General features: G+C 57.7%; 52 protein-coding genes, 1 tRNA gene and 1 pseudogene (1 of these 54 cut by a window edge). 43 read left to right on the top strand and 11 right to left on the bottom strand.

The genetic code is table 11. The annotated features are described in order from the left end of the window. Positions 1–50: 50 nt before the first annotated feature. The 9 genes and pseudogenes from JFT66_RS18760 to JFT66_RS18720 all read left to right on the top strand — a co-directional run. Positions 51–2,438, top strand: a pseudogene (locus tag JFT66_RS18760) (DUF637 domain-containing protein); the annotation flags it as partial. Between the two features lie 990 nt (positions 2,439–3,428). Continuing rightward, positions 3,429–3,821: a hypothetical protein gene (locus JFT66_RS18755; protein ID WP_034116751.1), complete on the top strand. Its 393-nt coding sequence runs from the start codon at positions 3,429–3,431 to the stop codon at positions 3,819–3,821. A gap of 200 nt (positions 3,822–4,021) precedes the next feature. Next, positions 4,022–4,495, top strand: coding sequence for a competence protein ComJ (gene comJ, locus JFT66_RS18750; RefSeq protein WP_153838555.1), 474 nt, complete (start codon positions 4,022–4,024; stop codon positions 4,493–4,495). A gap of 102 nt (positions 4,496–4,597) precedes the next feature. Next, positions 4,598–4,990 carry an SMI1/KNR4 family protein gene (locus JFT66_RS18745; RefSeq protein WP_198859847.1) on the top strand — a complete coding sequence of 131 codons (393 nt, stop codon included), beginning with the start codon at positions 4,598–4,600 and terminating at the stop codon, positions 4,988–4,990. A 568-nt stretch (positions 4,991–5,558) separates the two neighbouring features. Beyond that, entirely contained in the window at positions 5,559–8,129 is a 2,571-nt protein-coding gene (locus JFT66_RS18740) for an autotransporter family protein (protein ID WP_198859846.1), read from the top strand. Between the two features lie 365 nt (positions 8,130–8,494). Further along, positions 8,495–8,902, top strand: coding sequence for a hypothetical protein (locus JFT66_RS18735; RefSeq protein ID WP_198859845.1), 408 nt, complete (start codon positions 8,495–8,497; stop codon positions 8,900–8,902). Between the two features lie 208 nt (positions 8,903–9,110). Further along, positions 9,111–9,791: a CsgG/HfaB family protein gene (locus JFT66_RS18730; RefSeq protein WP_005783620.1), complete on the top strand. Its 681-nt coding sequence runs from the start codon at positions 9,111–9,113 to the stop codon at positions 9,789–9,791. Positions 9,792–9,820: 29 nt separating this feature from the next. Further along, complete coding sequence (locus JFT66_RS18725) at positions 9,821–10,183, top strand: DUF4810 domain-containing protein (protein WP_034116755.1); 363 nt, start codon at positions 9,821–9,823, stop codon at positions 10,181–10,183. After that, a complete protein-coding gene (locus JFT66_RS18720) occupies positions 10,180–10,830 on the top strand; it encodes a DUF799 domain-containing protein (protein WP_034116756.1) in 651 nt (216 codons plus the stop codon). The genes JFT66_RS18725 and JFT66_RS18720 overlap by 4 nt, the downstream gene beginning before the upstream one ends. Positions 10,831–10,853: 23 nt before the next feature. Here JFT66_RS18720 and JFT66_RS18715 read toward each other — a convergent pair whose 3' ends face one another. Further along, complete coding sequence (locus tag JFT66_RS18715) at positions 10,854–13,067, bottom strand: M10 family metallopeptidase C-terminal domain-containing protein (RefSeq protein ID WP_198859844.1); 2,214 nt, start codon at positions 13,065–13,067, stop codon at positions 10,854–10,856. A gap of 221 nt (positions 13,068–13,288) precedes the next feature. Between JFT66_RS18715 and JFT66_RS18710 the strand changes: the two genes are divergently transcribed. From JFT66_RS18710 to JFT66_RS18650, 13 genes are all read left to right on the top strand, one after another. Continuing rightward, a complete protein-coding gene (locus JFT66_RS18710) occupies positions 13,289–14,917 on the top strand; it encodes a vWA domain-containing protein (RefSeq protein ID WP_034116757.1) in 1,629 nt (542 codons plus the stop codon). Between the two features lie 92 nt (positions 14,918–15,009). Beyond that, complete coding sequence (locus JFT66_RS18705) at positions 15,010–15,582, top strand: RNA polymerase sigma factor (RefSeq protein ID WP_034116758.1); 573 nt, start codon at positions 15,010–15,012, stop codon at positions 15,580–15,582. Next, positions 15,579–16,133, top strand: coding sequence for a hypothetical protein (locus tag JFT66_RS18700; RefSeq protein ID WP_198859843.1), 555 nt, complete (start codon positions 15,579–15,581; stop codon positions 16,131–16,133). Before JFT66_RS18705 ends, JFT66_RS18700 begins: the two co-directional genes overlap by 4 nt. 339 nt (positions 16,134–16,472) lie before the next feature. Then, positions 16,473–17,726 carry a diaminobutyrate--2-oxoglutarate transaminase gene (ectB, locus tag JFT66_RS18695; protein WP_198859868.1) on the top strand — a complete coding sequence of 418 codons (1,254 nt, stop codon included), beginning with the start codon at positions 16,473–16,475 and terminating at the stop codon, positions 17,724–17,726. Then, on the top strand, positions 17,723–18,190 hold the full coding sequence (locus JFT66_RS18690; protein ID WP_153871699.1) for a GNAT family N-acetyltransferase: 468 nt from the start codon (positions 17,723–17,725) through the stop codon (positions 18,188–18,190). Before ectB ends, JFT66_RS18690 begins: the two co-directional genes overlap by 4 nt. Before the next feature lie 10 nt (positions 18,191–18,200). Then, complete coding sequence (locus tag JFT66_RS18685; protein WP_198859842.1) at positions 18,201–19,505, top strand: SidA/IucD/PvdA family monooxygenase; 1,305 nt, start codon at positions 18,201–18,203, stop codon at positions 19,503–19,505. A gap of 52 nt (positions 19,506–19,557) precedes the next feature. Further along, positions 19,558–20,181, top strand: coding sequence for a LysE family translocator (locus JFT66_RS18680; RefSeq protein WP_198859841.1), 624 nt, complete (start codon positions 19,558–19,560; stop codon positions 20,179–20,181). Between the two features lie 9 nt (positions 20,182–20,190). After that, positions 20,191–20,481 carry a hypothetical protein gene (locus tag JFT66_RS18675; protein WP_198859840.1) on the top strand — a complete coding sequence of 97 codons (291 nt, stop codon included), beginning with the start codon at positions 20,191–20,193 and terminating at the stop codon, positions 20,479–20,481. A gap of 61 nt (positions 20,482–20,542) precedes the next feature. Continuing rightward, positions 20,543–20,770, top strand: coding sequence for a hypothetical protein (locus JFT66_RS18670; protein WP_198859839.1), 228 nt, complete (start codon positions 20,543–20,545; stop codon positions 20,768–20,770). Next, the gene (locus JFT66_RS18665) at positions 20,763–21,815 is read left to right on the top strand and encodes an alpha/beta hydrolase family protein (protein WP_198859867.1); all 1,053 of its coding nucleotides are present in this window, start codon (positions 20,763–20,765) and stop codon (positions 21,813–21,815) included. The genes JFT66_RS18670 and JFT66_RS18665 overlap by 8 nt, the downstream gene beginning before the upstream one ends. 396 nt (positions 21,816–22,211) lie before the next feature. Further along, on the top strand, positions 22,212–22,823 hold the full coding sequence (locus JFT66_RS18660) for a hypothetical protein (RefSeq protein WP_198859838.1): 612 nt from the start codon (positions 22,212–22,214) through the stop codon (positions 22,821–22,823). Between the two features lie 1,104 nt (positions 22,824–23,927). Next, positions 23,928–26,471 carry a hypothetical protein gene (locus tag JFT66_RS18655; protein WP_198859837.1) on the top strand — a complete coding sequence of 848 codons (2,544 nt, stop codon included), beginning with the start codon at positions 23,928–23,930 and terminating at the stop codon, positions 26,469–26,471. Between the two features lie 9 nt (positions 26,472–26,480). Beyond that, entirely contained in the window at positions 26,481–28,247 is a 1,767-nt protein-coding gene (locus JFT66_RS18650) for a nuclease domain-containing protein (RefSeq protein WP_198859836.1), read from the top strand. A 4-nt stretch (positions 28,248–28,251) separates the two neighbouring features. Here the strand turns inward: JFT66_RS18650 and JFT66_RS18645 are convergent, their stop codons facing one another. Both JFT66_RS18645 and JFT66_RS18640 read right to left on the bottom strand, forming a co-directional pair. Next, on the bottom strand, positions 28,252–28,500 hold the full coding sequence (locus JFT66_RS18645; RefSeq protein WP_198859835.1) for a hypothetical protein: 249 nt from the start codon (positions 28,498–28,500) through the stop codon (positions 28,252–28,254). A gap of 3 nt (positions 28,501–28,503) precedes the next feature. After that, a tRNA-Arg gene (locus JFT66_RS18640) sits at positions 28,504–28,580 on the bottom strand. Positions 28,581–28,775: 195 nt separating this feature from the next. Between JFT66_RS18640 and JFT66_RS18635 the strand changes: the two genes are divergently transcribed. From JFT66_RS18635 to JFT66_RS18585, 11 genes are all read left to right on the top strand, one after another. Further along, entirely contained in the window at positions 28,776–29,492 is a 717-nt protein-coding gene (locus JFT66_RS18635) for a Crp/Fnr family transcriptional regulator (RefSeq protein ID WP_198859834.1), read from the top strand. 87 nt (positions 29,493–29,579) lie between these two features. Continuing rightward, the gene (locus JFT66_RS18630) at positions 29,580–30,122 is read left to right on the top strand and encodes an RNA polymerase sigma factor (protein ID WP_052224514.1); all 543 of its coding nucleotides are present in this window, start codon (positions 29,580–29,582) and stop codon (positions 30,120–30,122) included. A gap of 103 nt (positions 30,123–30,225) precedes the next feature. Further along, positions 30,226–30,453, top strand: a complete 228-nt coding sequence (locus JFT66_RS18625; protein ID WP_003187543.1) for a RebB family R body protein — start codon at positions 30,226–30,228, stop codon at positions 30,451–30,453. An 18-nt stretch (positions 30,454–30,471) separates the two neighbouring features. Then, the gene (locus tag JFT66_RS18620; protein WP_198859833.1) at positions 30,472–31,044 is read left to right on the top strand and encodes a hypothetical protein; all 573 of its coding nucleotides are present in this window, start codon (positions 30,472–30,474) and stop codon (positions 31,042–31,044) included. An 82-nt stretch (positions 31,045–31,126) separates the two neighbouring features. Beyond that, positions 31,127–31,765 carry a hypothetical protein gene (locus tag JFT66_RS18615; protein ID WP_034116790.1) on the top strand — a complete coding sequence of 213 codons (639 nt, stop codon included), beginning with the start codon at positions 31,127–31,129 and terminating at the stop codon, positions 31,763–31,765. 40 nt (positions 31,766–31,805) lie between these two features. Then, a complete protein-coding gene (locus JFT66_RS18610; RefSeq protein WP_034116791.1) occupies positions 31,806–32,129 on the top strand; it encodes a hypothetical protein in 324 nt (107 codons plus the stop codon). Between the two features lie 82 nt (positions 32,130–32,211). After that, complete coding sequence (locus tag JFT66_RS18605) at positions 32,212–32,526, top strand: RebB family R body protein (protein ID WP_005783676.1); 315 nt, start codon at positions 32,212–32,214, stop codon at positions 32,524–32,526. A gap of 50 nt (positions 32,527–32,576) precedes the next feature. Then, positions 32,577–32,891, top strand: coding sequence for a RebB family R body protein (locus JFT66_RS18600; protein WP_003187551.1), 315 nt, complete (start codon positions 32,577–32,579; stop codon positions 32,889–32,891). 295 nt (positions 32,892–33,186) lie between these two features. After that, positions 33,187–34,629, top strand: a complete 1,443-nt coding sequence (gabD, locus tag JFT66_RS18595) for an NADP-dependent succinate-semialdehyde dehydrogenase (protein ID WP_153838574.1) — start codon at positions 33,187–33,189, stop codon at positions 34,627–34,629. Positions 34,630–34,809: 180 nt separating this feature from the next. Beyond that, positions 34,810–36,087 (top strand): 4-aminobutyrate--2-oxoglutarate transaminase, encoded by a 1,278-nt coding sequence (gene gabT, locus JFT66_RS18590; RefSeq protein WP_034116793.1) that lies wholly within the window; start codon positions 34,810–34,812, stop codon positions 36,085–36,087. A gap of 132 nt (positions 36,088–36,219) precedes the next feature. Continuing rightward, the gene (locus JFT66_RS18585; RefSeq protein ID WP_198859832.1) at positions 36,220–37,428 is read left to right on the top strand and encodes an HDOD domain-containing protein; all 1,209 of its coding nucleotides are present in this window, start codon (positions 36,220–36,222) and stop codon (positions 37,426–37,428) included. Between the two features lie 120 nt (positions 37,429–37,548). Here the strand turns inward: JFT66_RS18585 and JFT66_RS18580 are convergent, their stop codons facing one another. Together JFT66_RS18580 and desA are read right to left on the bottom strand one after the other, a co-directional pair. Further along, positions 37,549–38,550, bottom strand: coding sequence for a GGDEF domain-containing protein (locus JFT66_RS18580; protein ID WP_153871683.1), 1,002 nt, complete (start codon positions 38,548–38,550; stop codon positions 37,549–37,551). Between the two features lie 188 nt (positions 38,551–38,738). Then, positions 38,739–39,923, bottom strand: coding sequence for a delta-9 fatty acid desaturase DesA (desA, locus tag JFT66_RS18575; protein ID WP_034117174.1), 1,185 nt, complete (start codon positions 39,921–39,923; stop codon positions 38,739–38,741). 166 nt (positions 39,924–40,089) lie between these two features. Between desA and dibA the strand changes: the two genes are divergently transcribed. The 6 genes from dibA (at position 40,090) to JFT66_RS18545 (ending at position 46,357) form a co-directional block, all read left to right on the top strand. Further along, a complete protein-coding gene (gene dibA, locus JFT66_RS18570; protein WP_153838577.1) occupies positions 40,090–42,003 on the top strand; it encodes a phosphodiesterase DibA in 1,914 nt (637 codons plus the stop codon). Between the two features lie 301 nt (positions 42,004–42,304). Further along, a complete protein-coding gene (oscA, locus tag JFT66_RS18565; RefSeq protein WP_003170956.1) occupies positions 42,305–42,487 on the top strand; it encodes a sulfur starvation response protein OscA in 183 nt (60 codons plus the stop codon). A 65-nt stretch (positions 42,488–42,552) separates the two neighbouring features. Further along, entirely contained in the window at positions 42,553–43,563 is a 1,011-nt protein-coding gene (locus tag JFT66_RS18560) for a sulfate ABC transporter substrate-binding protein (RefSeq protein WP_034117176.1), read from the top strand. Positions 43,564–43,668: 105 nt separating this feature from the next. After that, positions 43,669–44,487 (top strand): sulfate ABC transporter permease subunit CysT, encoded by an 819-nt coding sequence (gene cysT, locus JFT66_RS18555; RefSeq protein WP_034117177.1) that lies wholly within the window; start codon positions 43,669–43,671, stop codon positions 44,485–44,487. Between the two features lie 13 nt (positions 44,488–44,500). Next, positions 44,501–45,373 carry a sulfate ABC transporter permease subunit CysW gene (cysW, locus tag JFT66_RS18550; RefSeq protein WP_153838578.1) on the top strand — a complete coding sequence of 291 codons (873 nt, stop codon included), beginning with the start codon at positions 44,501–44,503 and terminating at the stop codon, positions 45,371–45,373. A 3-nt stretch (positions 45,374–45,376) separates the two neighbouring features. Next, the gene (locus JFT66_RS18545) at positions 45,377–46,357 is read left to right on the top strand and encodes a sulfate/molybdate ABC transporter ATP-binding protein (RefSeq protein ID WP_198859831.1); all 981 of its coding nucleotides are present in this window, start codon (positions 45,377–45,379) and stop codon (positions 46,355–46,357) included. A 107-nt stretch (positions 46,358–46,464) separates the two neighbouring features. Here JFT66_RS18545 and JFT66_RS18540 read toward each other — a convergent pair whose 3' ends face one another. Continuing rightward, positions 46,465–46,992, bottom strand: a complete 528-nt coding sequence (locus JFT66_RS18540; protein WP_153838580.1) for an Mpo1 family 2-hydroxy fatty acid dioxygenase — start codon at positions 46,990–46,992, stop codon at positions 46,465–46,467. Between the two features lie 147 nt (positions 46,993–47,139). On the opposite strand from JFT66_RS18540, the gene JFT66_RS18535 reads away from it, so the two are divergent. Next, positions 47,140–47,505: a response regulator gene (locus tag JFT66_RS18535; RefSeq protein ID WP_198859830.1), complete on the top strand. Its 366-nt coding sequence runs from the start codon at positions 47,140–47,142 to the stop codon at positions 47,503–47,505. A gap of 134 nt (positions 47,506–47,639) precedes the next feature. Here the strand turns inward: JFT66_RS18535 and JFT66_RS18530 are convergent, their stop codons facing one another. After that, entirely contained in the window at positions 47,640–48,644 is a 1,005-nt protein-coding gene (locus JFT66_RS18530) for an AraC family transcriptional regulator (RefSeq protein WP_034117182.1), read from the bottom strand. Between the two features lie 101 nt (positions 48,645–48,745). Here JFT66_RS18530 and JFT66_RS18525 point away from each other — a divergent pair, with 101 nt between their 5' ends. Beyond that, on the top strand, positions 48,746–49,816 hold the full coding sequence (locus JFT66_RS18525; protein ID WP_198859866.1) for a fatty acid desaturase: 1,071 nt from the start codon (positions 48,746–48,748) through the stop codon (positions 49,814–49,816). Here JFT66_RS18525 and JFT66_RS18520 read toward each other — a convergent pair. Both JFT66_RS18520 and JFT66_RS18515 read right to left on the bottom strand, forming a co-directional pair. Beyond that, complete coding sequence (locus JFT66_RS18520) at positions 49,803–50,618, bottom strand: ABC transporter ATP-binding protein (protein WP_198859829.1); 816 nt, start codon at positions 50,616–50,618, stop codon at positions 49,803–49,805. The genes JFT66_RS18525 and JFT66_RS18520 overlap by 14 nt on opposite strands. Further along, complete coding sequence (locus JFT66_RS18515) at positions 50,615–52,213, bottom strand: ABC transporter permease (RefSeq protein WP_198859828.1); 1,599 nt, start codon at positions 52,211–52,213, stop codon at positions 50,615–50,617. Before JFT66_RS18515 ends, JFT66_RS18520 begins: the two co-directional genes overlap by 4 nt. Before the next feature lie 288 nt (positions 52,214–52,501). Between JFT66_RS18515 and JFT66_RS18510 the strand changes: the two genes are divergently transcribed. Then, positions 52,502–53,503 carry an ABC transporter substrate-binding protein gene (locus JFT66_RS18510; protein WP_198859827.1) on the top strand — a complete coding sequence of 334 codons (1,002 nt, stop codon included), beginning with the start codon at positions 52,502–52,504 and terminating at the stop codon, positions 53,501–53,503. Between the two features lie 53 nt (positions 53,504–53,556). Here JFT66_RS18510 and JFT66_RS18505 read toward each other — a convergent pair whose 3' ends face one another. Further along, the gene (locus JFT66_RS18505; protein ID WP_153838585.1) at positions 53,557–54,477 is read right to left on the bottom strand and encodes a LysR family transcriptional regulator; all 921 of its coding nucleotides are present in this window, start codon (positions 54,475–54,477) and stop codon (positions 53,557–53,559) included. Positions 54,478–54,659: 182 nt separating this feature from the next. Between JFT66_RS18505 and JFT66_RS18500 the strand changes: the two genes are divergently transcribed. Continuing rightward, a complete protein-coding gene (locus JFT66_RS18500; RefSeq protein ID WP_153838586.1) occupies positions 54,660–55,565 on the top strand; it encodes a TauD/TfdA dioxygenase family protein in 906 nt (301 codons plus the stop codon). A 121-nt stretch (positions 55,566–55,686) separates the two neighbouring features. On the opposite strand, the gene JFT66_RS18495 is transcribed toward JFT66_RS18500, so the two are convergent. After that, positions 55,687–57,072, bottom strand: partial view of an alkaline phosphatase family protein gene (locus JFT66_RS18495; protein WP_198859826.1) — the 3' portion only. Its footprint extends 222 nt past the window's final position; only the last 1,386 of its 1,608 coding nucleotides appear in the window; its start codon lies off the right edge, out of view; the stop codon is at positions 55,687–55,689.

Below are 57,072 nucleotides of genomic sequence, written 5' to 3'. Positions count from 1 at the left end.
CCATGGGGGCGACCAGCGGACTATAAGTCCTTCACGTAAAAACGCGCAAGGCATCAAAAGGCCAACGCTTCCTCGCCGGCGGCCCCTACAGCGACGCCGACCAATTCCGCTACCTGATGGACAACGGCCTTGCCAGCAAAGACGCCCTGCGCCTTAGCCTTGGCGTGTCCCTCACCGACCAGCAAGTCGGCGCCCTGACCCACGACATCGTGTGGATGGAAAACCGCGTCATCGACGGCCAGACCGTCCTCGTGCCGGTGCTCTACCTGGCCCAGGCGGACTCGCGCAACGTACGCGGCAACAGTCTCATCCAGGGCCGCGACCTCAACCTGGTCACCGGCGGCGACCTGATCAACGTCGGCACCCTGCGCGCCAGCAACAACCTCTCCGCCATCAGCAGCGGCAGTATCTACACTGGCGGCTTGGTCGAAGCTGGCAACAACCTCAACCTGCTGGCCCAGGACAGCATCCGCAACGCCATGGCCGGCGAAATCCGCGGCAAGCAAGTCAGCCTCACGGCGCTTAAAGGCGACATCACCAACGACACCACCGCCATCCAGGTGCGTGACGGCGTTGGCATGCGCACCCTCACCGACACCAGCGCCGGCACCATCGTCGCCCGCGAAAACCTCGCCATCGACGCCGGCCGCGACCTCACCAACCGCGGCGCACTCACCGCTGGCAACGACGCTAATTTAACCGCCGGCCGCGACCTCAACCTCATCGCCGCCAGCGACACCAGCATCAAGCACGAGACCCGCGACGGCGGCGAGAAATCCAGCATCACCACCGACGTCAAAAACCTCGCCGCCAGCGTCACGGCCGGCGGCAACCTCAACATGCAGGCCGGGCAAGACGTCAACATCATCGGCAGCACCGCCACCGCCGGCAAAGACCTCAACATCGCCGCCGGCCGCGACTTAAACGTCGCCTCGGTCAGCGACATGCACAACGTCGAGGGCAAGGAAAAACACGGCAAGAAACGCATCAAGACCTCGGACGACCAGACTACCCAAGTGGCAAGCGTAATCACGGCGGGTGGGGATTTTGTCAGCCAGGCCGGGCGTGACACCACGATCGTGGCGAGCAGGATCAGCGCGGGGAATGAGGCTTATCTGTATAGCGGGGATAAGTTGAGTTTGTTGGCGGCTGAGAACAGCACGCATACGTTGTATGACATGAAGGAGAAGGGAAGCTGGGGCGCTAAAAAGGCGCAGATGGATGAAGTGACCCGCACTACTCAGGTAGGTACCGAGATCAAGATAGGTGGCAACCTGGTGCTGAAAAGCGATGGCGACCTGCTGTATCAAGTCGCAAAGCTTAATAGCGGCAAGGACATCATCCTTGATAGCGGCGGTGCAATTGTCTTTGAAGGCGTCAAGGACCTGCACGATGAGAGCCACACTAAGAGCAAAAGCGACCTTTCGTGGTTCAGCGCTAAGGGCAAAGGTAATACAGACGAAACCTTGCGTCAGAGCGAGTTGGTTGCCCAAGGAAAACTCGTCATCAAGGCAGCCGAAGGCATTCGTATCGACGTCAAACAGGTCGATCAGCAGACTGTAAGCCAGACCGTTGATGCGATGGTCAAGGCTGATCCTAATTTGGCCTGGTTGAAGCAAGCTGAGGCGCGTGGCGACATTGATTGGCGCCAGGTGAAAGAGATTCACGAGAGCTTCAAGTACGACAATTCAGGGTTGGGTGCCGGTGCCAAGATTGCGATAGCAATCATGATGGCGGCGATTATGGGGCCGGTAGGATTCGGGTTGCAGGGAGCCACCCTTGCGGTGAGCACCAGCCTGAGTACGACGGCAGTCACCAGCACCATCAACAACAAAGGCAATTTGGGTGCAGCGCTTAAGGAAACGGTCAGCGCCAATAGCCTGAAAAGCGCAGCAGTCGCCGGGTTTACGGCGGGGGCTCTTGAGTATGCCGACACTAATTGGTTCGCTGGTGCTGATGGCGCAGGTGCAGGCACAAGTACAAGCACAGTCCAAGGTGTTACCCCGAGTACGGGTTCAACCTTGGCGGTTACAAACTCCTCCAAAGATATTTTCACCTGGACGTCAGCAGGCGATATCGCGCTGCGTACTGGTGGTCGGGCGGTAATCTCCAGCGGGATATCGACGGCCGTTCAAGGGGGAAGCTTCGGCGACAACTTCAATGCGGCCTTGTTGGGAGAGGCTGGCAACGTTGCAATGGCTACCGGTTTTAATTGGGTGGGTGATTACGTCACGTTCCCCAATGGCAGCCCTCAAAAGATTATTGCGCATGCTTTGATGGGGGGATTGCTAGCTGAAGCCACAGGTAGCGATTTCAAAACCGGGGCTGCCTCTGCCGGGCTGAATGAGGCACTCATCAATCAGTTGGTGTGGGCTGCTCAAGGCAATGACGACATCACGCTGATGCTTTCACAGCTGACAGGCTTGTTAGCAGCTGCGGCGGTCGATGGAGATTTGGAAAAAGGCTCTCAGATTGCTCAGAAGGCGACGACGTTCAACTATCTTTACCACGAAGAAGTCGAGGAGATGCTTCGGGAGGTAGATAGCAAGGCTACGGAGCAAGAGAAGCGTGAGGTCCGGCAGCGTTATGCGGAACTTGATCAGCAGAGAAATGACGAGTTGGATGCGCTTTGCGCACGCGATCCGCAACGCTGCAGAGGTATTGCCACTTCCTTGGCGAACGATGATCAGAAACTCGTTGATCTGGTAGGTAGGTTGAGATCCCAAGGGCAGGGCGGTGCTGCTTCTGCGGTTGGTTTTGTGATAGGGAACAACCTAGACGCGTCCAGCCAAATTGCAGCAGATATCAGCTCTGCGGGTGGTGGGCCATTAGTTAAGCTCGGCGCGGAGGCAATTAAGGCAGGAATTGGGATTACATTACCCTCACGTTCTGGCGCGGGGAAAGGGAAAAGCGGTCAGAGTGATATAACAACGGCAGGGGGAAAAAACTCCTCTGGTGGAATTACAACTGTCTCCGATGAAATGAGAGCCAATCCTTATCATCCGGATTGGCAGCAGTACGTTGGCGGCGAACCACGCGGAGTAGGCGCGGATACTGTAAAAGGTACGGAGGTACCCAAAGGCAAAGCGAAGACTCCAAAAACCGTAGAGGAAATATCAAATCCACCACAGGCCCCGATAATCCCGTCTGGCTGGGTGAGTCGACCGGGTAAAAACGGCGGTGAAGTCTACTATCCGCAAGGGACAGACCCCGCGAAAGGAGAGCACATACGGGTTATGCCCCCTGGATCGTCAGCTGTTTCAGGTTATGAGAATGGCTACTGGCGCTGGCAAAATTCAGGGAAGCAGCCGATGAATCCTGCGACTGGAAAGCCGGGGATCGGTCAGGGAGACACGCATATTCCGCTTCCTCCTGATTCTTTACCCCCCGTTCGTCGCTGAACGCTTATAGATTAATTAGAGGTACATATGAGCACTTTGTCAGATGATTTTGATTTTTCTCTACTTTCTGGCTGCTATCTGGAAATGGTTTGTTTTGGAGTGCGTGTCACGAGGCTTGATTTTTCAAGACCGCAGACATTCGCTGGTGTGTCGCCTTATAAAGTTTCATTCTGTGTAGAAGCCGGGTTGAAATATCAAATTGACGACATTGTGGGTCAGCGCGAATTTAACGACTCGTCTACCAGTGCACCCTTATTGGATTTTTTATTAATGGACGTTGAGTCTGTTGAGAAAGTCGAAACTGACGCACTACAAATAAAATTTAGCACGGGAGCGAAAATTACCATCGAGTCGGATGTTTCAGATGGTTATGAGTCTTACTCGATTTATTTGGATTCCGGTGACATCATCGTCGTCTGAATGGGTAAGAACGGAGAAGCGGGACAGATTTATTCGGGTTCGAGGTGCCAGTAAAAAGGCCAAATAAATAAATCTTTCCCCTTTATTTTAAGAAGGTGGGGCCGGAGCGAGTGTTAGACCCGTAGTCCCGGAGGCTAATAGGGACTGGCGCATGTATAGGTAGTGCATGTGGAGAAAGCCAGAATCAAAGTGGTGGGCTGATGGCTACGTTTAAAGAAAGTATATATTTATCTTATTCGCAATTTTGCGTATTTTTGAGCTCGCTTGATCAGCCGTATAATGATTGGAGTGATCGTAGTTATGCGCAAGGATTTGCGTGGAGGTTAGGGAGTGTCTCTTTTAGAACTTTGATTGACGAAGGGAGTCATATAATTAGCTTTTTCATTAACGAACAAGTGCCAGCTATAAGCGCAGACGTGGTTCGGGCCTTTAAAGTACCCTTCACGGTGAGCGATAGAAATATTGAGGTGGGTAGTATTTCGAGTACGGTTCCTCTAGAACTGCCTGAAGGAGATTATTCTCTTCAGGTCGAATTTATAAGGCCCTCCTCAAGTGGAGTGTACGCAATAAATGTCCATTTGAATTTAGGTTGCTGTGATTTTGAGGTGTTGAGAGCAGACGCCGAAATTGACGAGCAAGGTGAGTTTGATATCGATGCGGTTCCTGCGGGATAAACATTCGGCGAAATGAGGCGGATTTATAATTCGAGATCGCGGTAAAAAGCATATTAAATAAATCTGTCCATTGTCTTTGACAAAAAAGTAGGGCGGGTGAACATGGACATTAAAGCTTTTTTAAAGAGTAAGAAAGAAGAGCATTTGCTCGATCGCTTGGCTGCTGTAGATGATGCGAGTATTAATGCAATAAGGGTAGGGCAGAAAAATGCTCCTGATGATTACTTAAAGTTTTTGCGGGAGTTCGGAAGTGGGGAAATTGAAACAGTCGGATTCATGCTCTACAACGGCCTCATAGAGGCAAGTGATATTTTTGATGAGGAGACTGCGGCGCAATTTGAAGGTGTTATGATTTTTGGCGATGATATGCAGGGACGATGCGTCGGTTTTGATAAAAATGACAAATGGGCTGTATTGGAAATAGACTCTGCAGATATGAGTGTTAGAAAGTTATGTGATACATTTTCTTTGTTTGTTTATAATTTGTTGGAATGAATTTGGAGCAAAAAATGGGGTTGAGTACAGAAAAGAGGACGGATTTATTTGAGTTCGGGATGGCAGCAGAAAGGAAAATTAAATAAATCTGTCCCCTTTTTTTCTTTCTTTCTTTTCTTTCTCCTTTATTTCTTTCCATTGATTATTGAGGGCTCGTTCTTCGGGTAGCCAGACCCGGTCGCTTTTTGAGCGACCGCCGGGCTATAAGCCCCCCACCCAAAACCGCGCAAGGCATCACAACAATGGCACCACCCCTCATGCAATACCTTCCATTGTGAAGCGCCTCCACCCTGGGCTTTGAACATTTTGTTTATCCCAGTGTCTTTACCCCGCCCACCCGCAATCGGTCGGGCTGCATGGACTGCAGCGTTTTCAATAACATTAAGGATTAATGTGAACCTCTCCCCCTTACAGCCCCTTTGTGCCACCGCCCACGGTGCACCGGCTCGCGCCTGCGATTTGCAAAGGCGCCCTGGGGGCATCATTCGGATCGATTGATCCTTTCGCTCAGCACACCTACTGCCGCCGGGCGTATTGGCGGCTTTGACTGTAGTTCATGGAGTTTGAAATGAAGCGCAAGCCGTTCCAGAAAACCTTGTTGGCCCTGATGGTCAGCGCCGGCGCCGCACACGCAAGCGCGGTGGAATTCGATGTGAGCACTGGCCAGAACGTTTGGAAAGACCAAGTGTTCAACGAGCCGGTCACCCTGGTGGGTTCACGTAATGTGGTAGCGACCCAGCGCTATGTTGATGGCGCGAGTGTGGCCGATACCAATATCCAGGGTTCGCTGACCAATCGCGCCGATTACACCATCGATGGCAGTGGCCTGAACATACGCGGGTTTGTTGTGGATGGTGCGTTGGATTCAGACCTCACGAGCCGGGGTGGGACCATCACCGGCGATGTCGTTCAAGCGGGCACGATCAGGCTGACCAACCAGATTTGGGCAGAAGGGTTTGAAGTCGGCGCGGCAAACGTCGGCGGCAGTGTGATCAACTCTGGAACCATCATCACCGTTGACGTGCCGGGTTCGGGGCCGGAAAGCGACGGCGAGGGTATCTACCTGAACGGCACGAGTGTCGGCGGCGATGTGATCAACTCCGGCGTGGTGGATGTCACCTCCTACTACGGTTACGGGCTGATCCTGGACACGCACAACAACATGCCGGTCACCGTCGGCGGCAAGATTCTTAACTCCGGCACCCTGCGTGTTACCGGTGGAGAGGCGCTGGGGTTCGTGATCGAAACCGACACCAACGACCTGAAAATTGAAAACAGCGGGCTGATCTCGGTGCTCGGCGACCAGGCAAAAGCGGTGCAGTTTTACAGCGGCAATATCGACTACCTGCTCAACACCGGCACTATCGAGGCCAAGGGCGTTAATGCCGTCGCCGTGGATTTGCGTGGCGCAACCTTCACCAACAACGTACCGAGCGGTGCACGGGGCGTCGTCAACCGTGGCGTGATCAGCGCCGATGCCACCGCCATTTACCTCGACCCCACGCGCCCGGTGGCGCCGCTGGAGATCAACCAGCAAGCCGGCGAAATCCGCAGCGGCAGCGGGACTGCTATCGACGCTAACAACCTCGCGAGCTTGAACTGGACCGGCGGCCAAATCACCGGCGACCTGCTCAACCTCAACGCGGTCAACGTCGACGGCCAGGCAGGTTTCACTGGCAGTCGCATCATCGCGCCGGTGTCGGTCAACTCAGGTTCGTTGAACCTCTCCGCGCCCGGCACCACCGTCACCGGCACCCTCAATGTGGCCAGCGGTGCGGGCATTGATATGCACTTGGCCGACAGTGTGGTGCCGACCACGCCGTACCTCACGGTCAACGGTACAGCCAACCTGGCCCAGGCCTCCAAGCTGACTATCAGCGCCAACCCTGGCGACTTCGCCGCGCCCAAGGCCGGTACGCAATACACTTTGCTGCAAGCCACCAACCTGCAGAACAACGGCGTGGCCGTCGCCAGCGCGTCATCGTTGCTGGACGTGCTCAGCTACTCGGCGGATGCGCAGACGGTCAAGGCCGTGGTGGCGGTGAAAAGCGATCAGCAAGTGCAGCATGAGTTGGCGGGTGTCGGCGCTGGGGCGTCGGCTGCTACTGCGGTCAATGTGGTAAAAAATGAAGTGCTCGGTCAACTCAGCCAGGACGATAAGGTGTTCCAGGCCTTGGCCAGCGCCGGGACTGCACAGCAGTTGGCGAAGGTTGCCGACCAGCTCAATCCGGACGTCAACCGTGGCGCCCTCGACGTGGCCCTGTCGGGGCAAACCGTGGTCAACGGTGCGATCTTCAACCGCCTCACCGAGCAGCGCGACAGCCACCAGACTGGCGGTGTGTGGGTGCAAGGCCTGAGCAGCAACATGGACCAGGACGGTCGTAGCGGCAACAACGGCTACTCGGCCAACAGCAGCGGCATGGCGGTGGGTGTGGACGGTCGCTTGAGCGACACCACCACCCTGGGCGTGGCCTACAGCTACCTCAACTCGAATATCCATTCGGACCTGGGCAACAAGACCGACGTCGAGGGCCATGCGCTGTCGCTGTACGGCAACTGGGCGCTGCAGAACTGGTTCGTGGATGGCAGCCTCGGCTACGGCCATAACGAGAATGACAACAAGCGCCACGTCGCGGGCACCACGGCCAAGGGCAGCTATGACAGCAATGTGTTGTCGGCCAGCGTGGTCGGCGGCTACAGCTTCAAGCCGTCCCAGGCGGTGGTGATCGAGCCGCGTTTGGCTGCGCGTTATGCCAACGTGCGCATGGATGGTTTTACCGAGAAAGGTTCGTCAGCGGCCTTGAGCACGGCTTCGCAGCGTTATGAAGTGGGCGAGTTGGGTGCCGGTATACGCCTGGCGGCCAACCTTCCATTGAGCACCGGCACGTTACAGCCGGAAGCCACATTGATGGCTTACCACGACTTGATGGGTGACCGCGTCGCGCAAACTTCCAACTTCGTGGCGGGTGGTTCGGCGTTTACCGTCACCGGTGCGTCGGTGGCGCGTGACAGCTATGAAGCCAGCGTGGGGGTGAATTACCAGGTGTCGGACTTCACCGTCGGCGCCAGCTACACCCGCCAGGCGCGCAGCGGTTTCGATGCTGACGGCGTCATGCTCAAGGCGCGCTACGCGTTCTAACCAACACCGCTGAGCCCTGTGGGCAAGCCCGAATGCCGGTCAGTTAAGCGAACGAAATGCTCAAAGCAGCGAAGATCAAATGTGGGAGCGGGCTTGCTCGCGAAAGCGGTGGGTCAGTCAACATCAATGTTTGCTGGGCCGACGCCTTCGCGAGCAAGCCCGCTCCCACAGGGGACCTGCGCTTGACTGGCCAGCATTCCGGCTAGCCCTTGCATTTGGTTTGCGTGAATCCGGAGCGTTGGGTCAGAACAGGGTCAAAGGGGACAATTTAATAATTCTGTCCTCTTAATTGGTATCTGGTGAAGGAACTCAAGTAAGCCTGCCGACGCAGGCATGACCCTATTGATTGCAGGAGCGAGGTTTAGATGAGGGTATTTGGCTATCGACTGGCACAGGGTGTGTGCCTGCTGTTGATGTTCATCAGTGCAAGCATTTTCATGCTGGCGTGGGCCCGCCTCGATAGTACGACGGGGGCCATCTTCGGGGCGGCGCCGGGTGCTTTTCTGATGGGCGGCATTGGGCTGCTGTTCGCGTTTGTATTCGAGCGCTCGCGTACGCCTCGGGCCACTGCGCGCTACATGGCGACCCGGTTGGCAGTGGTGCTCGTGCTGGCGGCGGGCGCGGCCTATGTGGCCGATGGAATATGGTTTTCGCCAGAGCGCGATGAGCTCGATGCCGCATTGGAGGGCGCGTCCTGCGGCAAATACACCGGCCGCATCGAAAAAGGGTGGGAGCAGTTTTGCGCAGAGCCGCGCCAGCAGCAGGCGCGTTAAGCGCTCCCACTGGCTAAGCCACACTGCAGACCTCCACATTTGGATCTGTGCATGGCCGAAACATCTTGAGAACCGCTCTCAACCCCGTAAAATGCCGCAGCCGTTGCATCACAGTCTTTCAGGGAAGAATTCAGGCCAGCGTATTGTCAGGCTGCCTAACTCCTTGGAAAACCCAGCAACGCTGATTTCCTCACCCAAGGAGCACCCTGTGAAGACACTGTCCAAAATCCTGCTGTCGGGCCTCACCGCCGCGGCGCTGTTGACCGTGGCCGGTTGCGCCACCGAGAGCAACCGCGCCATGCCGGTGGAGCAAGTCGCCAGCGCCCACGTGGCTTATTCCGGTGTGCGTGTACCGATTGCCGTGGGCAAGTTCGACAACCGCTCCAGCTACATGCGCGGCATCTTCTCTGATGGCGTCGACCGTCTCGGCGGCCAGGCCAAGACCATCCTCATCACCCACTTGCAGCAGACCAACCGCTTCAGCGTGCTGGACCGCGACAACATGGGCGAAATCTCCCAGGAAGCCAAAATCAAAGGCACCGTGCAGAAGCTCAAGGGCGCTGACTACGTGGTGACTGGCGACGTGACCGAGTTCGGCCGCAAAGAGACCGGCGACCGCCAGCTGTTCGGCATCCTTGGCCGTGGCAAGACCCAAGTGGCCTACGCCAAAGTCGCGCTGAATATCGTCAACATCAACACCTCCGAAGTGGTGTATTCCACCCAGGGCGCCGGTGAGTACGCGCTGTCCAACCGTGAAGTGATCGGCTTCGGCGGCACCGCCAGCTACGACTCCACCCTCAATGGCAAGGTGCTGGACCTGGCCATGCGCGAAGCGATCAACCGCCTGGTGGACGGCATCAACGCCGGTGCCTGGAACCCGCGTAACTGATCAGCAACACCTCAAGGAGCAGTACACGGATGAGCAAGGCAGTGAAGTTGGCGCTGACGCTGACAGCAATCGCAGCGGTAACCGGGTGCCAGACGGCGCCCCAGCCCCTGTATCAATGGGAAAGTTACCAGCCGCAGGTATACGAGTATTTCAAGGGCGAGCCCAAGGAAGCGCAGGTGGAAGCACTGGAGCGTGACCTGCAAAAGATCAACGCCAGTGGCCGCAAGGCACCGCCGGGTTACCACGCGCACCTGGGCATGCTGTACATGAACATGGGCAAGGATGACCAGATGGTGCAGGAGCTTCGCACCGAGAAGGCACTGTTCCCTGAGTCCGCTGCGTACATGGACTTTCTGCTGAAAAACGCCAAGACCGGAGTCGCCACTAAATGAGCCTGTTAAAACTCACCGGCGCCTTGCTGGCCCTGGCGTTGCTCGGCGGTTGCGCGGCGCCCAAGACCATTGATTACACGGCGTACAAGCAGGCGCGACCCAAGTCGATCCTGGTACTGCCACCGATCAATGAGTCGCCGGAAGTGCAGGCGTCCTACAGCCTGGTATCGCAGGTGACGTACCCGTTGGCCGAAGCCGGCTACTACGTGATGCCGATTGCCCTGGTGGATGAAACCTTTCGCCAGAACGGCCTGACCACCGCCAACGACATCCAGGCCGTACTGCCGGCCAAGCTGCACGAGATCTTTGGTGCGGACGCGGCGTTGTACATCACTATCAGCCAGTACGGCACCCAGTACATGCTGATCTCCAGCGACACCTCGGTGACGGCCTCGGCCAAGCTGGTGGACCTGCGCACCGGCACCACCTTGTGGACCGGTTCGGCACGGGCTTCCAGCGAGGAAGGCAACAACAATGGCGGCGGCCTGGTGGGCATGCTGATCACGGCAGCGGTCAAGCAGGTGATCAACAGTTCCACCGATGCGGCGCATCCGATTGCCGGTATCACCAGTGCGCGGTTGCTGTCGGCAGGGCAACGCACCGGGATTCTGTACGGCCCGCGTAACCCCAAGTACGGCACCGACTGATCAGCGGCAACCCGTAAACAGCGTCACCTCTGACGACGGTGCTGTTGAATCAAGTCGATGCGGGTGGCCGTGCCCATGGAGTCACGGTGCCCGTTGACGTTGGTGCCGATGGAGCCGTTGTGCAAGGCAACGATCTCGTCCGTATCGACGCTGATCAGCGGTGAACCGGAGGTGCCGGGTTTCTTGAAGGCATCGTGGTAGACAGTGCCCTGATAAGGGCTGTCCTGGTCGTATCCCTTGAGTGTGGTGGGTTGGCCCTTGGTATTTAGAAATGAAATGCCGAGGGCCTCTTGTCCATGGTTGGGCATAAAGACTTTCTGCCCAGGCGATGCCTGTGGGTGGGCGGCCAACGTGAGGGGCGGGAACTGCTCGGCCAAGGTCTTTCGCTCTTGGGCAGGCAAGTCGACACGCAGCTCGGCATAGTCCAGCCGGGCATCCCCACTGAGCGGCTTGGGGTCCAACGGCACTTTGCGCCCTACCTTCATCCGGCCGCTGTTGTCTTGTTCATAACCCAGCCAAAGCTCGAGCTTGCTGCCCCTGGCCAGCGCGTCGCGCACATGTTGGTTGGTCAACACGCTGTTGCCATCGTTGATCAGCGAGCCGGTACCCAATGCGCGGGAATGCACGCGTTCGTAGCCCCATGAATCCCGTGTGACGCTAACTTCGCGAATACTGCCCACGGCCCTGGCCGCTGCATGCATCGGCGTGCCTTTGAGGGAGGCGCTGGCGTGATTCTGCAAGGAGAAGGGCGCCTGTTGTGGCACGGTGACTGGCGTGGTGTGTCGCTTGTGCAGTGCCTTAATCGGTAGCGAGGGCGGTTGCGGGCCTAGCGGTTGAGGCTTGACCTGAATGGGCGGGGTTGGCGCACTGTCGGGTAGGGACGCTTGGCTGGTCACGTCTCCAGGCTTGATTAGCCCTTGGCTTACGATATACAGGTCGGCTTGGCCGGAACCGTTCAGGTCAATGGCCAGGCTGTGTTGGCGTGTGCGCGGGTCATAGCCGAGCAACGCCTCGCCCGGCCGGCCGCTGAAACGGCGGACAAAGTGCAGGTCCTTGATACTGGCGGCCTGCAGCGCGGCGGACACATCGATCTTGTCCTGCCCGCTGGTGAAATCGGTAATCAGGTCCGGGCGTTGTTCGGTGGACTCGCTGGCGTTGTTATAGACGAACGTATCCTTGCCCAGCCCACCGGTAAGCATGTCCCGGCCCAGGCCACCGGTCAGGCGATTATCGGCGTGGTTGCCGATGAGTCGATCAGCGCCTGTGCCGCCGATGGCATTTTCCAGCGTCACGCCTTTGGCAATGGAGACGTTGCCTTTCATGCCGCCGACATCGGAGAAATGTTCAGCCTTCAGGTTGATGGTCTGGTCCTGATAAAACCCCGAAAAATCCAGGGTGTCGTTGCCGCCTCCATCCCACACGCTGAATACCGGCGCGTCGTCGGGTGAGTTGAGGCTGAGGAAGTCACGCCCGGTAGTGGCGTTGAAGCCGTAGACCGTGTCGGTGTCGCGGGTTTTGAAATTGGCACCGTAGAGCTTTTGGATGGCGGTGATGTCGTCCATCAGCGGCGCGCTGGCATAGTGGGTTTGGCCGTTCTTGTTGTGATCATGACCGAGATGGCCTGCCCACCAGTAACTCATCAGGCTGTAGGCACGATTGTCCTCGGCGTAGCTGGCGTTATCAGCGTAACTGCCGCCATTGTTGTATTTGCCGGGATGCATAAGCCCAAGGGTGTGGCCGATCTCATGGGCCAGCACATACCGGCCGAGACTACCGTGAGTGAAGGGGCGATTCGTACCATCTGACGCGAGCCAGGCTTGTGTGCCGTCGCTGTAGATGCCTGGATAAGACGCATATCCCGCCAGGCCGGTGTGCGGGTCATTACCCAGTAAAAGTTGCCCTTTGGCATGGGGTGCATTTTCAGTGAAGGCGATATTGGCAACATCTGCCCAAGCCTGCATGGTGCGCCTGGCCTGCTCTTTTTGAGACGGGGAGAACTCGTTAGCGCCGGCGGGTGTGTTGTAGGTGGCTTGCGAGGGTTTGAAAAAGCGATAGGAGATAGGGGTGGTGCCGTCTTGGTTACGCTCTTTCCAACGATAGCCCGTTCGGGTGATTTGCTCTGCCGCTTTCTCGGTGGTGTAGGAGGGCTTGTCTGAAAAGGCCTCGGCATAGCTGGGCCGTTGGGCGAATGAAGGCGGGTCATAGCGGTGTGTGAGGTTGTTGTTTACGGAGGTCATCGCGGTTTCCCTGATTGAAAAGCCTCCCGAAGACAGAAAAAAATAGACTGTTCTGACAGGGAGGCGGACCTTCACTCAGTGGTTTGGCGTCATATCAGGTTCAACGGGTTATATCTCGAGGTGTGACGCGGTGATCGAAAGAGACGCCCGTGTTTAACCCGTACCAGGGCTGCATTACGTCTGATCTGTTGAACGGATCATTCATTCACGAGGTTCAGCCCATGTCCCGCCCTCTGCTCTTGCTGCGTCCTGCTGCCCAAGGCTTTGCCGTTACCCTGCTGGTAGCGCTGGCCGGGTGTGGGCTGTCGTCTTCCCCTGATGTCGCCAAGCCTGTTGAACCGCCGCCCGTCGCTGAACTGCAAAGCGCGCCGGTACCGGCCACTTTCGCCAAGCGCATGGCCATGCCAGCACCGATGCGAATGCAGGAAAGGGCGACCCTGGATCAGCGCAGCGAACCCCGCGAGCAATACGCCAACCTGCCGGATAACCCGGTGCATCGCGTCGCTGAAACGCCGGTGTCCACCTTCAGCGTCGATGTCGATACCGGCAGCTACGCCAACGTAAGACGCTTCCTCAACCAAGGCAGTCTGCCGCCCGAAGGTGCTGTGCGACTGGAGGAAATGCTCAACTACTTTCCCTACCACTACGCATTGCCCACCGACGGTTCACCCTTTGGCGTGACCACCGAGCTCGCCGCCACGCCGTGGAACCCACGCACGAAGCTGTTGCGCATCGGCATCAAGGCCTCCGACCGGGCCGTGGCGGATCTTGCCCCCGCGAACCTGGTGTTCCTGGTGGACGTGTCCGGCTCCATGGACCGCCGCGAGGGCTTGCCGCTGGTGAAAAGCACGCTGAAATTGCTGGTGGATCAACTGCGCGATCAGGACCGAGTGTCATTGGTGGTGTATGCCGGTGAATCCCGCGTGGTGCTCAAGCCCACCTCCGGGCGTGACAAAAGCAAGATCCGCAACGCCATCGACCAACTCACGGCCGGCGGCTCCACCGCAGGCGCCTCCGGCATCGAACTGGCCTACCAGATGGCCCGCGAAGGCTTTATCGACAAGGGTATCAACCGCATCCTGCTGGCCACCGATGGTGACTTCAACGTGGGCATCAGCGACTTTGACAGCCTCAAGCAAATGGCGGTCGAGCAGCGCAAAAGCGGCGTGTCCCTGACCACCCTTGGCTTTGGTGTGGATAACTACAACGAACACCTGATGGAGCAACTGGCCGACGCAGGCGACGGTAACTACGCCTACATCGACAACCTGCGTGAGGCGCGCAAGGTGCTGGTGGAGCAACTCAGCTCGACCCTGGCCGTGGTCGCCCGGGATGTGAAATTGCAGGTGGAATTCAACCCCGCCCAAGTCAGCGAATACCGCCTGCTGGGCTATGAAAACCGCGCATTGAAGCGTGAGGATTTCAACAACGACAAGGTCGATGCCGGCGAAATCGGTGCAGGGCACACGGTGACCGCGCTGTACGAAATCGTGCCCAAGGGCGAGAAGGGTTGGTTGGAGCCGTTGCGCTATGCCAATGCGCCGACGGCCGAAGGCACATCCGCCGAGCTGGCGATGCTACGGGTGCGCTACAAGCCCGCTGCGGGCGGCAACAGCCAATTGATCGAACGCCCTATCGCTAACCAGTCCACCCCGGCCAGCGACGACCTGCGCTTCTCGGCCGCCGTGGCTGCCTTCGCCCAACAGCTCAAGGGCGATGGCCGCTACACTGGCAGCATGAGTTTGCAGGACACCGCGAAACTTGCCCGCTCGGCCCGCGGCGATGACCCGTTCGGCCTGCGCAATGAATTCGTGCAACTGGTGGAGTTGGCCCAGAGCCTCAAACACTGATCTCGCCCACAACAATGTTCAAATGTGGGAGGGAGCAAGCCCCCTCCCACACTTGATCCTGCTTCGGCTGACAAAAGGAGTTCGCCACCTACATGGCCGTTCCAGACGACTCACCCAGCGACGAATCGCTACTGGCCCGCTACCGAACCGGTGACGCTGGCGCATTTGAAGCCCTGTACACGCGCCACCGCCAAGGCCTGTACCGCTTCCTCATGTCCCTGAGCAACAAGGCAGAGCTGGCCGAAGAAATCTACCAGGACACCTGGCTCAGCCTGATCCGCAGCAACACCCAGCCACAGGGCCGGGCGAGTTTTCGTACGTGGCTGTTCCAGATCGCCCGTAACCGCCTGATCGACCACTGGCGCAAGCACGGCATCCACAACCCCTTGCACGACAGCTACGATGAACAGCTGCACGCCCAACCCGACAGCAGCGCCGGCCCCGAGCAGCAACTGAGCCTGAGCCGCGACCAGGCGCGCCTCGACGCCGCCCTGCAAGACCTGCCCGAAGACCAGCGCGAAGTCTTCCTGCTGCGCCTGCACGGCGAGCTCGAAGTACCGCAAATCGCCGCCCTCACCGGCACCCCGCTGGAAACCGTAAAAAGCCGCCTGCGCTACGCCCAGCAGAAACTGCGCCGCCTGCTGGCCGAGGAGATACCCGCATGAACCACTCCAAACATGCTCCGGACACCGACGACGAGCTGATCCAGCACTTTCGTCAACACAGCAGCGGCGAGCCACCGGCGTCACTGGACGCGTTCATTTTGGCCACCGCCCACCGCGAGGCACCAAAACCTTCGCCCAACCTGTGGCAACGCTGGCTGCGCGCGTGCCAGCAACCACGTTGGCAAATGGCTTTCGCCAGCGTTGCCGGTGTGGCGTTGCTGGTGGGTGTGGTCACGCGCACCAGCGAGCTTGAGCACACGCCGAACACGCGCCTGGCTGCCCCGGCTACGTTTTCTGCGCCTGCACCTGCGCCTATGAGCGCGCCGCCACGCGTCGAATCGTTCAGTGCCGAAATGAGCAGCGATGCCTTGCCCCAAGCCAAAATGGCCAAGCGCGCTGTGCCGGAACCGCTCGAGCAGGGTTTGCAGGAGGTGTTGCGTCTGCGCAAGGCAGGCGATGACGCGGCAGCGACGGCAAAACTCGCCGAGTTGCAAAAACGCTTTCCTGCACAGAACCTCGAGGAGCGGCTCAAAGCATTGCAGCCTCACTGACCCCATGGCGATGGTATCCATCGATACCATCGCCGACCGGTTGAAATGCGTCATAAGCATATGAATTTATATTCAGTTGCTCAGGGAGTAATTGCTGCTAGTTTAATAGGCGAAAGACGTCATTGTTCCTGCTGGCCAACAGAGCGGGTCATGTTTCATTGGATGAAAAGTTGCATGCGGACTTCAAGGATTAAAGTCTTCTCAGCATTCGCTACATGGCCACTGGGAAATAGCTCTACCTGTTGGAAGTCCATTCAATTGGATTGATAAACGGTACCTGATATGACGGCTACGCTGAATTACTCATTGGCGCAGGCAGTGCCTGAGCTGCAACAACCCCTGGATATATTCGAGCTTAAAGAGTCCAACGTACGCTCTTATTGCCGGGACTTTACCGACACGTTCCACACCGCTGAGGGTTCGACGCTGACCAGTGAACAAGGTCAGCTGTTCATCGACTTTTTCAGTGGGGCCGGTGCCTTGAACTACGGGCATAACAACCCGGTATTAAAGGCCGCGCTGCTCGACTACATTGCGCAAAATGGCATCACCCACGGCCTGGATTTCAAGACAACCGCCAAGAAAGCCTTCCTCACCGCATTCGAAGAACAGGTGCTGGCCCCACGCAACCTGCGTTACAAAGTGCAGTTCCCCGGCCCCACCGGCACCAATGCGGTAGAGGCGGCGATCAAGCTGGCGCGCAAGTACACCGGGCGCCAGAACATCGTAGCGTTTACCAATGCCTTCCATGGCATGTCCCTGGGCAGCCTGGCCCTGACCAGCAACCCGCGTAAGCGAGCCGGCGCCGGCGTGACCCTGAGCAATGTCACGTTCATGCCCTATGACGGCTACTTCGGCGACAGCGTGGACACTTCGCTGTACCTGGACAGGATGTTGCGCAGCGGCAGTGGCATCGACAAGCCGGCGGCCATCGTGCTGGAAACCGTGCAGGGCGAGGGCGGTGTGAACAGTGCCTCGGCCGCCTGGGTACACGCCGTGCAGCGCATCGCCCAGGCCCATGACATCCTGCTGATCATCGATGATATCCAGGCCGGCTGCGGGCGTACGGGTGACTTCTTCAGCTTCGAAGCCCTTGGCGTTACCCCAGACATCGTGACGTTGTCCAAGTCGATCAGCGGCTACGGCTTGCCCATGTCGCTGGTGTTGCTGGCGCCCCATCTGGATGTGTGGGAGCCGGGGGAGCACAACGGCACGTTTCGTGGTAACAACCTGGCGTTCGTCACCGGCAAGGCCGTGATCGACCACTATTGGAGCGACGCGGGTTTCACGCAGGCGCTCAAGGCCAAGGCGGGTGTGCTGCATGATGCGCTGCAGAGGTTGTCCGCAGGTTTCGCCGCCAAGGCGCCCAACCGCCTGAAAGGGCGCGGGTTCTTCAAGGGTATCGAGTTCGAGGACGCGAGCCTCGCGCAAAAAGTCGCTGCGCGCGCCTATGCACATGGGCTGATCATTGAAACCTCCGGCATCGATAACCAGGTGCTGAAGTTTCTTCCGGCCCTGACCATCACTGCGGCGCAGATCAACCAAGGCGTGCAGATTCTCGAGCAAGCGTTTACCGAGGTGATCACACCATGAGCGATGCCATCGTTACCCGGCACGCGTCCCTCGATGACGCCGCTGCCATTGCGCCCTTGCTGGATAAATATCGCGAGTTCTACGGTGAAACTTCCGACCTGGCCCGCTCTCTGGCCTTTATTCAACAACGCTTCTTTTTAGGCGAGTCGATTATTATTGTCGCGCAAGTAAACAATGAAGTTATTGGGTTTACGCAACTCTTCCCCAGCTTTTCAAGCGTCACACTAGAACGCCTGTGGATACTCAATGACTTATATGTTGAAGCGTCAAAGCGAAGGGCGGGTGTTGGCCTGGCGTTATTGAATGCCGCCAAGGCATTCGCACAAACAACCGGCGCCAAGCAGTTATTCATCGAGGGCGCAGACGACAACCCGAAGGCACGAAACTTATACACGCGCTTTGGGTTTATCGAAAACACGGCATATCACTATTACCATCTTCCATTGAAGCCAATCCAGGGATAGGAGCTTTTCCATGTCAGACACTGTTTTCGATATCGTGGGTATTGGTTTTGGCCCCTCCAACCTGGCGTTGGCTATTGGCCTTGAAGAGTCCGCTTCCGCGCTGACCTATCGCTTCCTGGACGCCAAGCAAACGCCGGACTGGCAGGATGAAATGTTGCTCAGCGGTTCGGATATCCAGAACAACCCCCTGCGCGACTTGGTCACCCCGCGAAACCCGCGCAGCCACTATGGGTTCGTCAATTACCTGAAAGAAACCGGTCGCCTGTTCGACTACCTCAACCTGCCGCTGACGTACCCGCTGCGGCGCGAATATGCCGAGTACATCAAATGGGTCGCCGGGCATTTTCTGGGCAGTGTCGAATCCTCTGCGTTCGCCCAACGGGTCGAGCCGTTGCTATTCAAAGGCGAGCAGGTGTGGAAGGTCACCTATAACGATCAGCGCGTCATTTACGGCCGCAGCCTCGTGCTCGGCACCGGGCGCACGGCGAATATCCCGGCGGTGTTCGAGGGCCTGACTGGCCCTCAGGTGTTCCACCTCAATCACTACCTGGAGCGCCTCAACAAGCTACCTTCCAGCGTGCAGCGCATCGGTGTGGTGGGCTCCAGCCAGAGTGCCGTGGAAATTGTGCTCGACCTGACCGCCAGGTTCCCCGACAAAGACATCTACTCGCTGCACCGCAGCTTCAGCTTCCGGCTCAAGGACACCAGCCCATTCAGCGACAAGGTGTATTTCCCGGAATTTATCGACTACTACTTCAACCTGCCGCCCGAGGCCAAGGCGCGGGTGGACAAGCAACTGCGCGGCACCAATTACAGCTCGGCCGATGAAGATGTGATCAACGCGCTCTACGTGCGCATTCATGAGGAAAAGTTGCAGGGCAAGCAACGCATCCACATTCTCAACAACATCGCCATTGAACAGGCGCAGATCGGTGCATCGGGGCAGGTGGAGCTGGGGCTCAAGGAGGTCAATCAACTGACCCACTCCACCCTGGCGCTGGACGCACTGGTGCTCGCCACCGGCTTCAAGGACATTGCCGCCAAAGAAAACGGCGAGCTCTATCCGCCACTGCTGGCGCCTTATCACGCACGCTTTCGAGCGGACGCCCACGGCGCGCTGGTGGTCAACCGCGATTACAGCCTGACGGCGCTGGAGGACTTGCCCGCGGTGTTTCTCAACGGCTTATGCGAAAGCTCCCACGGCCTGGGGGACGCCGGCTCATTCAGCCTGATTTCGCTGCGCGTCGAACACATCCTCGCGTCCCTGGAGGAAAAACTCGCACAGGCCGAAGCCCCGCTGCACGCATTGGCCTGACCTGCCCTCGGCAGCAGCCTGCGCCGGCTGCTGCCTCCTACAAGGAGTTCCCATGTTTACAGCAGCATTGATCTACATCCTGGCGGTGATAAGCCCGGGGCCTAACTTCATCATTGTCAGCCGCTTTGCTTCGCTGGGGTCGGTCTCGACCGGTATCGGTGCGACCCTGGGCATCTGCACGGTCGGCGTGTTTTTCTCGACTATCTCATTGCTGGGCCTGGCGGCGTTGCTGCATCAATACCCGGCGTTTTCCAAAGTCGCCACGCTATGCGGCTCGGCCTATCTGCTGTACATCGCCTACAGCATCATCAAAAGCGTACTGGCAAAAAACCCCGGCACCGCCGACAGCACCGCTCCGGGCGCGACCAGCTTCGCCAAGGCCTATCGTGTGGGCGTCATCACCAACATCAGCAACATGAAAACCATCGCCTTCATGATCAGTATCTACGCCGGCTTTCTTTCATCGCCGCGCACAGATATCGAAAAAGTCCTGGTGGTGCTGCTGTGCTCGACGCTCGAAATCATCTGGTACTCCGTGGTGGCACTGCTATTTGGCCAGGGCCCGATCAAGGCGCTGTTCCTCAAATACACTCGGCAGATCGACGTAGGGCTGGCCGTATTCCTCGTGGCGTTTTCACTGAACAACGCCATTCCCGTGCTGATCGCCAGTCGATGAGGCTAAGCCATGGAATGGAACGCGTTGCTCAAGGATGTGGGGGGGCGCTTCAAGCACCGTAGTTGGCTGTTGATTGACCTGGCGCCGGAGGCGTTGGTGCTGAGCGATTTGTCGGGGGAGTTGGTGAGGGATTATCTGGGGGTGACGTTGATTCTGGATTGTCATCTTGAGGGGGTTTTTCGGGTGATTGATGGGTTTGGGCCGGGTATCAATTATGCGGCGTCATTGCAGGCTGCTCGACGCAGGGTTTACTCAGTGCCGACAGGGGTAGCTTTTCAAGATTTCAAATGGGCGTGCTGAAGGCTCACACCAAAAGCTCCAGGTCTCTCGACCTGGGGTTTTTTGTAATCCGCCGTGGGCCATGTACCAGCGAGCGAAAGCTCAGGCCCAGTACCTTTTCACTTTTGCGGTGGTCAAAGCAGGTACGGTCTTCTTCTCGTATCAACAGGCGCATATCCAGTGTGTTTTTGTGTTGGAGCAGGTGTTGCGCGAGGCGCTGAGGGGGGATGATGGGCATCTGGCTGCACCGACGATTTTGGCCGGTGAGCAGACGGTGCTTATGAAAGGAAAAGATAGTGGCTATGCATGACGTGAGCTGGATGAAGCGTTACCGCCTGTGGTTGATTTGCGCCGCTGGTCTCATCCTGACTAGCGTTTTTTTGGTTCTCGTGCGGTTTGATGCTTATGGGCTGGACCGCAGGGCAAGCGAACCCTTTGCATTCAAAGCAAATGGGCTGCTCCTGACGGGTACGCTCTGGTTTCCTGATCACCCGGCAACAGCGGCGGTCGTTCTGGTGCATGGGGATGGCCCGCAAGATCGCACGTCGCAACAAGGTTACGACCCACTCATCAACGCGCTTCTCGATTCAGGCATCGCTGTGGTTTCGTGGGATAAACCAGGCATTGGGGGCTCCCAGGGAAATTGGCTCAATCAGTCGATGACGGACCGCTATGTGAACGTGCGCAGCGCGCTGTTCACCCTTCGCAATACGCTGCAGGGAATCCCTGTCGGTGCGCTTGGATTTTCACAAGCCGGCTGGGTACTGCCTCGCCTGGCGTCGGGTGAAGCCGACTTTCTGGTGCTCGTTGGAGGCGCCGTATCCTGGCAACGACAAGGTGACTACTACACCAGGACGCGGTTGCAACGCACAGGGATGTCTGCGCCTGACATCGCAACAACGATGGCAGAAATAGCCGCCGTCGATGACCGTTTGTTTGCCTCTTCACAAGTACCGCCGATTGCCCTTCTGGGTGATATGAGCCCGGAACGGTGGGCTTTCGTACGGCGAAACCTTCATGAAGATGCAACCAGCGCTTTGGAAAAACTCGATATTCCATTGCTAGCGTTGTGGGGCGCGGACGATCTGAATGTAAACCCGGAAGCCAACGCAACCCTCTACCGAAAGGCTGTTGAGGGCAACCATCCCGCCAACCGGATTGAAGTCATCCCGAATGCAACCCATGGGCTCCTGAGGGCGGCGTCTTACAACACCCAACTCACCGGCGAATGGTCTTGGTTCACCACGATGAGATTTCTAATGGAAGGTCGTCATGCCTACGCGCCAGGCGCTCTTGAAGCGATGAGCGACTGGATTCATGCGCGGGCTGCCGGTGTTCGAATGGAAAATCACTGAAATCGGCTGCGGCGAGAATGAACACTGGGTTTCAGCAGCCCTTGGGGTGATCCTCGGAGGGATCTAGGCCTGAGCGCCAGATCTTCTTGGAACATCAGGAACAAAAAAGCGTCAGGTCGAGAGATCTGGGGCTTTTTCATTCGTATCGGGTGCCCCTGCGTCGTTTGAACTGGGCTGTCATATACCTGCATTTACTGGGTTTTCCTGGTTGTCCTCCGGTTAGGCATACACGTGGGCATACAGGGCGCTTCTTACTGGCTACTCCTTCCCTGTACCTACCCATGGTAAAACGCCACCAGATGATGGTGTGCGAACTCTGATCGAGAGCTTCGCCTCTGTGGTTACCCCTTTGTTCGTTCTTCGCCGCCAGCGAAGCCAAGACATGAGTGATTCACGATGTATTCCAACCAAGCAATAAGCCAAGCTTTGCAAATCAGGTTCGCCGCATTCAAAGGTCGCAAGGAAGATGATTACGAGAGCGAGAATATCGCTCATGGGGCTGCTCATCTTGCGTTGGACGTCGGGATCATCACGAACGACGCCTTGCTAATCGCTCAGGCACAAGAAGTCATCACGGCGATTAGTGATTTTTGGCAACTTCTAGAAGACCTGGACCAGAAGGCGTTGATAGACAGCTACGCCGATTCGGATGCTCTCCAAGAGAAGCGTAGGCAGGCAAATAGAATGGTCAAAGATCTGGTGGGGAAAGAGTTTCATGATTCGCGGTGGGGGAAGCTCATTGAGATCTATCAAAAAACCTTTCCGAGCTTTCTGGTAAGAGCGTCGGTCTACGCGAGGATTGAACCTAAAAAGGCAGCTAGCGAGCTTCGTAAAGAGCTAATGGACCTGTTGACCAAGAAACGGTTGGAGCGAGCTCCCACCCTTGGCGAGGTTCAGGCTTTGCTACCTTGTGCCAAAGCTCTTTTGGAAGATCGTACCATCCGTTATTTAGAGGGGGCCTTACCGGGGTTTGATTTTCGAAATCACTCCATCTTGAACTCCAAGTAGGCGCTGGGGACCCTGGGAGTTTTGTCTTAACACGGGGCATGAAACCCGCCGGATCGAGTTAGTGGGAGGCGTTGGAAGTTACTGAAATTTCAATGGTTGAAATTGAAAGGATTTTGAAGAAAAGAGGGCATCGATACCCTATTGGTAACGGTGCTTTCAGATGGCTCAAGACGTAGGGCAAGTGCCCAGGTGAACTGTTCACTAAGCTGGATGACTTTCCGCTACGATCCCTCGGGTTTCCGACCCCGTGTCACACGGTATTCCTCAGGGGGGCCGGCAGAATTCAGTCTCTAAGGGAAACTGTCGTTTGAGTAAGAATCAGAGGTTGTTGGGGAACAACAGACGCGAGGCCTTTTGTTTCTTTTGGGGAAACGGGGCCGGCATCTTACCGTTTAGATAACACCACAGAGGTTTTGTATCGCTGTAGGCATTACAGTGAAAGGGGAGTGGGGGCTCCGTACTTCATCACAAACCGGTGTAGCAGGTGCAATAGGTGTAGCAACTGAAATTAAGTTGTTGAATTAATTGGATATTTTTATATGTGGCACGTTGTGAGGCAATCAAGGTGCGGCAGTGTGACAGGTTAAAGGTGTGTGACAATGCGACATGACTGAAACGGTCTCGGATGCGCTTTACGTCTATCTGTACCCCGAGAGATTTCTCAGTGAATGTAAGGTCATCTGCTGGTGTGATCGGTCTATAAGAGACACAAAAAGGTGCGTTGGAGCTCGTGGCAAGCCTAATGGGTGCCAAGGGTTGAAAATCGCTCGATTCCGTCGCGGCAGTGGCGTTTTCTCTATCTGACGCTGATGGGGAGCTGCGGAAGTGGGTTTGGATTTAGACCCTGAATTCAAATCAATGCGAAAATTTTCAACGCTTCAAAAAATATGGCCAATTGCCCCGCATACGATTGTATAGTAGCGAATCGCCCCGCCGGGCCACATGCTCAGGATGACGCTGTGACCAATCCTTGCTCAATTCGATTGTTGCTTTCCATCTCAACTTGGTTTTCACCTCTAGAATTTCATATTAATGCTCCACCCTGATGTATTTTCATAAGAGCTATACGCGTACCTTATCGATTAACAAATAGCAGAGACTTAAATGGATACGTCAAAAAAGCGAATAGTTTACGGAAAAAAAAGTAAAGGTATTTTGAACGCGGATGGCCCAGCTAATCTAGGAAAACTGGATGTAATATTTGAGCAAATTAACGGTGAGCTGTACTTAATCAACGATAAAGAGTTTTTTTGCGAGACTAAACAGGTTTTTGTAACCCATAACTATAGCGAAATCGATCTAAGCTTTACTGAGCATGATTTATTGGTAATTGAGGCTGTTCCTACCACCCAAGAGTGGAAAGAGGGAGACTGCCGGTATGTTACAACAGCGCAGAAAACGAGTCTGAATACATCCAGAAAAGCCGCAGTTCAAATTATGAGTGCTCCGCTGCCTTCGGCTAATGAGAGACTACTATTCACGGAAAGCCCACCTCTCACTCCTTTGATTCTGGTAAAGCACGGAGAAAAGATCTACGGACCCTTTCAGACTGAGGTCGAGATAGATACGGACGGAAGCTCTAGTGTAAAACTGCTAAACCTAGACGGTGCGTTTCCTGGGAAGCCAGGCGGTCCTGTCGGCGGTTTAAGAACATATAAGTATGCAGACATTGAAAATGGCGTTGTCCATTACGATACAAATGGTGAAAGATATTCGTTTTTTACGAAGGCTGATATATTCAATCAGATAGATTGCGAATATACAGATTATGCATCCGATGAAGAAATTATAAAAATTTGTAGTGATTTGCTAAAAAAAGCAAACGTTAAAAGCTTTTCAAAGCATGAGCAAATGATGTTCAGGATGGCGGTTTCTAAAGCTAAAGGAATTCCATCCAATGCATCTGAACAACTGAATCGTTTTTTTTCAATTGCCAGTGAGGCTGACGAGAAATTTGAAAGTCTAGATCAGGCGCTTCATGATTATTTGAACTCCTCGAAAGGTACAGGCTTGCTAAGTAAGCATATTGAAGAGCGTAAAGATCAGTACCTAAAACAGTTCAGACAAGATAAAGAGCAACAGCTTCGAGCCGAATTGGCTATCCTTGAAACAGAAGTAGATAGTCTTTCAAAAATACAAAAAAATCTTGAGAACGAGAATCAAGTTGCAGCGGAAAGACTGCAAGAAAAGAATTTTCTGTTAAAAGATCAACAGAAAACATTATTTGATGAAGCGAGAAATAAAGAGCGAAACGAGTTGGACTCCGAGCTCCAGAAGACTAAAGAGCAATTAGCTCTGCTGAAAGAGGAACTCGGGCCTTACAAATCACTGTCCGATATAAAGGCAGCAGTTGCACGAGAAGAGGGTCGCCGTAGTTTTCTAACGGATGAAATAACAACGGCTAAGCAAGAAAAAATATCTTTAGATGATGAGCTTAATAAAAGGACTGAAGATCTAAGGAAAAAGCTAATTGCGCTGAGACCTTACGTTGAAACCATTTCTGGAATGGTGTCGCCCGTAGAAGAAGAAGTTATAAAACTTCCTCATAGTAATGGGCGGCAATTTGCTCCCAAAGATCTTATAGCTGAAAGAAATCTCTATATAGATCAGATTCGGGAGTCTCTTGCAAGGCAAGGACGTATTTATGAGCGTGATTTTATTGCCAATTTGCTCGTTGCTGTTCAGCAAAGCTTTATTGTGATTTTGTCCGGGCTTCCAGGTGTAGGTAAAACTTCTCTTATTAAATTGTTAGGTAAATCTAAACTCCTGGATAGTCGGCTTCTTAATATATCGGTTGGGCGTGGTTGGACTAGTCAACGTGATCTTATCGGGTACTTTAATCCTCTTTCCAATCGTATGGTCCCGGCGCCAACAGGATTCTATAATTACATAAAATCATGTCAAACTGAAGTTTGCCATAGTGCTCCACCACTTTGGGTAGTTCTTGATGAGGCGAATCTATCGGCTATCGAGCACTATTGGGCTCCTTTTATGGGGATGGCCGACTCTGAGTCAGATCGAACCTTGCGGGTTAACGAAAATGAATCTCCTATTCAGATTCCAGAGTCGTTGAGGTTTATCGGCACTATAAACTATGACATGACCACAGAACCGCTAAGCCCGAGACTTATCGATCGTGCTCCTATTATAACTCTGGAGCCAAGTTACGAGGAATTTGAGTATGATAGTAAGTTTGAGTTCGATGAGAGTCTAATACAGATTCCCTATAGTCACGCTTCTTTGGACCAAATGTTTAATGTGGATCCGACTCTGGATCTTGAGATTGAAAGAGCTGCCATTAATGATCAAATGGCTTTTTTTCAAGATGTTAGAAATATATTGATGGATAGTAATATCGCTTATGGGAAGAGATGCGTAATTTCAAAGCGTAAAGAAATAGCAATCGAAAAGTATTGCTTGGTTGCTCACCCTTTAATGCGGTCAGCTTCAAATATGCGAGCATTGGATTATGCTCTGAGTCAACACGTACTACCTCTAATTCAAGGCAGTGGTGAGGGCTATTGCAAGCGATTGGAGGCGTTGCTGCAAATCTTATCTCCTAGTGAATTTAAAATTAGCCACAGTATTCTTTATAGAATAGTGGAGGCTGGTAAGCTAGATATGCATTCCTTCAGCTACTTTTCCTAAGGGACGGGTATGAAAGAGTTCACTGTTTATCTACTAGTTGAGAGCCCTGCGGGAAAGGCAATTCACGAGTTGACGGAGGGTGTATCAGAGCCGCCAGAGATAAGAGAAACTGATACGATTTCTTTTTCTGTCGTTTCCAAGCACTCTATGGGGGAGCCAACACTGTTTGTGCAGGATCATCCCGTTGCTCTCACTAGTTATCAGAAGGGTGATGAATCAGTAGAGTATAGGGCGGAACTAAAGAGGCATTTATTAAATCATTTTGGACTTGCGTCGGTAGCTTTGTTCTTTGATGCTACTGCACAGATCTTTCGCGTAACACCTATTAATGTAGTGGCCACAAAAATAAATAAAGAGCAAGCTGAAAAAATTCTTGGTTACCTGTCTTTTAAAATGGCGGATGTAACAAAAATATGTTTTTCAAAAACTCAGGCTGGCTCGGATTCTCAACCTGGAGATAATGTAGATACGCTCACAAAATTAAATTTTTCAAGGAAGATATTAGAAGCGATAAATTCAAGTCGCACTAGATTCATGACTCAACCATGCAAAAGGTCATCCGAGCAACTCCGGATCACCCCATATGACGATGGTGCACATATAACTGATCGGGAGATTGATTGGTTGTTTAAGCATTTGGATCAGTTGTATCCAGTGCCAATTGATTCATCAAAAGTGTCAATTCAAAATCGACATTATTCAATCGACAAGATTCAGAGGACGGTTGTTGAAAGAAATACCAATCTTTTTGAAAATCAAGTTATTTATGGTTTTTTGATTAATTTAAAAAAGTTTTTGCTGGATATACCCGATCATTTAAAATCCTATAAGCCAAATTCTAAGCATACTGGTTTTTATACGTTTGATAGTATACTTCAAACTATTGAAGCACCATTGCTTCAACGGCGTCATCGTGAAGCTGTTCAATTGGTACGCCAATGTAATGATCTGATTTCTTTTTTTGAGAAGTACTTGCCCTGCCAAAATAAAGGGGTGCTTCGGCCCGTACTGACGCCTCTTGCTAAACGATATGCTCATTACGATAAGACTTTTAGGTTGATTGATGAATGGTATAGATTAGGTCAGCCAAAGTGGAGTGGTGCTAACTATCTGTTCGGGATGAAGTCGCTAGATAAACTTTATGAGTTTTTCTGTCTGTATAAATTAATAGACTGTTTGCAAGATGCTGGGTTTACGTTGACTGCCGCGCAAACACGGAGTGCCGCTCGCGAATTAGGTACGGCGGGACGCCTAGAAGTATTTTCGGATGATGAACTCTCGAATTATTATACTTTTACAAGTGGTGATCAAAAAATTCAGTTGTTTTATGAACCTACGATATGGTCTCATTCAAAATACTCTCAGCCAAATGAACTGGTAGATGTGTTTCATGCTGGTACTGGGTATCGATCCTGTTGGACTCCAGATTTTCTAATTAAAACTGAAAAAGAAGGTGTTGAGTCCTATTTGATATTTGATGCGAAATATTCGGATCATTCAAACACTAAAGATAAGCACTTGCCTGAAATTATTAGTAAGTATTATCTAAAAACAAGGTCGCTGTCTAAACAGGGTATTGTTGAGGCTCCGGGTGCCATAAAAGCAGTATATGCATTCATCCCAAAATCTTTTAATGATGAATATGGTATGTATGGTGGGGCTTTCAATCTTGGAGATCGACTAGCCTCGGCGCCATTTTTCGGGTATGTCAAACTTTCATCTGATGAGGAACGGGGCTTTAACTCATTCGTAAAACAAATTATTAGAGCTGCCTAATGTTTCATTGGGTTTTTAGATGCTCTGATATGCTGATTTTCGAGGAGTTGTGTCGAAGAGAATAAGGGGACAGATTTATTTTCACGACAAAAAAGAAGAAGGAAATCCCGCACAGCTCAAACCAAAGACTTGGCGAGTAACTCCCAACACCAACCTCTATAACCCCAACACAACCAACACCTCCCCTCACCACCCCCCAACCCCATAAAACAAAAAAGCCCCAGATCTCTCGACCTGGGGCTTTTTCATTCATATCTGGTGCACCCGGCGGGATTCGAACCCACGACCCCTGCCTTCGGAGGGCAGTACTCTATCCAGCTGAGCTACGGATGCTTGTGCGGGCGCCATCATACCCATGTCGACCTGATGCGTCCATTCCAGCGTTTTAGCCATTAACTGTCGGGCGTTTCCGCCTAAAAATGGCCAGTCGCCACCCTCATTCACAACTCCCCGCGCCGCGCGTCCCTTTGTTTGCTTTGCTCTTGTGGCTTTAAACCGCTTCCACGCCGCAATTCCCCAGGTGAACGCATGCATTCCAAAGGAACCGTGATGCTCGATCTCCCGTTGAGACAAACCCTGCTGGCTCGCTCCGATTTGTTTCGAGGTATGCCGGAGCACCTCTTGCGCTACGTTGCCACCCATATGGTGGAGCGCACGCTGGAGGATCGTGAGCTGCTGTATTTCAAGGACGACACTCTCGAATTCATTGCATTGGTAGTCGAAGGCCGGATTTATTCGATGGTGCATGGGCCCGATGGCCGGGAGCAGATTATTGGCAGTACCGGGGCCGGGCAGGTGGTGGGGGAGACGGCGTTGATCAAGGATCATGGGCGCGAGTCTTCCACCTTTGCCAGCGGCCCCACGCGGCTGTTGCAGCTGGGCAGTCGGCATTTTGGTGTGCTGTTTGAGGAGCCGGCGTTTCTGCGGCGCTTATTGATGCTGATGATGCTGCGCTTGCTGCATGCCATCGAGTTGTTGGAGTTGGTGTGTCTGCATCGGCTGGAGTCGCGGTTAGCGCGGTTTCTGTTGGCCAATCTGGGCGAGATTGACTTGGCGCTGGCCATGCCCAGTGTGTCGTTGCCTGCCAGTCAGGGGGTGTTGGCGTCGATGCTTAATACCAGTCGCCCAAAGCTCAATGTGCAGCTGCAGATGTGGCGCCGCAGTGGCCTGATCAGCGGCAACCTGGAGCGCATGGTGATCAATGATCTCGAGCATTTGCGGCGCAAGGCGTTTGCCTTGAATTAGTCGTGGCCCTGTTCCCCAGGTAACAGCGCGCCCCTGTTCCGCCCTCGCAGACTGGCCCTTCATCAAGGATGCACAGGAGTGCTGGCGATGGGGATGACTGTTCAGTTCAAGGATCAATGGGCCGCCGATGACCGTTTGTTCGAAGCGAGTTGGCGCGCCGTGCAGGGCGAGCTCAAGCGGCGTGCGTTGCGGCGGGCCAAGGGCAATCTGGATCAGGGCCAGGAATGGTTGTCGGCCACGGCGATCAAGGCCCTGTTGTTCTTTCGGCGCTCGCCGGAGCGTATTCGTGACCCTCAGGGGTTTTTGTTTCTGGTTCTCGACCATGTGTTTCTCGACAGCTTGCGGCGTAGCAAGCGCGAGGGGCGGCTGTTCGATGATTCGGTGGATCTTGAACACGATCACCTGGCTGCACTCGCCGCGCCGTGCGCTTCGGTGCTGGAGCGGGTGGAGTGTTACGAGCGCCTGGAGCAGGTCGAGGCGCTGGTGGCGCGGTTGCCGGCGGTGCAGCAGCGTTTGTTTGAGATGCGCTTTGTCGATGACCTGCCGTATCCGCAAATCGCCGCCGAGTTGCAGGTCAAGCTGCCGCTGGTGCGCAAGCGCGTGCAACTGCTGCGCAGTGCCTTGCGCTGAATCGGATTCACACACGCTGGCGCGGGGCGTTCTAGTTGTATGAGCGCGTCCTGGCGCCACTATCCACGCCCAATCCTGGGTGAATGCCATCAAGGAGAGATGTATGACAGAGGTCAACAGCCAGATCACCGACGCGGTCACCCAAACCAACGTCAAGGTGGTGGCAGAGGCGCCGGCCCAGGCCATCGCGTCGCTGTATCAAGTGGCCAGCAGCGCGGCGGGCCTGTCGTTGCAGAACGCGGTCAACAGCCAGCAGGCGATGAACCAGATTTCCAACGCGGTGATCTCCAAGGCCGTGGCGCTGATCATGCAGATTGGCGAGAAGGGCTGAGCCCTCGGGAGATCGATTATGTCGTGGTTCAGCCGCAAGAAACCCGCCGCTCCCCCCGAAACACCCGCCGCCGACGCACTGGCGCCGGCGCCCGCCGCACCGGCCTCGCGCTCGATCATGGCGCGCATGAACGAGCACCTGCTCAACCAGGTGAGTGCGCCGTCATCCGACAGCACGGCGGCCCTCAACAGCCAGATCGTGCAGGCGGTGCAGTTCACTAACGCGCAGAACTTTGCTTATGCGCCGGCGCAGATCGCGGTGCCGGCCGACATGATGATCAGCCAGGCGGCCGGCCTGGTGGCGCAGGCGGCGGCGGGGTATTTCGACGGGGTCAGCAAGATCGCCCTGGCGGCCCAGGCCGTGCTGCTCCAGCAAATGACCGAGAACATCGTCAAGGACAACTTGCCGGCCGCTGCCGAAGACGCTTTGGGCGCGTTGGCCACCGACTTGCTGGTGGGCGCCGCTGCCGCCGTGGCCGCCGCCGCCGGTGCCATGGAAGCCGAGGCCGCCAGCGTGGCCATCGACAAGATCGACCAGAGCATCGCCAAGTACGCCAACACCTTGGCCAACCGGGCCGCGCCAGCGGCCTGAACCGAGCACAGCGTTCCAGCGTTCTGCTGGAACGGTGCAACAGCAACTTGAAAGCAACTTTTCTTAAGTGAGGAGCGACATCATGCAGCCTGGAGATATTGTTTTTTCAGTGGCGCAAGTGGACGACAAAGTGTCCACCAGCATTCCCCGTGCCTTCATTCGGGCGGGGCAATGGCTTAAAGCCAAGATATTCGGAACCGGCGATCCCAACGTGCCGGTGGTGCACGCGGCCATTGCGGTGGATGCCACGCGAGTCATCGAAAGTGTCGGTGAGGGTATTCAATTGACGGACCTGACCACCGAAGTACCGCCTCGCGGCGCCATGGTGTTCAGTTGCACCGAAGCCGATTTGGCGAATGCGGCAGCCTATGCCGCCGGCCAGTTCCTCGGCGATGTGGCCACCAAGGACATCAGCGGTCGCTACAGTAAATGGAACGCGATGTTGTCGATCTTCAAGGTGTCAGCTTATGAGCCCGGCATCATGAGCCGCATCAATGAGTCGGTGTCCATCAGCAACGCCGCGTTCTGTTCGCAGTTTGTCGCCAACGCTTATGAGGTCGGTAACCTGTATAGCAACGCCAACTTGCTGCCTGTGCCGGCGCCGATCTTCGACACGCGACCCACCGTGATGACCCCCTGGGAGCTGGCCTCCAGTTGCGATAACGACGCGGACTTCTATTTCGCCGGTTTCTGGCAAGACAACGTCGAGGTGCGGCTTTAGCGGCCCTTCAGCCGGCAACGTAGTGCCCAAGGAGGCCGCCATGGCTCACCCATCCACACCCTCAGTGCTCTCCAGCGACGATCGCCAACGGCTCGAAGCGATGCTGCGCAACCCGCAGGTCTTCGCCGGAACGCCCCAGGCCATCGTCGACGAAACCCTCAAGCGCGCCACCCAGGTGCTTGAGCAGTCCAAGGCCAATGAGCAAGCGCTCAAGGTCGCCGCTGAAAACCGCGAGGCGGCGCTACGCCAAGTATTGGACGGCGCGGCTCCTGACAGGGACGCGCAACGCAAGGAAGTGCAGGCACTGATCCAAGGCTTGATCACGCAGATTGAAGCGGCGTTGGGCCCGGCTGCGAAACCTTGAACCTCCACGTTTCACAGCGCCGGTTTGGCAACGTTCATTCATGAACACGGAATGCACCGTGTACTAAATAAGGAAATTGATCATGGCATTTGTTAACGAGCAAATTACCGACGCGGTCACCCAGACCAACGTCAAAGTGGTGGCCGAATCGCCTGCGATGGCGATGAGCACTATCTATCAATCCATGGCGCAGGCCACGGCGATTCTGTTCCAGAACGCTGTGTCGGCCCAGCAGCAGCAAAACACCCTGGCCCAGGCGGCCACCAACCAGGGCGTGATGCAGATCTACAGCGTCGATACCACCGCCGGTGCGGCGGCCACCGAAAAAGTCGCCCAAGGCGGCGTGTCGGATAACCTCACCAGCCTGTTGACCGTGCTCAAGTCTTTCCAGCCTTAAGCACTAAGCCATAACGGATGTTGTTCTTTCTCACACCAGGAGTTTCAACCATGAGCACAGTCAGCCCGCAAATCACCGATGCCGTCACCCAGACCAACGTCAAGGTCGTTGCCGAATCGCCTGCGATGGCCATGAGCACGATCTACCAATCCATGGGCCAGGCCACGGCGATCCTGTTCCAGAACTCGGTCTCGGCCCAACAGCAACAAAACACCCTGGCCCAGGCCGCCACCAACCAGGGCGTGATGCAGATCTACAGCGTCGATACCACCGCTGGCGCCGCGGCCACCGAAAAAGTCGCCCAAGGCGGCGTGGCCGACAACTTGACCAGCCTGTTGGCCGTGCTCAAGTCGTTCCAACCGTAAGCTGCAAAGCCCCAACAGCCCCGGCGCCCACAAGGCACCGGGGCTGTTGTCGTTTGTGCGCTTGATCTGAAAGATGCACTCGATGCGCCATATTCGTTCTTTTTTTCGAACATCCTATTGCCCTGTACCCCCATTGATCCTAGGATTCGTTTGAGATTTCAAACGCTCTGTCTCCCGTGCGCCCGTTCATTTCTCCCGCGCGCTGGGGCTGATTTCCCTGACGGCAGCCCACAAGGCGCCTTTCAACAACTCTAATTCGCTCCGCGTGCGCGCGGTGCTGTTAAGGAAAGCCGACATGCAGCTCAAAGATACCCAGTTGTTCCGCCAGCAAGCCTTTATCGATGGCGCTTGGGTCGATGCGGACAATGGTCAAACCATCAAGGTCAACAACCCGGCCACGGGTGAAATTCTCGGCAGCGTGCCGAAGATGGGCGCCGCGGAAACCCGCCGCGCCATCGAAGCGGCCGACAAGGCCCTGCCAGCCTGGCGTGCACTCACCGCCAAGGAACGCGCCAACAAACTGCGCCGTTGGTTCGAACTGTTGATTGAAAACCAGGACGACCTCGGCCGCCTGATGACCCTCGAACAAGGCAAGCCGCTGGCCGAAGCCAAGGGCGAAATCGTCTACGCCGCCTCCTTTATCGAGTGGTTCGCCGAAGAAGCCAAGCGCATCTATGGCGACGTGATCCCCGGCCACCAGCCCGACAAGCGCCTGATCGTGATCAAGCAGCCTATCGGCGTGACCGCCGCCATCACCCCGTGGAACTTCCCGGCCGCCATGATCACCCGCAAAGCCGGCCCAGCCCTGGCTGCCGGTTGCACCATGGTGATCAAGCCCGCCTCGCAAACGCCGTTCTCGGCCCTGGCCCTGGTTGAGCTGGCGCACCGCGCCGGTATCCCTAAAGGCGTGCTCAGCGTGGTCACCGGTAGCGCTGGCGACATCGGCGGCGAGCTGACCAGCAACCCGATCGTGCGTAAATTGTCCTTCACCGGTTCGACCGAAATTGGTCGCCAACTGATGGCCGAATGCGCCAAGGACATCAAGAAAGTTTCCCTGGAGCTGGGCGGTAACGCACCGTTCATCGTGTTTGACGACGCTGACCTGGATAAGGCCGTCGAAGGCGCGATCATCTCCAAGTACCGTAACAACGGCCAGACCTGCGTCTGCGCCAACCGCCTGTACATCCAGGATTCGGTGTACGACGCGTTCGCTGAAAAGCTCAAGGTGGCCGTGACCAAACTGAAGATCGGCAACGGTCTGGAAGAAGGCACCACCACTGGCCCGCTGATCGACGAGAAAGCCGTGGCCAAGGTCCAGGAACACATCGCCGATGCCCTGAGCAAAGGCGCGAAGCTGTTGGCCGGTGGCAAGGCGATGGAAGGCAACTTCTTCGAGCCGACCATCCTGGTCGATGTGCCGAAGGACGCCGCCGTCGCCAAGGAAGAAACCTTCGGCCCGCTGGCGCCGCTGTTCCGCTTCAAAGACGAAGCCGATGTGATCGCCATGGCCAACGACACCGAGTTCGGCCTGGCGTCGTACTTCTATGCGCGTGACCTGGGCCGTGTGTTCCGTGTGGCTGAAGCCCTGGAATACGGTATGGTCGGCGTCAACACCGGGTTGATCTCCAACGAAGTGGCGCCGTTCGGCGGCATCAAGGCTTCGGGCCTGGGCCGTGAAGGTTCCAAGTACGGGATCGAGGATTACCTGGAAATCAAATACCTCTGCCTGGGCATCTGACCGGTAAGAGATTGCAGCAAACGCAGAGGGCACGAGAGCGCTGTCCCTTTGCGTGTTTCACATCGTTATTCGTAGTGGCCGGGAAAGCTGTGGCAGTCGATCATCGCATGCTGCCGTAGTTGCCTCCCCGCCACGTATGCCTTGGACCACGCCACCCGATGAGTGGCGAATGAGGACTTTATGAGCAAGACCAACGCTTCCCTGATGAAACGCCGCGAAGCCGCCGTACCACGCGGTGTTGGCCAGATTCACCCGATCTTTGCCGAATCCGCGAAGAACGCTACCGTGACCGACGTTGAAGGTCGCGAGTTCATCGACTTCGCTGGCGGTATCGCCGTGCTGAACACCGGCCACGTGCACCCGAAAATCATCGCAGCCGTGACCGAGCAGCTCAACAAGCTGACCCACACCTGCTTCCAGGTTCTGGCCTACGAGCCGTACGTAGAAGTTTGTGAAAAAGTCGCCGCCAAGGTGCCAGGTGATTTCGCCAAGAAAACCCTGCTGGTCACCACCGGTTCCGAGGCTGTCGAGAACGCCGTCAAGATCGCCCGCGCCGCCACTGGCCGTGCCGGTGTGATCGCCTTCACCGGTGCTTACCACGGCCGTACCATGATGACCCTGGGCCTGACCGGTAAAGTCGTGCCTTACTCGGCCGGCATGGGCCTGATGCCCGGCGGCGTGTTCCGTGCGCTGTACCCGAACGAGCTGCATGGTGTCAGCGTCGACGACTCCATCGCCAGTATCGAACGCATCTTCAAGAACGATGCCGAGCCGCGTGATATCGCCGCCATCATCATCGAGCCGGTGCAGGGCGAAGGCGGTTTCTACGTCGCGCCGAAAGCCTTCATGAAGCGCCTGCGCGAACTGTGCGACAAGCACGGCATCCTGCTGATCGCCGACGAAGTGCAAACCGGTGCCGGCCGTACCGGTACTTTCTTCGCCATGGAACAGATGGGCGTTGCCGCCGACCTGACCACCTTCGCTAAATCCATCGCTGGCGGCTTCCCGCTGGCGGGTGTGTGCGGCAAGGCCGAATACATGGACGCCATCGCCCCAGGCGGTTTGGGCGGCACCTACGCCGGCAGCCCGATTGCCTGCGCCGCGGCCCTGGCCGTGATGGAAGTGTTTGAAGAAGAGCACCTGCTGGACCGTTGCAAAGCCGTCGGCGAGCGCCTGGTAACCGGCCTCAAGGCCATCCAGGCCAAATACCCGGTGATCGGCGAAGTGCGTGCCCTGGGCGCGATGATCGCGGTCGAGCTGTTTGAAGATGGCGACAGCCACAAGCCCAACGCGGCGGCCGTTGCCTCCGTGGTAGCCAAGGCGCGTGACAAGGGCCTGATCCTGCTGTCCTGCGGCACCTACGGCAACGTGTTGCGAGTGCTCGTGCCGCTGACCTCGCCGGACGAGCTGTTGGACAAGGGCTTGGCGATCATTGAAGAGTGCTTCTCCGAACTCTGATACTTCGCTGCTCCACAAAAAACCCGCTTCGGCGGGTTTTTTTATGGCCACTGCCGCACATTCAGGCGCTGTTCATTGTACGCAGGCGGCTCCATTGTCTAAGGTGCAAGGATTGCCGATGGAGCGTGCTGGATGACTGCTGTTGATTTACCCGCTGTACCCCGAGTTTTGATTGCCGAAGCGGACCCCTGGTCGCGGGACCTGCTCAAGCAAGTTTTGTTGAATGTGCGCTGTGACGCACGGCTGGACGTGTGCGCCGATGGGCAGCAGGCCGCCACGCTGTTGCGCGAAAAAACCTATGACCTGGTCCTGGCGGATTGGGAGCTGTCGGGTGTCGATGGCCTGAGCCTGCTGCGCAGTGTGCGTCAGCAGCGCCGTTCCCCTGCGTTACCGTTCATCCTGCTGAGCAGTCGCAATGACAGCGCCAGTGTGCGTGAAGCCCTGCCCCTGGCGCCCACTGCCTATTTGACCCGCCCACTGAACATGGAGAGCCTGACCCAGCGCCTGCAAGACCTGCTGCTTAACGAAGGCGAAAGTGTGTACTGCGAGATTCCCCCGCTGGCGCCGGGGATGACGTTGCCGGCATTCCTCGAGCGGCGCCGCGAAGCTTCTGATGGCGCGCCGTTGCGCGTCGATGTGAAGGCCGCAGTGCAACGCAGCCTGGGGCCCGAGGGCCTGGACCTCAAGCAGCTGGAAGACCAGGTGCGCATGGACCCGCAAATCACCGCCGTGCTGATCGCCGCCGCCAACAGCGCCGGGTATCACGGCACGCCGGTGCAGACCCTGCCGGCGGCCCTGCATAAGCTGGTACCCGGGCAGAGCATGAACTTCATCCTGGGCCTTGCGCTCAAGCACAACGTGGTGCTGGGTGACCCCGGGCTGGTGGCCTACGCCGAGCGGCACTGGCAGTTGTCCCAGGACAGCGCCGACTACGCCCGACGCCTGGCGCGCATGTTGGAACTGGATCACGAGCGCTGCTACAGCGCCTGTATCCTGCATCGTCTGGGTGATTTGGCCTTGTTGCGTTGCCTGGAAGACTGGCGCCAGGGTGGCGGCGCCCTGGATGACGAAGCGATCGGCGAATCCCTCGACGCGTTTGGCGCCGCCTACGGCTCGGCGTTGCGCACTCGCTGGCGCTTGCCGTTGGAGTTGCGCCAATTGATCGCGGCCACCTATTCACTGGAAGGCGGTGTGTATTCGCGGGAGGCGCTGGTGGTGAACCTGGCGACGCAGATGGCGCGGTTGACCGAGCATGAAGGGCTGGAAGCATTGGCCGGCAGCAAGACGGCGCGGTTGCTCAAGGTAGGGTTATCGGAATTGCTGCGAGTACGCAAAACCTAACAGGCAATGAGATCCAAATGTGGGAGCGGGCTTGCTCGCGAAGGCGTCGGCCCAGCAAACATTGAGGTTGACTGACCCACCGCATTCGCGAGCAAGCCCGCTCCCACATTTTGACCGAGTCTAACCCGCGATAACGCGATTCTTACCCAGGCGTTTGGCCTCATACATCGCCGCATCCGCCCGGGCGAACAGGCTGTCGAGGGTGGAGTCATCCTCGCGCAGGCTGGCCAGGCCCTGGCTGACGGTCACATTGAACTCGCGGCCTTCATAGCTGAACAGCAACGCCTGGATCTCCTTGCCCAGCCGTTCGGCCACCTGCAGGGCCATCTCCGGTGCACAACCGGGCAGCACGGCGGCGAACTCTTCGCCGCCAATGCGCCCGAACAGGTCGCCACGGCGCAATACACCGCGACCGCTCTCGGCGATGCGCCGCAGCACCTGATCGCCCTCCAGGTGCCCGTAGGTGTCGTTGACGTCCTTGAAGTCATCGATGTCCAGCAACAGGAACGCCAACGCTGTGCCCTGGACGCAGGCGTTGTCGAACGCCTGGTTGGCGCACTCGAAGAAGTGCCGGCGGTTGCTGCTTTGGGTCAACACGTCGGTGGTGGCGAGGCGGTGCAGCTCCAGCTCGAGCAACTTCTTTTCGGTGATGTCTTCGGCCATGCCGACCACGATCAGCGGTTCACCGGGCACCACCTGCTGGTTGATGTAGCACTTGTCACTCAGCCAGCGGATTTGCCCGTCGGCGGTGATGATGCGGTACTCGCGGTCTTCCACGGCACCCTGCTCCAGCACACGGGCCAAGCTGTGTTCGGCATAGTCGAGGTCTTCGGGGTGGACGCTGTTGCGCCACTCGCGATGGTCGGCCAGCAGCAAACCGGCTGAGCGGCCAAATATGCGCTCGTAGGCCGGGCTCACGTACAGCACGCGGCGTGTTTCCCAATCGATAGCCCACAGCACCGCATTGACGCTGACCAACAGCGAACTGAGTAATTGCTCACGCTCACTCAGCCGCTCGACTTCGCCCTGGGCATGCATCAGCGCCAACAGGGTCGCCGCCGCGGCCGGGCGCGGTGGCTCGGCAGTAGGCATATCGGGCAGGCAGGGCTTTTCGTGAACCATCGGTACAACTCTCTCTGGGCGCGCCGCAGGATGGAACAGCGGACACTACAAGGGGTCACCATGATGGCGAAGTGTTCTTTGAGAGAGGGGAATTGCGGTGAAGTTCCGTGATCGTGACGGATTGACGGTGCCCGGAAAATGGCGCCAAAAAGCCAGTGCGTGGGAGGGCGAGCCCTCCCACACTACCGTCACACCGCCGCAGGGCGCAGCGAATACGTCTTCAGTTGGTGGGCAAAATCGCGCAGGGATTGGATACCGCTGGCCTCGGCCTCATGCACCCATTCCTTGATCGCAGCCAGCATATCGTGGCCATTGGAGCTGGTCTTGACCCAGATCTGCTGGAGCGCCAGGCGCTTTTCGTAGATCACCTTCAACGCATGGCTGTGCTCAAGCATGCTCTGGATGCGCAGGTGGTGGCGGTCATCCAGCAAGCTGGTTTCCCGTGACAACAGGCGCTTGGCGCGGTGGAACTGGTGGCGTACCGAATGATCGACCTTTTCCAGCTCCTGCTTGACCAACGGGCCAATCACCAACTTGCGGTACTGGGCCATGATCTGGAAGCGGTTGTTGAGGATCGCCATGGCGGTGTCCATGTCCAGGTTGCCCTTGCCTTCGACGCGGTGGGCGATGGGCGCCACGCGCTGCACCTTGGCCAGGCGCAGGAAGCTGAACACCTTGATCCAGGCCCAACCCAGGTCGAACTCCCACTTCTTCACCGACAGCTTGGCCGAGTTGGGGTAGGTGTGGTGGTTGTTATGCAGCTCTTCGCCGCCGACGATGATGCCCCACGGCACCAGGTTGGTGGCGGCGTCACGGCATTCGAAGTTGCGATAGCCCACGGCATGGCCCAGGCCGTTGATCACGCCGGCGGCCCAGAACGGGATCCACATCATCTGGATCGCCCAGATGGTGATACCGATGGTGCCGAACAGCAGCACGTCGATCACGCCCATGATCGCCACGCCCAACAGCGGGTAGGGCGTGTAGAGCTTGCGTTCGATCCAGTCGTCAGGGCAGTTCTTGCCGTAGATGCGCAAGGTCTCGGGGTTTTCCGCCTCGGCACGGTACAGCTCGGCACCTTTGCGCAAGACAGTGGACAGGCCCTTGATCACCGGGCTGTGCGGGTCATCGACGGTTTCACATTTGGCGTGGTGCTTGCGGTGGATGGCGGTCCACTCGCGAGTGTTCTGCGCCGTGGTCAGCCACAGCCAGAAGCGGAAGAAGTGTTTCAGGCCAGCATTGAGCTCCAGGGAGCGGTGGGCTGAATAACGGTGCAGATAGACGGTGACCGCAATGATGGTCACGTGGGTCATCAACAGAGTGACTGCCACCAGTTGCCAGGCTGACAGATCAAGAAAACCGTTGTACCACATAGGCTGTATGGCCCTCAGATAAAGAAAAAAATAGCATCCGCATTATCACTCCCTTTTCGGATAAAACCAGTCACCGTTTCAGATAAGACTTACAAGGTGTTTCCTCATCTATAATCCTGATCCTTTGTAGGGCGATTCTGGTTATCTAGTAAGGATTACTAACAATATGCTGTTTTCATACCGAGGTGCCCTACGTGCGGGGTTGGTATACCTGCTCGTTTCCATCGTTTGGCTCCAGCTCAGCAACTACCTATTGATCAACTTTATCGATGAGCCCTGGGAGCTGGGGCGCTGGATGCAGGTGCGCGGTTATGTGTGGGTCAGCCTCAGCGCGGCGGTCATCTACTGGATCGGCCGGCGTTTTGCCCGGGCCCACCAGTTGCAGCAACCCCTGAAGGAAAACCGCGAGCGCCTGCGCCAGGCCGCTGCGGTATTCGATTGCACCCGCGAAGGGGTACTGGTTACCGATACCCAGGGGCTGATCGTGCACGTCAACCGGGCATTCATGGAGATCACTGGCTACCGCCGCGAAGACGTCATGGGCCATCGGCCAAGCCTGTTCAAGTCCGGGCGCCATTCATCGACGTTCTATCAGCAAATGTTCCAGGCCTTGGAACACACAGGCGAATGGAGCGGTGAAATCTGGAACCGACGCAAAAGCGGCGAAATTTATCCACAGTGGCAAACCATCCGCGTGATCCATGATGACCAGGGCAAGGTCAGCCACTACGTCGCGGTGTTCTCGGATATCAGCGCCATCAAGGACTCCGAGCACGAACTGGCGCACCTGGCCCATCACGATCCGCTCACCGACCTGCCCAACCGCCTGCTGTTCACCGACCGCGCCGAGCAGGCCCTGGCCTCGGCGCAAGTGCACAAGCGTGGCTGCGCCTTGCTGCTGATGGACCTGGACCACTTCAAGATCATCAACGACAGCCTGGGCCATAACGTCGGTGATCAACTGCTCAAACTGGTCGCCGAACGCCTGCGCGGCTTGTTTGGGCCGGGGGTGACCCTGGCGCGCCTGGGCGGCGACGAGTTCGCCGTGCTGGCGGAAAGTTGTCCACAGGTGATGCAGGCTGCCGCCTTGGCGCAGCGCATGCTCAACGCCATGAAGGATCCGTTCATTTTTGATGGCAACCAGCTGTTTATCAGCGCCAGCATCGGCATCAGCCTGTTCCCCAGTGACGCCTTGAGTGCCGAGCAATTGCTGCGCAACGCCGACTCCGCGTTGTTCAAGGCCAAGAACGCCGGTCGCGAAGGCTACGCCCTGTACACCGAAGAGCTGACCGCCCACGCGCAAAATCGCGTGGAAATCGCCAGCGAACTGCGCCGTGCCCTCGACCAGCAGGAGCTACGCGTCTATTACCAGCCGGTGCACGACCTGCTCGACAGCCGATTGGTGGGGGTTGAAGCATTGGTGCGCTGGCAGCACCCGGAGCGCGGCCTGGTGCCACCGGGTGAATTCATCCCCATTGCCGAACGCACCGGGCTGATTGCCGACATTGATGCGTGGGTAATGGACCAGGCTTGCCGGCAGATGTGCCAGTGGCTGGCCGAGGGGGCGCCGCTGAGCTTTATTGCGGTCAATGTCTCCAGCCGCCTGTTTGCCCGGCGCGAACTGTACGAGCAGGTCGCCCAAGTGCTGCACGCCACTGGCCTGGATCCGGCATTCCTTGAGCTGGAAGTCACCGAAAGCGCGGTGATGGACGACCCGGAAGTCGCCCTGGAGCAACTGCACCGTCTGCGCGAACTGGGCTTGCGCTTGGCTATCGACGACTTTGGCACCGGTTACTCCTCGTTACTGCGGCTCAAACGCCTGCCGGTACAGAAGCTCAAGATCGACCAGGGTTTTGTCGCCGGCCTGCCTTGGGATGAAGACGATGCCGCCATCGTGCGCGTGGTGATCGCCCTGGCGAAAAGCATGGGCATGCAGGTGCATGCCGAGGGGATCGAGCAGGTGGAGCAAGCGCGCTTTCTGCTGGACCAGGAATGCGATATGGGCCAGGGGTACTGGTTTGGGCGGCCGATGCCGGCGCAGGAGATTGATTGGTCACGGGCGCCCGCTATTCGAACTTGAGATACGGCCCAAATGTGGGAGCGGGCTTGCTCGCGAATGCGGTGTATCAGATGCACATTGGCTGACTGACACGCCGCATTCGCGAGCAAGCCCGCTCCCACATTTGGATCTGTTTACGGCCTGATTTCGCTGTGAACCGCAAAAAATCCTTCGCAACCCCACGCCCTGTCAGAAAATTCTTTCTGGTTATATAAACATTCTTAAATAGTATTTTTAAGAATATCCGCGCTTATCTACTATCGCCCTCACGCCGCAAGCAGTGCCGCCACTGCCAGGCACTATTCATTTCAGGAGCGAGACCATGAGCGCATCTCTACGTAGCGTCGACGGCCAGGACGAAGCAGCCATTTTGCGTGAGATCCAGAGCGCCCTGCGCGATCTGCGGTTTGGCGCAGTGGAAATCACCGTGCACAACGCTCAAGTGGTACAGATCGAGCGCAAAGAAAAATTCCGTCTGCAGAACCCGGGTAACAAACCGAGCTGAGCAAGAACGGCGATAGACCCGCAACTATAAGAAAAGCCAACACTCAAGAATTTTCAGGAGCTTCTATGTCGTCGATTCGCCGTTATGCCCTGGCCGCGCTGGCCAGTGCCGTGTTTGCCGGTTCCGCCGTTGCCAAGGACTACGAGTTGCTCAACGTCTCGTACGACCCGACCCGTGAGCTGTACCAGGACTACAACGCTGAATTCACCAGCTTCTGGAAACAGTCCCACCCCGGTGACAACGTCAAGATCCAGCAGTCCCACGGTGGCTCGGGCAAGCAAGGCCGGGCGGTGATCGACGGCCTGCGCGCCGACGTGGTGACGCTGGCCCTGGCCGGTGACATCGACGAAATCGCCAAGCTGGGCAAGACCCTGCCGGAAAACTGGCAAACCCGCCTGCCGGACGCCAGCACCCCCTACACCTCGACCATCGTGTTCCTGGTGCGCAAGGGCAACCCCAAGGGCATCAAGGACTGGGGCGACCTGATCAAGAAAGACGTGTCGGTCATCACACCGAACCCGAAAACCTCCGGCGGTGCACGCTGGAACTTCCTCGCCGCCTGGGCCTACGGCCTCAAGACCGGTGGCAGCGAAGCCAAGGCCCAGGAATATGTGAAAGAGCTGTTCAAACACGTCCCGGTACTGGACACCGGCGCCCGCGGTTCTACCATTACCTTCGTCAACAACGGTCAGGGTGACGTATTGCTGGCCTGGGAAAACGAGGCGTTCCTGGCCTTGAAAGAAGATGGCGGCGCCGACAAGTTCGACATCGTCGTGCCTTCGCTGTCGATCCTCGCGGAGCCACCGGTGGCCGTGGTTGACAAGAACGCCGAGAAAAAGGGCAACACCGAGATCGCCACCGCGTACCTCAACCACCTGTACAGCCCGGCGGGCCAGGAGATCGCGGCGAAGAACTTTTACCGTCCACGGGATGAGAAAGTCGCCGCCAAATATGCCCAGCAGTTCCCGAAACTGGACCTGGTGACGATCGACAAAGACTTCGGCGGCTGGAAAACTGCCCAACCGAAATTCTTCAATGACGGAGGCGTGTTCGACCAGATCTACACGGCGCAGTAAGCCAAAGTACCTGTAGGAGCCCTGCTTTTCTGTGGGAGCTGGCTTGCCAGCTCCCACAGAAAGCGCGCTCCTACAGTGGTTTCTACCTTTTAACCAAGGACTCTTATGTCGCGTCGTATCTCCCCCGTCATACCCGGCTTCGGGCTGACGCTGGGCTACACCGTGGTGTACCTCAGCCTGATCGTACTCATCCCGCTGGCGGCGATGTTTGTACACGCCGCTCAACTCACCTGGGATCAGTTCTGGAACATCATTTCCGCACCTCGCGTGCTGGCGGCGTTGAAGCTTAGCTTCAGCACCGCGTTGTACGCCGCGTTGATCAACGGCGTGATCGGCACACTGCTGGCCTGGGTGCTGGTGCGCTATACCTTCCCCGGCCGCAAGATCATCGATGCGATGATCGACCTGCCGTTCGCCTTGCCTACTGCCGTAGCCGGTATCGCGCTGACCGCGCTGTACACGCCCAACGGCCTGGTCGGTCAGTTCGCCGCCGACCTGGGTTTCAAGATCGCCTACACCCCCCTGGGTATCACCCTGGCGCTGACCTTCGTCACCTTGCCCTTCGTGGTGCGCACGGTGCAGCCGGTACTGGCCGATATCCCCCGGGAAATCGAAGAAGCCGCCGCCTGCCTTGGCGCCAAGCCGCTGCAAGTGTTCCGCTACATCCTCGTACCGGCGTTGCTGCCCGCCTGGCTGACCGGCTTCGCCCTGGCGTTTGCCCGTGGCGTGGGTGAGTACGGTTCGGTGATCTTCATCGCCGGCAACATGCCGATGAAGACCGAGATTTTGCCGCTGCTGATCATGGTCAAGCTCGACCAATACGACTACCACGGCGCCACCTCCATCGGCGTGTTGATGCTGGTGGTTTCCTTTGTCCTGCTGCTGCTGATCAACTTGCTGCAGCGGCGCATCGAACACCCTTAAGGAGGCGCGGAACATGTCCCAATCGTCTATTTCCGCCGCGTCTTCGGCCAATGCAGCCCGACGTGGCAGTGCGGTGTCGCGGCGCATCCTGATCGGCCTCGGCTGGCTGGTGTTTGCGCTGTTCTTGCTGTTGCCGCTGTTTATCGTGGTGTCCCAGGGCTTGAAGAACGGCCTGGGTGCGTTCTTCACCGCGATTCTGGAACCCGACGCGCTGTCGGCGCTGAAACTCACGGTGATCGCCGTGGCGATTTCGGTGCCGCTCAACGTGGTGTTTGGTGTCAGCGCGGCCTGGTGTGTGAGCAAGTACTCGTTCCGTGGCAAAAGCATTCTGGTGACGCTGATCGACCTGCCGTTCTCGGTCTCGCCGGTGATCGCGGGCCTGGTCTACGTGCTGATGTTCGGCGCTCAGGGCTTCTTCGGCCCATGGTTGCAGGCGCACGACATCCAGATCGTGTTCGCCTTGCCGGGTATCGTGCTGGCCACCATCTTCGTCACCGTGCCGTTCGTGGCCCGTGAGCTGATCCCGCTGATGCAGGAGCAGGGCACCCAGGAAGAGGAGGCTGCGCGGCTGCTGGGCGCCAATGGCTGGCAGATGTTCTGGTATGTCACCGTGCCGAATATCAAATGGGGCCTGATCTACGGCGTGGTGCTGTGTACGGCGCGGGCCATGGGTGAGTTCGGTGCGGTGTCGGTGGTGTCCGGCCACATTCGCGGCGTTACCAACACCCTGCCGCTGCACGTCGAGATCCTCTACAACGAATACAACCACGTTGCCGCGTTCGCGGTAGCCAGCCTGTTGCTGATCCTGGCGCTCTTCATCCTGCTGCTCAAGCAGTGGAGCGAGAACCGAATCAACCGCCTGCGCAAAAGCGCCGGTGAGGAATAAGTCATGTCGATCGAAGTCCGTAATGTCAGCAAGAACTTCAACGCCTTCAAGGCCCTGGACAGCATCAACCTGGATATCCAGAGTGGCGAGCTGGTGGCGTTGCTGGGCCCGTCCGGCTGCGGCAAGACCACCTTGTTGCGCATCATCGCCGGCCTCGAAACCCCGGATGCCGGCAGCATCGTGTTCCACGGCGAAGACGTCTCCGGTCACGATGTGCGTGATCGCAATGTCGGCTTTGTGTTCCAGCACTACGCGCTGTTCCGCCATATGACCGTGTTCGACAACGTGGCTTTCGGCCTGCGCATGAAGCCCAAAAGCCAGCGTCCGAATGAAACCCAGATTGCAGCCAAGGTTCACGAATTGCTGAACATGGTGCAGCTCGATTGGTTGTCCGACCGCTACCCGGAACAACTCTCCGGTGGCCAGCGCCAACGTATCGCCCTGGCCCGCGCCCTGGCGGTGGAGCCCAAAGTGCTGTTGCTGGACGAACCCTTCGGCGCCCTTGACGCCAAGGTGCGTAAAGAACTGCGCCGCTGGCTGGCGCGCCTGCACGAAGACATCAACCTGACCTCGGTATTCGTGACCCACGACCAGGAAGAAGCCATGGAAGTCGCCGACCGTATCGTGGTGATGAACAAGGGCGTGATCGAGCAGATCGGCTCACCGGGAGACGTCTACGAAAACCCGGCCAGCGATTTCGTTTACCACTTCCTGGGTGATTCGAACCGCCTGCATTTGGGCGAGGACCAGCACGTGCTGTTCCGTCCCCATGAAGTGTCGCTGTCGCGGCATGAACTGGAGGATCACCATGCCGCGCAAGTGCGCGATATCCGCCCGCTCGGCGCGACGACTCGGGTGACCCTGAAGGTTGAAGGCCAAAGCGAACTGATCGAGGCAGAAGTGGTGAAAGACCATGACAGCCTCACCGGTCTGGCGCGTGGCGAGACGCTGTTCTTCAAACCCAAGGTCTGGCAAAAAGCCTGACCTCACCGCAATTCAAATGTGGGAGGGGGCTTGCTCCCGATTGCAGTGTGTCAGTGAATACATCAGATACTGAACCACCGCTATCGGGAGCAAGCCCCCTCCCACATTTAGACATTACTTGGCTTGAGATCGCGGCGTGCTACCGGCCCCGACCGTTCCTCGATCTGCCGCTTGAGCCCCTGCCGAAACCCCAGCAAGAACGCCAGCTCCGCCACCACAAACAACGGCCCCACGATCAACCCAGACACATCATCCACAAACGCCGGCTTCCTGCCTTCGTAGTAATGCCCGACAAACTGGATCACCCAACCCACCACAAACATGCCGATACCGCTGCTCAGCCACACCATCGTGCTCTGCCCCGCCAACACATGCCCGGCCCACACGGATAAGCCCATCAGCACTGTCATAAGCACGCCCAGGGCCAATTCCAGGCGCAGGTAAAACCATGCGGAAAATAGCGCGACAAACACTGCCGGTGACAGCCAGAACCCGCCCACCGTCCATTCGGGGCGGGACAGCAGCACCGCGACGGCGACGACGATTAGCGGGATACCAATGAAGTGGCTGATGATATTGCGCGGGTCGCGGTGGTAGGCCGCGTATTGGCTGAGGTGATCGACGAGGCTTTTCATTGTTATTCCTCCTGTAGGCTGGACGAAGTTTCAGAATAGCTCGCACCAGGCGACACGACCGAGCGCCGTTTATGCCAAATGCCGGTTATTTGTGGGCAAGCGGCGCCAACGCGCTTAGCCTGTACCGATCAATAATCGAGGTGTGTTATGCGCGTGTTGTTAGTGGAACATGAAGCCGTAGAGGCACAGCGGATGGCCAAGGGCTTGAACGAGGCCGGTTACACCGTCGAAGTCGCGGCCAATGGCATGGCGGCGTTGCGCTTGGTTGAAAGCACTGAATACGAGCTGGTGATTCTGGATGTGATGCTGCCCGGGTTGAACGCCTGGAAGTTGCAGCAGGCGATTCGGCTGAAGGGTGAGACGCCGGTGTTGTTCTTGACCACGCCGGGCGGGATTGAAGATCGGTTGCGCGGGTTGGAGTTGCATGAGGATGATTATTTGCTCAAGCCGTTTGATGCCAAGGGTTTGGTGGCGCGGTCAAGGAAGTTATTGCGCCGGGACCGTGGCCGCTGACTGATCCAGGATGTGCATGGGCTGAACCACCGCTTTCGCGAGCAAGCCCGCTCCCACATTCTGATGTGTGAACACCGTCAAATGTGGGAGGGGGCTTGCTCCCGAAGAGGCCCTCAAACTCACCCCACATCTACCTACCGCAACCCATCCCGAAACTGCCCCGGCGTCATCCCCGTCCAGCGCTTGAACGCCCGGTTGAAACTGCTGGTATCGGCAAACCCCAGCAAATGGCTGATCTCGGCCAATGAGCTTTGCGGGTCTCGCAAGTGCAGCAATGCCAGATTCTCCCGGCACTCGTTGAGCAACGCATCGAACCGACAGCCCTCATCCGCCAGGTGTCGCTGCAAGCTGCGCAAACTCAGGTGCAAGGTGTGGGCGATACGTTCGGCGCTCGGCTCGCCGTCTGGCAATTGCGCCTCTATGGCCGCGCGTACCTTGCGTTCCCAGGTCAGTGGTTGCAGTTGGGCGAGGGTACGCTTGAGCACGGTTTCGTTGTGTTCGGCCAACTCCGGGTTAGCATCGTCCAGATGACTGTCGAAGTCGCGGGCGGCAAATTCCAGGCGATCTTCCTCGGCGGCAAAAAATACCGGCGCGCGAAATACCGTATGCCACGGCTTGGGGTCGGCGGGTTCCGGGCGCCGTAGGTAAACGGCCAACGGCGCATAGTCCCGCCCTAAGCGGTTGCGGCAGGTGCGCACATAGATCGCCGCGAAGGCATCGATGGCTTCCAGCGCCGGTGGGGGGCTGTCTTGGGGTTGGAGCAGGCGAAAGTGGTAGACGTCGCCATGACAGCTCAGCTCCAGGTTCAGGGCATCACTGACCACCTGGTGATAGCGCACGATGCGCTCGAACACCTCGCGCAAGCTGCCGCTGGCCACCAGGGCATAACCGAGTGCATGAAAGGTGGTAGGGCTGACGAACCGCGACACCCGCAAGCCAATCGCCGGATCGCCGCTGGCCTGCACCGCCAGTTCCCATAAACGCGTGGTGGCCGACAACGGATAGCGCGCGTTTGGGTCGTCCATCTGCTGCGGCTCGAGCCCCGCCTCGGCGCACAGCGCGGCGCTGTCGAGGCCCAGGGCGTCGAGTTGCTTGCGCAGGGCGCGGGTCCAACTGGCGAGGGAAGTGGGTTCGGTCATGGCGATTGGCGCTTGTGGTCAACAGGTTGGCGTCCGGGGCTAGCGTGCTGCGCCACAGCCTGGTGCAGGATGTACGCATCACTCAACAAGAGAATGGAAGCATGGACGGTACTTGTGCAAGCCCCCAGCAGATGAACGCACAGCAGCGTTCAGCGCATATCCGTGAGGTGGTGCTGGCCGAAGGCGTGCGATTGCGCCAACGCCACCCCTGGCTGCTGCATCAGGACGCGCTGGGCGCGGGGATCCTGGCCTTTGCCTTGCTCGGCATGCTCGGCTCGGCGGCGCTCTATATCAGCGGTCACCTGGCCTGGTGGGCGTGCCTGTTGCTCAATGCGTTCTTCGCCTCGCTGACCCATGAGCTGGAACACGACCTGATCCACAGCATGTACTTTCGCAAGCAGCGCCTGCCCCACAACCTGATGATGGGCCTGGTATGGCTGGCGCGGCCAAGTACGATCAACCCGTGGATACGCCGGCATTTGCACCTCAACCACCACAAGGTCTCCGGTACCGAGGCCGATATGGAAGAGCGCGCCATCACCAATGGCGAACCCTGGGGGTTTGCGCGGTTGCTGATGGTGGGGGACAACATCATGTCGGCGTTCATCCGCCTGCTGCGGGCCAAGACCTGGAAGCACAAATTCAGCATCCTCAAGCGCTCCCTGCTGGTGTATGCACCGTTGGCGCTGCTGCACTGGGGCGCGTGGTATGTGTTCCTGGGCTTTCATGCCGCCAATGGCATCGCTAGCCTGATGGGGGCACCGATTGAATGGTCAGCCGGCACCTTGCAGATGATGCAGGTGATCGACATCGCCGCGGTGGTGATCATCGGCCCTAACGTGCTGCGCACCTTTTGCCTGCACTTTGTCAGCTCCAACATGCACTATTACGGCGATGTGGAGCTGGGCAACGTGATCCAGCAAACCCAAGTGTTGAACCCCTGGTGGCTGTGGCCGTTACAGGCGTTCTGCTTCAATTTCGGCAGCACCCATGGCATACATCATTTTGTGGTGAAGGAGCCGTTCTACATCCGCCAGATGACCGCCAAGGTGGCGCATAAGGTCATGGCCGAGATGGGCGTGCGCTTCAATGATTTCGGCACCTTCGCACGGGCCAATCGGTTTGAGCGCGAGGAGCAGCCCGACGCCAAGCTCGCTTTCAGCAAGCAATAAACGCCAGGGGCAGGTCGCGAATCTGTTCGCGCACGGGCGGCTGGTAGTGGTCATCGCTGATCAGTTCATGCAGCAATTCCTCGCGCAGTTGATGGAACTCGAAGCTGCTGCGCTGACGCGGATGAGGCAGGGCGATGTCCACCACTTGCTTGATGCGCCCGGGCCGGGGCTCCATTACCACCACGCGGTCGGCGAGGAAAATCGCCTCTTCCACATCATGGGTGACCAGCACCGTGGTGATCCTGGCGCGGGCGCGAATCGCCAGGAGTTCGTCCTGCATCTGCTGGCGAGTCAGCGCGTCGAGGGCGCCGAAGGGTTCGTCCAGCAACAGGATACGCGGGCTGGCCACCAGGCCGCGGGCAATCGCCACCCGTTGCGCCATGCCGCCAGAGAGTTGGTGGGGGTAGGCGCGGGTGAAGTCGGTCAGCCCCACCAGCTCGATAAAATCGCTGATGCGCCGGTTGCGCTCGGCCTCAGTAAGCGGCTCGTTGACCAGGCCCAGGCCGATGTTTTGCGCCACGGTCAGCCAGGGAAACAGGCGATGTTCCTGGAATACGATGCCGCGTTCGCTGCCGATACCGCTGACGGCGCGGCCATCGACTTGGATCTCGCCGCGAAACTGGGTATCGAGCCCTACCAGCAAGCGCAGCAGGGTGGACTTGCCGCAGCCACTGGCGCCGACAATCGCGACGAACTCCCCTTCGGCCACCTCCAGGTTGAATTCGCGGATGGCTTCCAGTTCGAAGCCATCGACGTCGAAGCTCTTGCCCACATGGTTGAAGCTGACAATAGGTGCGTTCATGCGTGTCTCCAGCGGGTGGCGCGGGTTTCGATGCGTTGGCCGATCAGGTTGAGAGCGGCGCCGGTGAAGCCGACCAGGAGCATGCCGCCCATGATCAGATCCATTCGCAGCAACTGTTGGGCGCCGATCATCAGGCTGCCGATGCCGCCATTGGACGGCATGAAGTATTCGGCGCCGATGGTGCCCATCCAGGCGTAGATCAGGCTCAGGCGCAGGCCGGCGAAAATCCCCGCCGCCGCGCCCGGCAGCACTAGGCGACGCAGGCGTTGCCACAGGCTCAGGCGCAGCACTTGCGCGGCTTCGCGCAGCTGCGGCGACAGGTTGAGCACGCTGCGCTGGGTGGCGATAAATAACGGGAAGAAAGCAGCGAGGGCGATGAATACCCACTTGGCCAATTCGCCCAGGCCAAACCAGGCGGTGAGCAGCGGCACCCAGGCGAAAATCGCGATCTGGCGTAGCGCGGCCAACGTCGGGCCGAGTAGCCGTTCACTGCGTCGCGACAAACCTAACCACAGGCCCAAGGCAAAGCCGAGGCTACCGCCGAGCAGCAAGCCACCCACGGCCCGGCCGAGGCTTTTGCCCAGGGCCGTGGTCAGGCTGCCATCTAGCACGCCCGCGACGGTGGTTTGCAGCACCGCCCAGGGGCTGACCAGAATGTTCGGGTCTACCCAGCCCTGTTGCGTCGCCACTTGCCACAGCGCCAGCAGCAACAGCGGCAACAGCCAGGGTTGCAGGCGTTGCCAGCCTTCATAGCGCGGCCCGCGTCGAATCTGTGCGGTGGCCGGGTGGGGCCAGTGCACCCACTTGCGATCCAGCCAGCCGATGCCGCGATCCATCACCACGCCCAGTACGCCGATGACCACGATGCACACGAAGACGATATCGAGCATGAACAACTGGCGCGCCCATACCATCAGGTAGCCGATGCCTTCGCTGGAGGCCAGCAACTCCACGGCCAGCAGCGACGTCCAGCCCGCCGCCAGGGCCAGGCGTACCCCGGCCATGAACGCCGGCAATGCGGCGGGCAGTATCAGGCGGCGGATCAGCAAGTGAGTGGGCAGGCGCAGCACGCGGGCGGCTTCTCGCAGGTTGGGCTGGGCATCGCGCACGCCCACCAGGGTATGCAGGGTCACGGGCACCACGATGGCCTTGACCAGCACCACCAGCTTGAGGGTTTCGCCAATGCCGAAAAACACCATGAACAGCGGGATCCAGGCCAGGGTCGGCACTTGCGACAATGCACTGAACGTCGGGAATACCAAGCGCTCGGCGCGGGCGCTGAACCCCAGGATGGCGCCCAGTATCGCGCCAGCGCCGATACCGGCCAGCAGGCCCCAGAACAAGCGTTGCAAGCTGATCGCCAGGTGGCTCCACAACTCGCCGCCGGCCAATTCCACCGCGCTGCTCCATACCAGCGAAGGCGGCGGCAGGATCTGCTCGCTCATCCAGTGATTGCGGCTGGCCAGCCACCACAGCAGGAACAGACCGAGCGGTAGCAGCCAAGGCGACAAGCGCTCGCTCAGTTGCGGCCAGCGTGGCGCGGCGCCTTTGGAGGGGGCCGCCAGAGGTAGGCTCAAAAGTGAAATCCGGGCCATGAAAGACCTCCGTTGTCGCCGAATGCGTTATGTGATTTCGATCTTATAAAAACGTAATCAAGATGATTGCGAGATAAGAAAAATCATTTAAAGCCTCAGCCCTCCACGCATCCAATGCATTCGAAGAATATTTTCGATGCTGTTTATGCATAACCCTCTGGAGCCTGCGTGTTAGCCTGCATAGACCTAAAAGCTATTAAATTGTGAATTTATAGTATTTAAAGTTTTGTACGGCCTGTGCCTACTTTCTGCTCCCCAGGCGACCGTCGCCCACCAGGAGCTGTGCTTATGAAACTGCCCTTCAAACACCTCATCAGCCTGTTGGCCGGCACTGCCCTGGCCGGGCTGGTGCAGGCCGCCGACCTCAAGGAAATCCGCATCGCCGTGCCCGACCTGAGTGCCGGCAGCCAGCACAGCGGCGGAGGTATCACCGACGTGTTGCGTGAACAGCAGATCTTTGAAAAAGCCTTTGCCGACCAGGGCATCAAGATCCAGTGGAATTACTTCAAGGGCGCCGGCCCGGTGATCAATGAGGCCTTCGCCAACGGCCAGGTGGACCTCGCCTACCTGGGCGATCTGGCGGCGATCATCGGCCGATCCAATGGCCTGGATACTCGGTTGCTCAGCGCCTCCGCGCGTGGGGTGAAGCACTACCTCGGCGTCGTGCCGGGCTCAGGCATCAAGACCCTGCAAGACCTCAAGGGCAAGCGCGTCGCGGTGTTCCGTGGCACGGCCAGCCAGTTGTCGTTCGACAGCGCATTGGCCAGCCAGGGCTTGAGTGAAAAGGACCTGAAGGTCATCAACCTGGACTTCAATGCCGCCGGTGCCGCCCTGGCTGCCAAGCAGATTGATGCCACCTGGGGTAGTTCGACCCTGACGGCGCTGCAAGCCAAAGGTCTGGCAGAAATACCGCTGAATACCAAGGACCTTGGCGGCGCCGGCAGCATCCAGTCCGTGCTGGTGGGCAGCGCCAAATTTGTCGACGAACACCCCGACGCCGTGGCCAAGTTGCTCAAGGCCCAGCAGCAAGCGGTGCAGTGGTTGACCGATGACAACAACAAGCAGGCCTATATCGCGCTGGTGTCGGGTTTGGCCAGTTATCCACCGGTGATCCTGACCAATGACCTGAAGGACCAGAAACTCAGCGAAGTTTTCCCCTCGACCCTGGACCCGGTGTTCCTGGGCAAATTGCAGGATGCAGTGGATTTGGCGTCGAAGGAGAAGTTGATTCGCAAGTCGTTTCAGGTGAGTGACTGGGTGGCGCCGAATCTGGCGGCGGCGGGGCTCTGAGTTTGGCGGTGCCTGGGCGATCGTAATCGGGGGCTTGCCCCCGATGAGGCCCGTCAAACCGCCACACTCACCTCCTGCCTATCCACCTCCACCAAGGTCTCAATCATCGCCTTCGCCGCCGGCGATAACCGCGACCCGGTGCGGCTGACAATCCCGCACCGCGCACTCATGGTCTCCAGGTTCTGCGGTAGGTTGCGCCAGTGCAGCAGCACCAGTGAACCGTTGGCGACGTCCTCGGCAAAGGCTTCCTCGGTGCCGACGCCGATGGCATTGGATTGCAGCACGATCTTCACCAATGCAGGAAAGTGCTCGGTCTGGATACTCGGTGAAAAGTCCATGCGCCCACTCAGGTTCGCCAGCAACTTGCGAATGCCCTGGGAGATCAAGGGCGAGGCCAGCGGGTAGTCGAACATGTCGTTGGTCGACAGGCTGTCCTTGGCCAGCAACGGGTGCCCGGGGCGGCAGAAAAATACGCCGCGCTTGGGCGTCAGTGCGCGGGTCTGGAAGTTCGGGTCGGCCTCGAACTGACGGATGTCGGCGATGAAGAATTCAATCTCTTCACGGCTCAGGCTGCGGCTGAGGGTTTCCCAGTTATCCACCTGGAAACTCGTGCGGATTTTCGGGTGGGCGTTGATAAACCGCGCCACCGCATCCGGCACCAGTTTCGCTGCCGGCGCGGGACCGCAGCCGAAGCGCAGGTCGCCGGCGTCGAGCTTGGTCATGCGCGTCACCTCACTGCTCAGCAGCGCCGCGCCATGCACCAGGCTCAAGGCGTGTTGCAGCACCACCTGGCCTTCCGGCGTGGGGCGTAAATCCTTGTGGCCACGGTCCACCAGTACGCAACCGAACTCCTGTTCGAGCCCCTGGATGCTGCGGCTGAACGCCGGTTGGGTGATGCCCATGGCGTCCGCTGCACGCACGAAACTGCGGTGTTCGTTGAGGGCGATGAAGTAGCGCAGTTGGCGAAGATCCATATGCTTTCCCGGCATTCTAAAAATAGGTCGAAGGCATTTGCGACCGAGCAAGCTGAGGTTTTAAATGCAAGCTCTTATTCCGTCAACGAAGCATTTGTTCATTTGCTAGACCTAAAAAGCATATGAATAGAGCGTTGCAGGAAAGCGTCCCCACCATCAGCAGGCACATGAGGGTCATCACAATGAGCAATGCCGCATTAGCCGTTCAACCCATCGCCCACGCACTCGAGATCCACCCGGTGGCCGGCCGTATCGGCGCCGAGATCCGTGGCATCAAACTCTCCGGTGACCTGGATGCCGCCACCGTCGAGGCCATCCAGCAGGCGCTGGTGCAGTACAAGGTGATCTTCTTCCGCGAGCAAACCCACCTAGATGACCAGAGCCAGGAAGCCTTCGCTCACCTGCTCGGGGAGCCGATTGCCCACCCGACGGTGCCGGTGCGTGACGGCACGCGGTTCCTGTTGGAACTGGACGGCGCCCGTGGCCAGCGCGCCAACTCCTGGCACACCGATGTGACCTTCGTCGATGCCTACCCGAAAGCTTCGATCCTGCGTTCGGTACTGGCGCCCACGTCTGGCGGCGACACCGTCTGGGCCAACACCGCCGCTGCTTACAACGACCTCAGCGTCGAACTGCGCGCACTGGCCGACCAGCTGTGGGCCGTGCACAGCAACGAGTACGACTACGCCGGGCGCAAGCCGGATGTATCGGTGGAGAAGCTGGAGGAATACCGCAAGGTCTTCACTTCTACGGTGTATGAAACCGAGCACCCGGTGGTGCGTGTGCACCCGGTCAGCGGTGAGAAAACCTTGCTGCTGGGGCACTTCGTCAAGCGCCTGAAAGGCTACTCCCAGACGGAGTCGGCGCAGCTCTTCAACCTGTTGCAAGGCCACGTCACGCGCCTGGAAAACACCGTGCGCTGGCGCTGGAATACCGGTGACGTGGCGATCTGGGACAACCGCGCCACCCAGCATTACGCGGTAGACGACTACGGCACCCAGGAGCGCATCGTGCGCCGGGTCACGCTCAAGGGCGATGTGCCGGTGGGTGTGCAAGGGCAATCAAGCAAAACTACCAAAGGTCTCTAAGCTGACACAGATTCAAATGTGGGAGGGGGCTTGCTCCCGATAGCGGAGTGTCAGTCACAGCATCTTTGACTGACCCACTGCCATCGGGAGCAAGCCCCCTCCCACATTGGATTTATGGTGTTTACCAGACCCCGATCTGCACCACTTTCTCTGCCTCCGGTTCACCATAACGAAACCTTTGACCACGCAGATCGACTTCTGCATTGCTGATGGTGGTCCGCCGCTTCAACCCACGCAGCCATTCGAACAGATAACCCAAGTGCGTCTCGCGCACCTGCGCATAGGCGGGGTCGCTGCCCAGGTCGTGGATTTCCTGGGGGTCGTGTTCCAGGTCGAACAGTTGCGGGCGAAAGCCGTCATAGGCCAGGTACTTCCAACGCTCACTGCGCACCATGGTCATGCGGCAACGGTCGATGGGCTGCTCCAGCCGTTCTCGCGCCGGGGCCTGGAACGCGTAGTCGTATTCGGCAATGGCGTAGTGGCGCCAGGTGGTGGGGTTGCCCTGCAACAGCGGGATCAGCGAGCGGCCTTCGAGGCGATGGTCGGCTGCGGGCAGGCCCAGTGCGTCGAGGAATGTTGGCAGGGCATCGATGGTTTCCACCAGGCGTTCATCCACTGTGCCACGGCTGACATCGGCACTGGCGCGCGGGTCGCGCACGATCAACGGCACACCCACCGCAGGCTCCAGCAAAAATTCTTTTTCACCGAGGTAATGATCGCCGAGGAAGTCGCCATGGTCGCTGGTAAACACGATCAGCGTGTCGTCCCAGCGACCAGTGCTTTGCAGGACGTCAAACAGTCGCCCGAGTTGATCGTCGATCTGTTTGATCAGGCCCATGTAGGTGGGGATCACCGTGAGGCGCACTTCATCACGGGAAAAACTCAGGCTCTCCTGGTGTTGGCGGAACGCCTGGTACACCGGGTGATCGCTGGTTTGCCCAGGCTGAATGGGCGCCTGGATATGCTCGGCGCCGTATAGCGCGTGATACGGCGCCGGTGCGATGTAGGGCCAGTGCGGCTTGATGTACGACAGGTGCAGGCACCACGGTTGCTCTGCTTGCTCGCGAATAAAGTCGATGGCGCGGTCGGTGGTGTAGACGGTTTCCGAATGCTCTTCGGCCACGCGTGCAGGCTTGCCGGCGTTGCGCATGTGCCAGCCGCTGAGCACTTCACCGTCTTCGCCTTGGGCGGCGTTGGCCCATTCATGCCACGGGTTATGGCCGCTGTAGCCCTGCTCGCGCAGGTAATGGGTGTAGGGCGCGGACTCGCGTTTATCGTCAAACAAAGGGCTGTCGGGGTAGATGCCGTCGTGACGGAAAAAGGCATCGAAACCGACTTCGTTCAACGGCTCGGCCTGGGCGCCGTCAGGGTCGATATGCAGGCGCTGCAAGGCGTCCAGATTGGGCGTGGCGTGGGTCTTGCCCACCAGTGCGGTGCGGATGCCGTGGGGGCGCAGGTAGTCGCCGATCGTCAGCTCTTCCAGCGGCAGCGGTACCGCGTTCCACGC

The sequence above is a fragment of the Pseudomonas sp. MF6755 genome (genome assembly GCF_016405635.1).
In the GTDB taxonomy this organism is placed as follows: Bacteria; Pseudomonadota; Gammaproteobacteria; order Pseudomonadales; family Pseudomonadaceae; genus Aquipseudomonas; species Aquipseudomonas haemolytica.
This window is presented reverse-complemented; position numbering and strand designations above follow the sequence as displayed.

Excerpts from the sequence above, each read along its gene's own strand:
- JFT66_RS18755 (WP_034116751.1), top strand. The coding sequence starts at position 3,429 with ATGAGCACTTTGTCAGATGATTTTGATTTTTCTCTACTTTCTGGCTGC.
- comJ (WP_153838555.1), top strand. The coding sequence starts at position 4,022 with ATGGCTACGTTTAAAGAAAGTATATATTTATCTTATTCGCAATTTTGC.
- JFT66_RS18745 (WP_198859847.1), top strand. The coding sequence starts at position 4,598 with ATGGACATTAAAGCTTTTTTAAAGAGTAAGAAAGAAGAGCATTTGCTC.
- JFT66_RS18740 (WP_198859846.1), top strand. The coding sequence starts at position 5,559 with ATGAAGCGCAAGCCGTTCCAGAAAACCTTGTTGGCCCTGATGGTCAGC.
- JFT66_RS18735 (WP_198859845.1), top strand. The coding sequence starts at position 8,495 with ATGAGGGTATTTGGCTATCGACTGGCACAGGGTGTGTGCCTGCTGTTG.
- JFT66_RS18725 (WP_034116755.1), top strand. The coding sequence starts at position 9,821 with ATGAGCAAGGCAGTGAAGTTGGCGCTGACGCTGACAGCAATCGCAGCG.
- JFT66_RS18720 (WP_034116756.1), top strand. The coding sequence starts at position 10,180 with ATGAGCCTGTTAAAACTCACCGGCGCCTTGCTGGCCCTGGCGTTGCTC.
- JFT66_RS18715 (WP_198859844.1), bottom strand. The coding sequence starts at position 13,067 with ATGACCTCCGTAAACAACAACCTCACACACCGCTATGACCCGCCTTCA.
- JFT66_RS18710 (WP_034116757.1), top strand. The coding sequence starts at position 13,289 with ATGTCCCGCCCTCTGCTCTTGCTGCGTCCTGCTGCCCAAGGCTTTGCC.
- JFT66_RS18705 (WP_034116758.1), top strand. The coding sequence starts at position 15,010 with ATGGCCGTTCCAGACGACTCACCCAGCGACGAATCGCTACTGGCCCGC.
- JFT66_RS18700 (WP_198859843.1), top strand. The coding sequence starts at position 15,579 with ATGAACCACTCCAAACATGCTCCGGACACCGACGACGAGCTGATCCAG.
- JFT66_RS18690 (WP_153871699.1), top strand. The coding sequence starts at position 17,723 with ATGAGCGATGCCATCGTTACCCGGCACGCGTCCCTCGATGACGCCGCT.
- JFT66_RS18685 (WP_198859842.1), top strand. The coding sequence starts at position 18,201 with ATGTCAGACACTGTTTTCGATATCGTGGGTATTGGTTTTGGCCCCTCC.
- JFT66_RS18680 (WP_198859841.1), top strand. The coding sequence starts at position 19,558 with ATGTTTACAGCAGCATTGATCTACATCCTGGCGGTGATAAGCCCGGGG.
- JFT66_RS18675 (WP_198859840.1), top strand. The coding sequence starts at position 20,191 with ATGGAATGGAACGCGTTGCTCAAGGATGTGGGGGGGCGCTTCAAGCAC.
- JFT66_RS18670 (WP_198859839.1), top strand. The coding sequence starts at position 20,543 with ATGTACCAGCGAGCGAAAGCTCAGGCCCAGTACCTTTTCACTTTTGCG.
- JFT66_RS18665 (WP_198859867.1), top strand. The coding sequence starts at position 20,763 with ATGCATGACGTGAGCTGGATGAAGCGTTACCGCCTGTGGTTGATTTGC.
- JFT66_RS18660 (WP_198859838.1), top strand. The coding sequence starts at position 22,212 with ATGTATTCCAACCAAGCAATAAGCCAAGCTTTGCAAATCAGGTTCGCC.
- JFT66_RS18655 (WP_198859837.1), top strand. The coding sequence starts at position 23,928 with ATGGATACGTCAAAAAAGCGAATAGTTTACGGAAAAAAAAGTAAAGGT.
- JFT66_RS18650 (WP_198859836.1), top strand. The coding sequence starts at position 26,481 with ATGAAAGAGTTCACTGTTTATCTACTAGTTGAGAGCCCTGCGGGAAAG.
- JFT66_RS18645 (WP_198859835.1), bottom strand. The coding sequence starts at position 28,500 with ATGAATGAAAAAGCCCCAGGTCGAGAGATCTGGGGCTTTTTTGTTTTA.
- JFT66_RS18635 (WP_198859834.1), top strand. The coding sequence starts at position 28,776 with ATGCATTCCAAAGGAACCGTGATGCTCGATCTCCCGTTGAGACAAACC.
- JFT66_RS18630 (WP_052224514.1), top strand. The coding sequence starts at position 29,580 with ATGGGGATGACTGTTCAGTTCAAGGATCAATGGGCCGCCGATGACCGT.
- JFT66_RS18625 (WP_003187543.1), top strand. The coding sequence starts at position 30,226 with ATGACAGAGGTCAACAGCCAGATCACCGACGCGGTCACCCAAACCAAC.
- JFT66_RS18620 (WP_198859833.1), top strand. The coding sequence starts at position 30,472 with ATGTCGTGGTTCAGCCGCAAGAAACCCGCCGCTCCCCCCGAAACACCC.
- JFT66_RS18615 (WP_034116790.1), top strand. The coding sequence starts at position 31,127 with ATGCAGCCTGGAGATATTGTTTTTTCAGTGGCGCAAGTGGACGACAAA.
- JFT66_RS18610 (WP_034116791.1), top strand. The coding sequence starts at position 31,806 with ATGGCTCACCCATCCACACCCTCAGTGCTCTCCAGCGACGATCGCCAA.
- JFT66_RS18605 (WP_005783676.1), top strand. The coding sequence starts at position 32,212 with ATGGCATTTGTTAACGAGCAAATTACCGACGCGGTCACCCAGACCAAC.
- JFT66_RS18600 (WP_003187551.1), top strand. The coding sequence starts at position 32,577 with ATGAGCACAGTCAGCCCGCAAATCACCGATGCCGTCACCCAGACCAAC.
- gabD (WP_153838574.1), top strand. The coding sequence starts at position 33,187 with ATGCAGCTCAAAGATACCCAGTTGTTCCGCCAGCAAGCCTTTATCGAT.
- gabT (WP_034116793.1), top strand. The coding sequence starts at position 34,810 with ATGAGCAAGACCAACGCTTCCCTGATGAAACGCCGCGAAGCCGCCGTA.
- JFT66_RS18585 (WP_198859832.1), top strand. The coding sequence starts at position 36,220 with ATGACTGCTGTTGATTTACCCGCTGTACCCCGAGTTTTGATTGCCGAA.
- JFT66_RS18580 (WP_153871683.1), bottom strand. The coding sequence starts at position 38,550 with ATGGTTCACGAAAAGCCCTGCCTGCCCGATATGCCTACTGCCGAGCCA.
- desA (WP_034117174.1), bottom strand. The coding sequence starts at position 39,923 with ATGTGGTACAACGGTTTTCTTGATCTGTCAGCCTGGCAACTGGTGGCA.
- dibA (WP_153838577.1), top strand. The coding sequence starts at position 40,090 with ATGCTGTTTTCATACCGAGGTGCCCTACGTGCGGGGTTGGTATACCTG.
- oscA (WP_003170956.1), top strand. The coding sequence starts at position 42,305 with ATGAGCGCATCTCTACGTAGCGTCGACGGCCAGGACGAAGCAGCCATT.
- JFT66_RS18560 (WP_034117176.1), top strand. The coding sequence starts at position 42,553 with ATGTCGTCGATTCGCCGTTATGCCCTGGCCGCGCTGGCCAGTGCCGTG.
- cysT (WP_034117177.1), top strand. The coding sequence starts at position 43,669 with ATGTCGCGTCGTATCTCCCCCGTCATACCCGGCTTCGGGCTGACGCTG.
- cysW (WP_153838578.1), top strand. The coding sequence starts at position 44,501 with ATGTCCCAATCGTCTATTTCCGCCGCGTCTTCGGCCAATGCAGCCCGA.
- JFT66_RS18545 (WP_198859831.1), top strand. The coding sequence starts at position 45,377 with ATGTCGATCGAAGTCCGTAATGTCAGCAAGAACTTCAACGCCTTCAAG.
- JFT66_RS18540 (WP_153838580.1), bottom strand. The coding sequence starts at position 46,992 with ATGAAAAGCCTCGTCGATCACCTCAGCCAATACGCGGCCTACCACCGC.
- JFT66_RS18535 (WP_198859830.1), top strand. The coding sequence starts at position 47,140 with ATGCGCGTGTTGTTAGTGGAACATGAAGCCGTAGAGGCACAGCGGATG.
- JFT66_RS18530 (WP_034117182.1), bottom strand. The coding sequence starts at position 48,644 with ATGACCGAACCCACTTCCCTCGCCAGTTGGACCCGCGCCCTGCGCAAG.
- JFT66_RS18525 (WP_198859866.1), top strand. The coding sequence starts at position 48,746 with ATGGACGGTACTTGTGCAAGCCCCCAGCAGATGAACGCACAGCAGCGT.
- JFT66_RS18520 (WP_198859829.1), bottom strand. The coding sequence starts at position 50,618 with ATGAACGCACCTATTGTCAGCTTCAACCATGTGGGCAAGAGCTTCGAC.
- JFT66_RS18515 (WP_198859828.1), bottom strand. The coding sequence starts at position 52,213 with ATGGCCCGGATTTCACTTTTGAGCCTACCTCTGGCGGCCCCCTCCAAA.
- JFT66_RS18510 (WP_198859827.1), top strand. The coding sequence starts at position 52,502 with ATGAAACTGCCCTTCAAACACCTCATCAGCCTGTTGGCCGGCACTGCC.
- JFT66_RS18505 (WP_153838585.1), bottom strand. The coding sequence starts at position 54,477 with ATGGATCTTCGCCAACTGCGCTACTTCATCGCCCTCAACGAACACCGC.
- JFT66_RS18500 (WP_153838586.1), top strand. The coding sequence starts at position 54,660 with ATGAGCAATGCCGCATTAGCCGTTCAACCCATCGCCCACGCACTCGAG.